The organism is Idiomarina sp. H2 (genome assembly GCF_004364275.1).
Taxonomy (GTDB): domain Bacteria; phylum Pseudomonadota; class Gammaproteobacteria; order Enterobacterales; family Alteromonadaceae; genus Idiomarina; species Idiomarina loihiensis.
On the sequence record NZ_SNZY01000012.1, the window covers coordinates 1 to 57,671 of the forward strand.

The window sequence follows — 57,671 nt, forward strand, 5'->3', positions numbered from 1 at the left end:
AAACTGACCAAAACCAAAGGCGGTTTTAGCAATGAGAGTAGCTTGCTTAAGTTGCTGTACGCGGGTATGTTAAAAGCAACTGAGCGCTGGTCGCACCCGGTGCAGAACTGGAATCTGACACTGTCTCAGCTAACCATCCACTTTGAAGGTCGACTGGATGGTCACATAGATTTATGAAAAATTGGCTGACACAGAATATTGAACACTCTCACCGTTGTGAGTGATGACCTCCATCTTGTTATCAACAAATCTTTTGCTAACAATTATGGAGGTAACAATTTGCTCATAGGGACGAAATCTAAATGTTTCATCTTCGATTACCTGACCAGCTAACACATCGCCTAAATAAGCCTTATTAGCGCCCAGACTGCCAAAAACAGAAACAATACTTACATCGACTAAAAATGTTTTTTCCATCAGCTTATACCGCCTCTTTTACCTTGATCGGTCTAAAACCCACGGAAAAGCGAGTACCTTTTAAGGCAAACCAGTCATTGCTAGCATCAGTGTGTGACATTAAGATTTTCTTTTGCTCAATTTGCATATCTGTGAGAACTTCATGATTCGCGTATGAGGTACTGATGCGGTGAGCTTCAAAAACTAGAGACTGTTGTTCAACTTTAATAATGTATTTCTGAAATTCCTTAGTATTTTTGACTAATAGATTTAGCTTAGGCAGCTCTGTATTTATTTTTTTAGCTTTTTCTGTGGGCAGCATAAAACCAAATACAAGGTATCGCTTACGTCGTATGTGATAAAACGCTGGGGTTTCACTACCATTTTGTAATACGTCACCAAAGGCACTTTTCAGGTTGTTCTGAAGCCAATTTTTATGTTTCTCAATTTTGTTTCTTTCGTAAGCGTCACATAAACCACGCCTAGTCAGCACGTTGCAGATAGCCTAATTTATCGCCACGTTCTAACCAACGAGGTGATTTATGAGTCGAGCATACCGCTCTAAAGCGCAGTGGCAGGCGCTAATTGATGAGTTTGAGCAAAGCGGGCTAAGCCGCAAGGCGTTTTGTGAAGCGCAGGGTATTAATCCGGACTACTTTAGTCAGCGCCGCCGTCAGTTGCAGCAGGAAACTGAGGGTACCGGTTTTGCACGAGTGGCGACTGAGTCGCCGGCACCCACAGCGGCCATGCAGGTGCGCGTGGGCGATGCGCAGTTAGTATTGCCGATGTCGGTATCGCCCCGCTGGGTGGCTGAGCTGGTCAAAGCCCTCAGCGTATGAAGATGTTCGTCGAGCCGCCGGCGATTTATCTGTATAAACAGCCGGTCGACTTTCGCAAGAGCATCAATGGCCTCAGCGCCATTGTCGAAGCCGAGATGGACCGCTCGCCGTTCAGCGGTGCCGTGTTTGTGTTCTGCAACCGCCAACGCGATAAAGTCCGGGCGCTTTACTGGGACAAAACCGGTTTTTGCCTTTGGTATAAATGCCTGGAAAAGAATAAGTTTAAGTGGCCGCACAAGGTAAAAGGCGATGTCCTTAATTTAAACGCACAGCAATGGCAGTGGTTGCTCTAAGGCCTCGATATTACCTTGATGAAAGGTCATCAGCCATTGCATTTTAGTGCCACAACCTGATCGAAAACGGCTTATAAGGATCCTGCATAAAAACCGTTTTACGATCACGAATCGGTCTAAGCAAACCCGCTAAAACAGCGGCTTCGACGGTGCTTTTGGGGTATAATAGCCCCCATGAAAACGAGCAATGCAAACACACTCCCGGATGATGTTGAGAGCCTGAAAAAGATGGTGCTCGACATGCAATCTCAGCTGCAAACAGAGCAGGCTGAGAAGTCGCGTTTGCAACATCAACTTGATTACCTGAGAGAGCAGTGGCAACTGTTGGTGCAAAAACGCTTCGGTGCCAGCAGCGAAGGACTGCCCGGTCAGGGTGAGTTGTTTAACGAGCTTGAAGAGGCTCTTGAGCCGACGGTGGAAGAAGTAGCCGCAGAGCAAACCGTTACCTACACCCGTAAAAAACCGCGTCGCCCGCGTATTGATGAATCATTGCCGCGCGAAGAGGTGCTGCACGATATCGCAGACGAAGACAAAATCTGTGACTGTTGTGGTCATGACTTGCATCGTATGGGCGAAGAAATCAGCGAAGAGCTGGAATTTATCCCGGCAACCAGCCGGGTGGTGCGCCATGTACGTCCGAAATACAGCTGCCGCGTGTGCGAAAAGCACGGCACCCAAACCGCTGTCAAAATCGCACCGGTTAAACCGAGCATACTGCCCAAGAGTATCGCAACGCCGAGCTTGCTGGCACAAATCATCAGCGCCAAGTTCCAGTTCGGGTTACCGCTATATCGTCAGGAAGCGATGTTTAAACAATACGGCATCGAGCTGAGTCGCCAGACCATGAGTCGCTGGATGTTGACCGTCAGCGATAAACTGCGACCATTTTATCAGCGCATGCACGACATCCTGCTAAAACAGCCGGCTTTATGGGCTGACGAGACAACGCTCAACGTGCTCGATGTGGATAAATCCAAATGCTACATGTGGGTTTACGGCTGTGGCACCGATAAGCCGAGGCCGGATAAATCACCGAACATCGTGTTGTATGATTATCAGGACGGGCGCGGTGGCGCCCACCCCGCTGCGTTTTTAGCTGACTATTGCGGTCCACTGCAGGTGGACGGCTATCAGGGCTATGAGCAAACCGCTGCCCGGCTGGCCGGTTGCTGGGCGCATGCCCGTCGTAAGTTCATTGAGGCCAAAACCGTACAAGGTAAAGGCAAAAGTGGTAAAGCCGACCAGGCGCTGAGCTTTATCCAGAAATTGTACGGCGTTGAGCAGAAAATCAAAGACGACTGCCCGGCGCAAAAGCAGGAAAAACGTACCGCCTTAGCACAACCTGTGATGGACAAGCTAAAAACCTGGCTCGACAAGTCGGCGCTGCAGGTCAACCCGCAGTCACTGCTCGGCAAAGCCATCCATTACACGCTCAAACAATGGGACAAACTGCAGGTTTACCTGCATGACGGCCACGTTAATATCGATAACAACCGTGCCGAGCGTGCAATAAAACCGTTCGTTATAGGTCGTAAAGCCTGGCTGTTCTCAAACTCACGAGGCGGCGCGCAGGCCAGCGCTATCCTGTACAGCATGGTCGAAACCGCCAAGGCCAACGGCCTGATGCCGGTCGACTATCTCATGATGTTGTTCGAGCAACTGCCGTTGCTCAACGACGGTGATGACATCGACTCACTGCTGCCCTGGAATATCCAGGACGGATTAACCGACAATGTAAAACTGACCCACCTGAACGACTAAGCAACCCGTTCGGGTGGCACCGAAAGCCTCTCAGCGACAATTATCTTGGCCGGTTGTGTGGTTTATGCGACGCTTACTTTCTTTCCGCACCTAAAGTAGCCTTATGGAGATTACTATCTTGTTTAAGTCTTCTTGAAAGATAAGTACTTATATTGTCGTAAGATAATTTGCTAAGCGGATATTTTGTCGCTACTAATCTAAATGGTCTTGTATGAACCAACAAATCAGCATAAAGCACTTCTGTAGGATCAGTCAGTGTACTAAAATAAGGTTTCCAATTTAATTGGAATTCAGCGCCTGTGTTTACAATAAACCGAGACTCATCAAGTAACCCCATTGATTTATAAATCGCTGAGATTATTTGCAATTGTGGCTTTTCTATAAGATTAAGTGACACTATTCTTGCCGACATCACTTCAATTTCTTCATGAAGTTCATCAATCAATTCATCGTCATCAACTTCACAGATAAAAAGATACTTTAAAGTGTCATGTTCAAAAATGGCATGAAGATTATTTTTAGAATATTCCTGATGTAGGGCGTTTTCAGCAGCCGAGAAATTAGCGAAATTATAAACACCTCTCGCGAATAACCCTTCTGCTATTAATTCGGGAATCTCAAGTAACCACGCAAAAAGCTTGGCCTGATATTGAAGTTTAGTATGCAATTGCTCAAGCAAAATCATTTAGTTCTCCAAACAAAATAACGAACAAACAATGGCCTACCAACACATTGCTTTATTTATTGTTCAAATAACCAAATTTTTACGGATGCTCCGCTTCACTGTTCACGTTTTTCAAGGCGAAAAACATGTGTAGGCGTAGGCTGTCCGTTCAGCCTTCATATTATAATATCGCCAAAAAACAAAATGACAACTTACGTATTTGTACAACTTTAGGTAGATATTTTGAGTTTGAACTCTGAAAAGCTAAGCCCAAACAGGGATACGACCATCTCTTCATTTATATTGGAGCCGGGAAATTTTTTTTCAAAATTTCCAATAATGCTATCTAGGTGGCTAGCTAATATTTTTACTAAAAATATTTCCGAGTTTGGTGAGAGTGCAGACAGTGCTATCAATGGGTTGTCAAAGGATTCAGCTTTTATTTTTACTAGTAAATCGCTGTAACTGTCACAGCCATATAGACAAATAGCTGCCCCTTCTTGGGCTTGTCCAAGGGGAATAGTTAATAATTTAGATAATCGTTTTGCCTGCCTTTTTATATTTACTAGCAGGTCTTCTTTATTAAAAGACATCAATACACCAAAAAACGGCAACGCTAGGCCACGCACCTATGTCACTCAGTTTTTATGTGAATATTTAATCTTTTAGTTCAGAGTAAATCCATTTCGTCCTGTTTTCGTGGGAACGGGCTTCTCTGAAAAGCCACGGCAAAAAGCAGTGGCTATTGTCGCAATATTATAAGGAAATGTGAATGGTAGTTTGATGCCTACATATTCTTTTCAGTGAATTCAGCCAAGCTACTACGCTCTACTTCATCAAAGATCAGCACTGATCCTTTTTCATAATGACGATATACATTTACGGCAGCGCTAGCACCAGACGAAGCAGGTGTTACAAACTTATCGTCAATCTGGGCTAGGTTGCCCAATACGATTGTCCGACAATTTTTCCCACCACGGCTTAACATGCCCTTGATTTGCGCTCTAGTCATGTTTTGAGCTTCATCAATGATTAAAACAGCATCGTCTATCGAACGGCCACGAAAATAAGCCATGCTAGTAAATTCTATATTGGCTTTTTCAATAACATGCTCAACTGTTGCATGAATATTTCCTTCATGATTATCATCCGAGTGCATCGAGATAAGTGCATCCGTAATACCTACAAGCAAAGGCATAGATTTCTCAGTTAAATCACCCGGAAGGAATCCGGGATCATCATCCATGAAGTCTCTGGAGCGTACCACCACTATTTTTTTGTACTTTTTCAACTCTAATACTTGATGCAGCGCCGAAGCAACTGCCAAAAAAGTTTTTCCGGAGCCTGCCGGACCAAGTATGATATTTAGATCATAATAAGGGTCTGTTAATTGACTTAAAGCTACCGCTTGACGCTGGTTTTTAGGCAAAATGCCCCATACTTTTTCATGCTTACGCGGCAATAACTTTGTGTAAACTTCAGTATCAGTTACTTCTGAAATCCGCCCGATATGTCCAGCCTCATCATACCAATACATGTTGGGCTGAACTTCATCATTAAAGAGACTTACTGGGAATGTATAAACCTCCCCTGAGACTTTGAAATCTTTATCTGATTCAATTCGATCAAAAAGATCACCTTCAAACGACTGTACTCCTGTATATAACAAATCTATATCTGCGATTTGATTATCAACGGATACATCTTCAGCCATAACACCAACAGTTCGAGCTTTTAGTCGCATATTGATGTCACGGCTAACAATTGTTACGTCTTTATCTAAATCCTTCTGAAGATACAGCGCATAGTTGATTATTCTATTGTCAGCATCACTTCCAATACCGTGCTTTAACTCTTTAGCCATTTCGAGTTGGGTATCAATTCCAATAAACAGTTTTCCTCGTTTAGCTGTTTCAGTAGAAGGCAGTGGAATGCCAGCTTCCATCTCTTCCGCACTATGCCCATTTATTATATCTTCAAGCATTCGAATACAAACACGAGCATCAGCACTTACAGATTTATTGGTTCTTTCTTTTAGGTTATCAAGCTCTTCAAGAACCGTTAGACAGATGTAAATATCATCTTGATATGACAGGATACTTTTTGGATCATGAACCAACGCAGACGTGTCAAGAACACGAGGGTTTCGGTTTTCAACAGAGCTTTTCATGACGCAGCCCTCCAAAAGTTTGCATCGTTGCTTGAATGCGTGTTGTACTCACATCCCAAATAACAAGTACTCTGTAAAGATTGGCTATTGTGGGAATGCTTAAAGTCGTTACAAAAATCCATGTTTAGAGAAATTCTTTTTACTTTTTCTATAGGCCAATAAAAACAAGGGGGTAAAAACTTTAAAATATTTCCAATTCGGGGTTGGGGTGAACCCCCCAGGCTCCATAAGACATCATCCGTTCTACGCTTAAATCCATCAGCGTTACAGTTTCGCTGTCGTATTCTTCCACCCGCGCCGCAAACTTATTGGTTGAATCAATAATGTATTCATTAGCAAAAACCTGAGGCAGCAATTCGCGACTCACCGTGTGGTAAGCATCGCGGCCTTCCTGCTGCGTTTGGACTTCACCCACCTGCGACCAGAAGTCGCCTTCAAACTTATAAAACCCTTTGGTCAGCAAGCGAATGTCGTCAATAAGCTGGTCGGTGCGATAATCATCAACGTACTTCATACCTGCGCCTTTGGCTTTCAGGCGCATATTGATGTCTTTGGTAACCAGCACCACGCCAGCCGGCGAGCGCTCCCGTTGAATTTCCAGTGCCGCCTGAATAATGCGGTGATCGTTCTCTGCCAGCGACAACACTGACTCGGTCTGCTCCAGCTGATAGTCGGGAAAAATGGCCAGGGTTCCGTTCGCCGTATGCTCGCCTTGCACCCTGTTTAACGGAACACCAGCAACAATTTCTTCCGGTGTGGCCTCTTTCAAAACCTCCTCGAGCGAGCGAATGGCGACCCGTGCTTCGCGGCTCACATCTCTATTGCGATCTTTTATATTGTCGAGCTCTTCCAGAACCACCATGGGGATAACCACGTTGTGTTCATCGAAGTTGAGAAAAGCGAGAGGGTCGTGCAGAAGAATGTTGGTATCCAGGATAAAGAACTTGCCAGCGTTTGTTGTCATTAGCGCGTACCTTTGCATGTGATTATTCTTTTCTTACAGCTTAGCCTAAAATTCATGACACAACGGTTACAGAAATAAATTTTTCCTCGGAATTGGCGAGCGAATTAAGTACCATTGCGACCTTGGTAAATGGCGCGCAGGAGTGTGTAGTGAGCGAGTTTAGAGTTGGACAGCGTTACCTTAGTGAAACTGAAACCGAATTAGGGCTAGGCATGATCACCCAGGCCGAAGGTCGTCACTTAACCGTGATGTTCCCCGCAACCGGTGAAGTGCGACTGTACTCAGCTCAGGAAGCCCCTCTGGCCCGTTATCAACTGCAAGTACAGCAACAAGGCAAACACGCCGATGGCTGGAGCTTCACAATTCAGGAACTGACAGAGTCGCAGGGTATTGTGACCTATCATGGTTTACGCGACGACAATCAGGAGTCGGTTGTGGTTCCGGAAACCCAGTTATCTCATCAGGTGGACAGTAACCCCGCGTTAACTCGTTTACTGGCAGGCCAGGCCGACCGCCTGGATATGTATCAGTTGCGCTGCGAAGCCAGTGAACACCTGGCGCATCATCAGGCCAGCGAGGTTGCCGGTTTATTAGGTGTTCGTACCCATTTGCTGCCGCACCAGTTGTATATTGCCAAAACTGTTGCCGACCGTTACCACCCGCGAGTGCTTTTAGCCGATGAAGTGGGCTTAGGAAAAACCATTGAAGCCGGCATGATCATCAAGCGCCGCCTGAATACCGGCCGCTCGCAGCGGGTCTTAATTGTGGTACCGGAATCTTTAATGCATCAGTGGCTGGTTGAGTTACGCCGCCGCTTTGCGCTGAACTTTACTCTGTTTGATGATGAGCGTTGCGAGCAGGCGGAAGCCGACAGTGAAAATCCGTTTTTAACTGAACAGCACATTATTATCAGTAGCCGCTTTATGCACGAGTCGCGCTGGAGTGAGTCATTACTGAAAGCTGAGTTCGACTTATTAGTTATCGATGAAGCACACCATTTACAGCCCGAGGCACCGGAATTTCGTGCGGTTAAAAACCTCTGCGAAGCGGTTCCCGGCTTGTTGCTGTTAACGGCAACCCCGGAGCAAGAAGGTGCCGAAGGCCATTTCCAGCGACTGCAGCTACTGGACCCGGACAGGTTCTCCGACTTTGCCAGTTTCCAGCAAGAGCAAACACAGTATAAAGAATTAGCAGAACAAGCCGAGTCTGTTACTGACCCGGCAGAACTCGATGACCTGCTGGATAAACATGGTACCGGCCGCGTTATGTTCCGTAACCGTAGGGCCGATATTGGCGGTTTTCCTGAACGCCATTTTCATCCGGTAGAACTGGATGAATGCGAACCCGATGAAGACATGCCCTGGTGGATGGAAGATCCGCGCATTGACTGGTTATTGAATCACATTAAACAGAACCGCTCGGAAAAAGCACTGCTGATATGCAAAACGGCAGAGCAAGTACTGGATTTGTCGGAAGCCTTGCGCGTACTGGCGGGGGTACAGGCGGCAACCTTCCATGAAGGTATGACGCTGACCGAACGTGACCGCTCCGCCGCCTTTTTTGCCAGCGAAGAAGACGGCAGCCCTATTCTGCTGTGCTCAGAAATTGGCAGTGAAGGTCGTAACTTTCAGTTTGTTCATCAACTGATTCTGTTCGACTTGCCAACGAACCCTGACCTGCTGGAACAGCGTATTGGCCGCTTAGACCGCATTGGCCAGCAGCAAAATATTGATATTTACCTGCCTTACTGCAAAGGTTCCGCAGAAGCCATATTGCTGCCATGGTACGAGCAGGGTATGAACGCCTTCTCTCAATGTAATGCGATAGGCCGTAAACTGTACGATGCTTTTGGTACGGACATTGAGCAGGCTGTTGCTGAGCAGAAGCCACTCAGTGACGAGTTGCTGGAGCAGACGAAAGAACTGCACAAAACCTGGCTGGAACGGAACCGTGAAGGGCAGGACAAGTTGCAGGCACTAAACGCCTGTCGTCCTGAAACTGCTGAAAAAATCATAGAACAAATTCATAGCGACAGCGATACCGACACTCTGGCCGACTTTATGATTGCCTTCTTTGACCGTTTTGGCGTGACTAACGAAGTGCTGGATGAAGAGCGCTGGTTTATTCGCCCGGGTGAGCATATGCGTGTCGGCAGCCTGCCGGGACTGCCGGATGATGGCATCACCATAACCTTTGACAGGGTGACCGCACTGAACTTTGAAGATACTGACTTTTTAAGTTGGGATCACCCCATGGTGCAGGCTGCGCTTGAACTGCTGACTGCAGATGACTTTGGCAGCACCTGCGTTGCAGAGCTGAAAAACCCGGCTATTCCGGCTGGCAGCTGGTTCCTGGAACTGGACTTTGCCAGCATAGTACCGGCGCCTAAAGCCGCGGCATTGCAGGAGTTCTGCCCATTGCAGAGTTTACGTCTGTTGTTTAATGGTCAGGGTCAGGAGCTGTCCGCTAAAGTGTCACGCGAGCTGCTGGACCAACAATCCAGCTTTATTGATAAAAAGACCGCGCGACAGATATTGCGTCAGTTACGTGACCCGGCGCAAAAGATTATTCAGTCCGGCCAGCAACAGGCTCGTGAGTGGCAGCAAAAGCAGCTGGATGAAGTAAAGCAAAATGCGCTGGCTGCACTGCAACACGAACGCACGCGCTTGCTGGAATTACGACAGAAAAACCCGTCGGTGCGCAGCAGTGAAATAGAGGCGATAAATTGGCGCGAAGAGCAAATTACGGCGGCGCTGGAGAGCCCGCAGTTATCGCTTCAGGCAGTGCGTATCCTGGTGAATAACCATTAATGACGCTGCTCCATTATCAGCCGCCGACAACGCCATTTCTTCAGGTTATCTATGAGGACAGCCAGTTGTTGGTGGTTGATAAGCAAAGCGGGCTGCTCAGTGTTCCGGGCAAGCGACCAGAACATAAAGACTCGGTTTATACCCGCGTACAGCGCGTACACCCAGAAATAAGAGTGGTCCACCGGCTGGATATGGCAACTTCCGGAGTTCTTTTACTGGCAAAAACTAAAGCCGCGCAAAGTCACCTGAACCGGCAGTTTCAGAATCGCACAACCAGTAAAAGGTATATTGCCCGAGTTTGGGGCAAACCACCTTCTCCGCAAGGGGAAATAGAGTTGCCGTTGTCCTGCGACTGGCCGAATCGCCCGCGCCAGCACATGGATTTTTTCACCGGCAAACCCAGCACGACCTTTTATCGTGTAACGGATTTTGATAACGGTTGTAGCCGCCTTGAACTGACACCTCATACCGGACGCTCACATCAGCTCAGAGTTCATATGCAGGCCCTTGGCTGCCCGATACTTGGAGATAAATTCTATGCACACAGCGATGCTTTCGCTGCTGCTGAGCGTTTATTACTGCATGCGGAATACCTTGGCGTAACCCATCCGCAAACCGAACAACCTATAGAGTTTTTCAGCCCCGTTCAGTTTTAGCAATTTGCACTCAAGCTAGCGCCGCTTCAGCCGATACAGGCTGCATGAAGCGCTATCTATTAATTCTGCTGGCGGTTGTTTTCATCAACCCCGCAGTAAGCCAGGACGACCTAGAACGTTATTTGCCGCAAGACCAGCTCCATTGGTTAACCGGAAATGACGGCGAACGCTATTTGGCGTTAAAGAAAGAGTACTTGCAGGCCTTTGAGCGCGGGCAAATGGTGCTTTTACCCGACTGGCACTACCATCCACTGCAGTCTTTTTATATTCGTCCGGTTTATGAAAACGCCCCGGATTTTGGCTGGACAACCTGGGCTTTAACCCCGCCCGACAACGACATACGTACAGACAATTTGCAGACACCTGCTACGACAACGCATTTCCCTGAGGCTGCAGACGAAGAGGTCTTTACGGCACCAGTGAATGCTTTGCAGCAACGCATGACTCTGCTGCTGAACGAAACCCTGGACCGCCCGGGCTTTTCTGTATGGGTAGTAGAAGGAATTACCGCAGACATAGCCCTGCGTTTGCTGGAAAGTGAGCCTTCAATAATGCCCGATGCTATTGTATTGGTTAACGCTTATGTGCCTCAGTTTCAGTATAACCGCACTCTTGCTGAACGCATTAGCCAGTCGCAACTGCCGGTTCTCGATATTCGCAGTGCGGAAGCTAACCGTTGGGTGAGTGAACACTGGGCCTTGCGTAAAAAACTAGCGAATAAATACCAGCACCCAGCGTACCGCCAGCGTCAGCTGGTTAATTCCGGTAACACCGGGCAGCGTGAATTAATCTCTACTATAAAAGGCTGGCTGGAATTTCACGGCTTTTAACCTTTCCAGTTTTAACACCCTTTTTTAACGGACGCCGCGCTTTTCTTTGATCTTCTCATAAGCCGCCTGAATGTCCTGAGCACGTTGCTGAGCCTGCTTCATTACCTCTTCCGGTAACCCCTTAGAAGCCAGCTTGTCCGGATGATGCCGAGCCATTAATTTACGATACGCTTTCTTAATTTCGGCGTTACTGTTTTGAGCTGTTACGCCAAGCACTTCATAAGCGTTATTTATTTCATCCTGGCTGGTGGTTTTTCGCTGTTGCTGATGCTGCTGCCGACGATGCTGATGAAAACGAAAAGCCGCTTTTTCCATCATCAACCACTGGTCCAGCTGAAAACGAGTAAACCCAAGGTGCTTAGCCACGTTAACCAAAACTTCATGCTCTGACTTTTCCAACACACCGTCATTTAACGCAAGACCAATCAGCTGCTCCATAAAAAGCTGCAGAACATCGCGGTTACCGTAAAAGGAGGCACTAAAATCCTTCATGACTTGTTGCAGAGGAAACGTCGGTTCTTTACCTTCGCGAAAGGCTTCCTGTGCTTCGCGGGTCGCGTCCTGATTTAAATTCAAACGACGCATTAGCTCCTGAGCCTGAGAAATATCGCTAGTGGTGACTTTACCTTTTGCCTTAGCAACGTGGCCCATTACTGCGAACAGTGTGTAAATAAAATTAGCGTCCCCGGCGGCTTGCTCTGCCCCATACAAAAAACGCCCCCAGGCGCCTTTTTGGGAAAAGTCCTGAGCCATGCCCCGATCAAACCAGTGACCAATGAGCGCCCCCAGAATAGCACCCGGCCATTTCATAAACGCAAAGCCAGCCAGTGCGCCGACTACCTTTCCCCAAACCATGTTATTTCTCCAGCCGCTGGTTAACTTGATGCAGGCGTTCCGGTGTACCTACGTCTGTCCAAAATCCATCCTGATGGCTTGCTGCCAGTTGCTTCTTATTAATTGCCCTGTCGAAAAAAGGCTTTAATGCCCGTTTCCCCTCAGGGTATGGCGCCAACAGTTCTTTGCGATACAGACCAACACCGGAAAAAGTTTTACGGGCATCATTCTCATTTTCCCCATTAACCAACAATCCATTTTCAATAGCAAAGTCACCATTTGAATGATGAATCGGATTATCCACCATAATTAAATGTCCCAGCAGCCCTTTTTCCAGATCCGTTGGTAAATCCCGGTAATCCCAGTCTGTCCAGATATCACCATTAATAACCCAAAACGGGTCATCTCCGAGCAGTGGCAAGGCTTTAATAATACCCCCTGCAGTCTCAAGTCCACCCTCAGGTTCCGCAGAGAATGAAACCTGCAGACCCCACTGGCTGCCGTCCCCGACAAAATCTTCAATTTGCTCACCATGCCAGGCATGATTAATAACCACTTCATTAACACCTGCGTTTGCCAGCTTTTCCAGGTGATAACCCAACAAGGGTTTTCCCGCTACCGGCAACAAAGGCTTTGGCTGATTATCCGTTAACGGGCGCATTCTACTGCCCCGTCCGGCAGCTAAAATCATCGCTCTCATAGGCTGTCCTTCCAGGCTGGGATAATGCGCTCACGCAACCAGCGGTTGTAATTTGAAAGCTGCGGATAGTTAGCACTTACTCGCTGCAAATACCCGAGGGTTCTGGGCACATCCTGTAAATAGCCGGGCTTATGATCGCGATGCGCCAACCGGGCAAAAATACCTGCCGCTTTGGTGTGCCGCTGCAGCCCCATCCAGTCAAACCAGTGTTGCCATTGTTGTGGTTCAACCTGCGCCGCTAAGCAGTCAGACTCAACCAGATGTTGCCTTAACCCTTCACTCAATTCGTTGACCAATTCCTCTGGCCACTCAATATAGCAGTCGCGTAGTAACGACACCGCGTCATAGGTCACCGGACCCAGCACCGCATCCTGAAAATCGATAATACCAATACGGTCATCGTCCAGCAGCATTAAGTTACGTGAATGAAAGTCCCGATGCACTCCCACCTGCGGTTGCTGCAATGCGTTATCAATCATTTGTTGGCTAAACTGACTCCAAACTTCATCGTCCCCGGTATGCCAGTCTAAGTTCAGGTGATGTTTTAATAACCAGTCCTTAAATAAAGAAAGTTCACGTTCCAACAAAGCGGTATCGAAAGCGGGCAGCTCACCCTGCTCAGTCCGGCGTACCGACATAATGTTAGGCAGCGCGGTAAGTGCCTGCTGGTAGTATTGCCGCGCATTTCGTGGATGCAGTTTACTCAGCAACAGTATCTGACCAAAATCGGATTGCAGCATAAAGCCCTGTTCTAAATCCGCCGCAATAATCTCTGGCACAGTAACGCCGGCTTCAGAATAGGCTTGTGCAACGGCCAAAAAAGGCTTCATTGGTTCTTTTTCGGGAGGACAGTCGACCGCTATCAGGCTTTCCTGGCCATTAGTTGCCCGAAAATAGCGACGGAAACTGGCATCACCGGATACAACTTCTAAAGTTGGTTGTGAAACACCTGTCTGGGCTTCACACCAAGCCTGCAGAGCCACTTCTCGTTTGTCTTCCAAAATATCCTCCACCAAATTTGTCGCCAAGCCTTAAAACTAGCAGTGTACCAAATAGCGAAACAAACAAAATTGCTTTATTATACCCTCGCGCTGCAAAACAGAATAAATGCATTTAACAACAACGACGGAAGATTAAATTGCTGCAACGGTTTATTACTTCGCTAATGCTACTGCCCTTTCCCGGCAGCGCGCTAGCGGCTTTACAAAATCAAGACGCACCACAACACATGACTTGCACCGTGCCTCAGTCTACTGAGAGTACGATTACCGCCGTCCAGTTGCAGGAAACCGATGCAGGAACTATTGGTGTTGAATCGCGTAGCGCCGAAATTCTGGCCAATGAAAAAGCGTATTTTACCGGTAACGTCATCATTCAGCGTAACGGACAGTGGCTTTCAACTTCAAAAGCCACTATCGATCAGCAGCGGGGTGAGATTATCGCCTCAGACGGCATTACTTTTAATGACGGCTATTTAAGCGTTACGGGTGATTCGTTATCGCTAGACTTAAACGATGACGAGGCCAAACTCTACAACAGTGATTACCGACTGCGAAATCATAACGCGCGTGGCCACGCAGAGTTGCTTTCATTGTCCCGGCAGGAAGTTTTATTACAGGACTCAAGCTTCACCACCTGCCCGGGCGAGACTCCGGCCTGGCAATTACGCGCAGAACGTATTCAGATAAATGAAACCAGCGACTTCGGTGAAGCCTGGCACGCCCGATTTGAGTTATTCGACGTACCGGTGCTTTACTTACCGTATTTTAATTTTCCATTGAGTGACGCGCGTAAAACCGGTTTGCTCTACCCCACGTTCGACTCATCATCAAACAGTGGTTTTGAAGTAGAAGTTCCCTACTACTTTAATATTGCTCCCAATATGGATGCGACAATAGCTCCGGTTTATATGTCCGAGCGCGGCACCATGATGAAAGGCGAGTATCGCTATTTATTTGAGCAAAATGCCGGACAATTCAATTTAGAATATTTAGGCAATGACGACACTCGCATCGCAAATAAAAAACGCTACCTTTGGCACGTTCAGCATTCGGCGCAAATAAACCAGGACTTGAGTTTTTACCTGGATGCGACCGAAATTAGTGACGACAACTACCTGAATGACTTTGGTAGTGATTTTGCAGGCCGGGCTGACACTCACTTATATCGCGTAGCCCAGCTTGATTACGACAACGAAAACTGGACCGCACAATTACGTACCGAAGACTACGAGCTTATTGGCGACTACCGCAGCCCCTATCGCACACTGCCGCAGCTTAGTATCGATTACAACACTGGCGACTTCACCGGCTTTAGCGCCAGCTTATACAACGAACTAACCTATTTTCAGAATCAGGATCAGACCCGCGAATACGCGACCCGGGCACATATAGAGCCGAGCATTCAGTACCGTTTTGAGAAGCCTGCTTTTGATACAGAAGCCGAGCTTTCTTATCTTTATACGCGCTATTGGCAGGAAAGCCCGGACAACAAGATTGCTGAGGAAGTTTCACGTGCGCTTCCCCGCGCTCGTGTAAGGGCTCGTTTGCATCTCGAGCGAGCCATTGAACTGGGTGACAGCCAGTACCGTCAAACCCTGTCGCCGCAAATTCAGTATTTGTATGTGCCCTATGAAAACCAACAGAACATCGGCATTTATGATACCTCTTTATTGCAGGACGATTACCACGGGCTGTTCCGTAGCCGCCGTTTTTCGGGGTTGGATCGCATCGCCGAGGCTAACCAGATAACGTACGGTGTCAGCAGCAGCTTATTCACTCAGAATGAACGCGAAGTGCTGCGAGCCAGTATTGGGCAAATTTACAATATTAATGACAGTCGTACGCAACTGTTTGCCAGCGATGAAGAAACCACAACCTCCAGTAACAGTGAGTGGGTTGCCGACATTAACTGGGCTGTTGATGAGAACTGGTCAATACGCAGCTCAATTCAATACGATACGGAACTTAACACCACCCGTAAGAGTCAGACCGCGGTAGAGTTCCGTAAAGATGAATCAAACTTGATACAGGTCAGTCATCGCACCGCAACCAACATTCTGAACAACGATATTGAACAAGTTGGAACGCAGGCAGTTTGGTCAGCAAGTTCGCGCTGGCAAGTCGCATCAAATGTCTTTTACGATCTCACACATGATCGTTTAAATGATGCTATGGTGGGCATTCAATACAGCAGTTGCTGCTGGGCCTTACGGGTTAGCGCGTACAGACGCATAAACCGTGATCTTGAGCCGGCTTTTAGTGCGACTCAGATAAACGGCGAAACTCAATTTGACAATGGCATTAGTATACAATTTATTATCAGCGGTTTAGCTTCTGATAGCAGTGGTCTAATTAACATGCTTGAGAAAAGTACGTACGGTTACCGCCGTCCTTTTTATCTCAGTAACTAGTGGTAGGTATAATGAAAAAAATTGCATCGTTTTGTTCAGCAGCTGTGCTGATTGCATCGTCTTTTTTGCTGAATAACACCGTTCAGGCTCAGCAAATACTGGATCGCGTTGTCGTCGTAGTCGATGACGGCGTAGTGCTGCAAAGCCAGATTGACCAACTTATCCAACAAGTTAAGAACGGTCAGAACTTCAACTCGAGTAACGCGCCTTCAGACGAAGTTCTGGAAACTCAGGCTATAGAACGCCTGATTCTGCAGGAAATTCAGTTGCAAATGGCTAACCGCATGGGTATCGAGATTGACGACAACCAGTTAGAGCAAGCCATCAACGAAATAGCAAATAACCAAGACCTTACAACAGCTGAGCTTCGGGAAAACATGGTCAGTAGTGGTATGAGCTGGGCAGCCTACCGCGAAAATATTCGTAACGAATTGGTTATCCAGCAAGTTCAACGAGCAGCTGTACAGCAACGCGTTTCTATCACACCGCAAGAAATTAATAACCTGGTGAAACTCATAGAGAGCAACCAGGAAGTTCAGACAGAGTATCGTTTGGCTCAAATTCTGATTTCCGCTGACTCAAACTCATCACAAGCCGAACTTGAAAAAGCCAAAGAGCGTGCCAACACAGTTTTGAATTTACTGGACAAAGGTAGTGACTTTGCTGACTTGGCGGTACGTTCCTCCTCCGGTTCTGCGGCATTGGATGGCGGTGACCTGGGCTGGATGACAGTTAATGGCATGCCGACCTTGTTTGCGGAAGCGGTAGATGGGAAGTCTGTAGGTGACGTTGTCGGCCCAATCCGCAGTGGTATCGGCTTTCATATTTTGAAAGTACAGGACAAGCGCGGAGAGCAAACAGTCGAAGTACAAGAAGTTAAAGCACGTCATATTTTAATCAAGCCTTCCGTTATTTTGTCAGACAACAAAGCGAAAGAGATGCTCAATCAATACCGTGAGCAAATTGCCAATGGCGAAAAGACTTTTGCTGAACTTGCACGTGAACATTCAGCTGACCCTGGTTCGGCCTCTCGTGGCGGCGATTTGGGCTGGGCTCGTCCCAATAAATACGCACCAGAATTCAAGCAAAAAGTAGAAAGCATTGAACAAGACACAATAAGTGAACCGTTCAGCACACAGTTTGGCTGGCACATTGTAGAAGTTACCGGTCGCAGAACTCTGGATGCCACTGAAGAAAACAAGCAAGAACGCGCATACCAAATGCTGTTTAGCCGTAAATTCCGCGAAGAGCTTGATAACTGGCAGCAAGAAATTCGCGACCAGGCGTTTATCAGAAGAGTTGCTGAGTGAGTATACCAACTCTTGTATTTACACCGGGTGAGCCGGCAGGTATTGGCCCGGACTTAATTATAAAAATAGCGCAGCAGCCCTGGTCGGCTGCTGTCGTTGTCTGTGCAGATAAAAATTTACTAAAACAACGCGCCGAGCAATTGAACCTTCCTATTACCTTGCACAGGTATAGAAAAGGTGAAGAACTGCCGCAACATGAACCCGGACATCTTTGGGTAGAACATATTCCAGTGTGCGAAGACGTGACTCCTGGCGAGTTATGTACAGCCAACGGTCATTATGTGGTTGATTGCTTAAAAAGAGCCTCTGACGGTAATCTCTCAGGCGAGTTCGATGCCATTGTTACCGGCCCTGTACACAAAGGTGTGATTAATCAAGCCGGTGTGGCGTTTTCAGGACACACTGAATTTTTAGCTCATGAAGCGAACTGCAATGATGTCGTTATGATGTTGGCTACAGAAGGCCTGCGTGTGGCGCTGGTCACGACTCACATTCCGCTGGCCTATGTGGCAAAAGCCGTTACCGCGGAGCGTCTGACCAACATTATTACCATACTGCATAACGACCTGACTAAGAAATTCGGCGAGTCGTCGCCCAAAATATTGGTTTGCGGATTAAACCCTCATGCGGGAGAGTCGGGACATTTAGGCAGGGAAGAAATAGACATTATTATTCCGGTTCTGGAACAACTTAAAAAGCAAGGCATGAACTTGCACGGCCCGTATCCCGCAGATACCATTTTTCAGCCAAAGTACCTTGAAGATGCCAGTGCGGTAGTTGCTATGTATCACGATCAGGGTCTTCCGGTGCTAAAATATAAAGGTTTCGGGCAGGCCGTAAACATTACACTCGGGTTACCTTATATCCGGACTTCTGTTGATCACGGTACAGCACTTGAGCTGGCCGGGTCTGGCAAGATTAGCGACGGTAGTTGCCGCCTGGCAATGCAGACCGCTATAGATATGGCAAGAGCAGCGTATTATGAGTAAAAACCAAGGTGGGAATAAACACCAGGGCGGAAGTAAAACCCACTTGGGCCACCGGGCACGTAAACGGTTTGGCCAGAACTTCCTGAATGACGACTATATTATTGAGCAGATTGTTGATGCCATTAACCCTTTGCCCGGTGAAAACCTAATAGAAATTGGCCCGGGGTTAGCAGCACTAACTGAGCCGACAGTAGATCGCAGTGGCCATTTAAAAGTTATCGAAATTGACCGTGACTTAGTTGAAAGGCTTCAGCATCACCCTTTTTTAAGTTCAAAACTGGAAGTGATTCAAGCCGATGCGCTAAGCATAGATTTTAGTCAGTTTGCCAAAGAGAGTCCGGCACGAGTGTTCGGTAACCTGCCCTATAACATCTCCACGCCGCTTATCTTTCATCTGCTGAAGTTTGCCGATGATGTAAAAGATATGCACTTTATGCTGCAAAAAGAAGTGGTTGATCGCTTAGCAGCAGAGCCCGGCTCAAAAAGTTATGGCAGAATCAGCGTCGGTGTACAGCAAGCCTGTAAAGTCACTCCGGTGGTTGCTGTCCCGCCATCAGCGTTTACGCCGCCACCGAAAGTAGAATCATCGGTGATTCGGTTAGAACCCTATGCCGAAAGCCCTCACCCAGTTAAAGATAAAGCGCAACTGCATAGCTTATGTTTGACAGCGTTTAACCAACGCCGTAAAACAATAAGAAACAACCTTAAACAGTTGGTTCCTGCGGAGCAGCTGGAAGCCCTTGGTATTGACCCGGGCGCAAGGCCGGAGACGCTCTCTGTAGACGATTACTGCAGGATATCCGACTGGCTCACTGAACACTCGCTCACAAAACAAGCGGAAAAGAATGACAGTCAGTAAAATTGAAATTGATGTAAAAACGCAATATTTAGCGGCGCAGTCAAACCCTGATGCCGGACAATATGTGTTTTCTTACACCATAACCATAACCAATGAGTCCAGCCAGTTAGTGCAGTTGCTTGCCCGCGAATGGCGAATTACCGACGCTGACAGTAAAATAACCCGAGTGGCTGGAGATGGCGTTGTAGGACAACAGCCTAAACTGGCTGCCGGTGAATCATTCAGTTATACCAGCGGCACCGTTCTGGCTACGCCTATTGGTACTATGGAAGGTCATTACCTGATGATAGATGAACACGGCTCGCAGTTTAAAGCGCCGATTCCATCGTTCCGGCTGGCCATTCCTAATATTATTCATTAATTATGAGCAATTACGTTGTTGGTGATATTCAGGGCTGCTTCCGCGAACTTGAAGCCCTGCTTACTCAAGTCAGCTTTAACCCTGCAAACGACTCATTGTGGTGTGTAGGTGATATTGTCGCGCGCGGCCCCGATTCGCGCGATGCGTTGCGTTTTTTCTACGAAAACAGTAACTCGGTACACACCGTATTAGGTAATCACGATTTAAACTTAATGGCAGTATTGCTGGGTTACCGGCAGCCTAACCCGAAAGATAAGCTTAACGCATTGCTAGAAGACAGCAGCCGCTATCACTGGTTAGACTGGCTTCGCCACCAACCTTTGCTTCACCAGCTGGAAGAGCACAATACGGTAATAGCTCACGCCGGTATTTACCCATGGTGGACACTCGAACAAGCCAGTCAATACGCGCAGGAAGTCACGAAAGTTATTACTGGCAATGAGTTTGAAAGCTTTATGCAGCAATTATTTGGCAACTCCCCGGAAAAATGGGACTCAAGTCTGCAAGGTTTTGACCGATACCGTTTTATAGTGAACGCGTTTACCCGAATGCGTTACTGTAACCTGGAAGGTGAACTGGATTTTTCTCAAAAAGATAATCCATATAAGCGTTCGTCGCAGGATTCGTATAAGCCATGGTTTAACTTTTGGCCAGAATCTGAGAATCGAGTATTATTCGGGCATTGGGCTGCGCTAATGGGCGAAACCCGCCGTCAGGATGTGATAGCGCTGGATACTGGCTGTGTATGGGGTCAGTACATGACGTTATACAGCGTTGAGAATAAAACCTTCTTTCACGAACCGGCTTTGACCGGAAAGTGATAATTATAATCATGCAGTGCTGAGGAAAGTTTCATGAAAATTACTGTTGCCATGCGAGTTATCGGTGGTTTTGCCATCATTACTTTGCTATTACTCATCATTAGCTTAAGCTCGTTGTTTAATATCAACAGCATAGGTTCGTCGGTTGATAAACTCAACGATGAGGCGGTACCGGCACTGAATCAAGTCTCGGCTATTAAAGTCGATATTCTCGAGCTGGGTACAGTTCAGTTAGAAACTTTTTATGATGAAAGTTTAGAACAGGTAGAAGCTCATAGAAAAGAATTCAATGAGTCTAACAAGTTGCTTTTCTCCTCTCTTGAGAAACTTAAAGAGCTTATTCAGGGGAACGGTCAGAGTGACGAGATTAATGAGCTGGAAAAAGACTCACGCCAGTACATTAGTCTGATAGATCGCCTGTTTAGTCAGCACAGCGAATACCTCGAACTGCAGAATGTTACTGCCTCACAGTTAGATGAAATTGCATTCAATATCGATGATGCCGCTATCATGCTGCTGGACACCATGGACGCCTCTAATAACGAAGTAATCTCCCGTGAAGCCAGCAACATCGAATCGTCACTGTCCAGTCTCATCACTTTAATGTATGACCTGAACAAAGCGAATAAATTAGACAGTGCTCAAATCATTCGCAGCGAAATAGATATTAATATCGACAGTATCCGTCCCCGCCTTCAGGTATTAGATGACGAGCCAACAGGGGCGGCAGGAACAATGATCGATGATGCAATTACAACCGTTCGTGATGCGCTCGACAGCCTTCAGGGCGCGGGTTCGTATCCGGACAATGTCATTCGTCGTCAACAACTTCGTGTGGACTCAGAAGATTCTCTCAACAAATCAGAGGTTCAGCTAAATAAATTAATGACTGAAACTGATAGTCTACAAACTGCTGTTCGCGGAATAGCTGACGGTACAAGAGCTTCAGTGACAGACTCTATCTCAACCAGTAGCTGGCTCAATAGTATTATTACCATTATTTCTATTGTTTTAGCTGTGTTCATTTCATGGTATACCGTGCGTAGCATCAGTCGCCCACTGGCACGTGTTAACCATATGTTGAATATTATGGCTGATGGTAATTTAACTGAACGGGTTGACTATAGCTCGCAGGACGAATTTGGTGAACTAGCCTCAAACACCAATAAACTGACCGGCAATTTACGTAAACTTATTGAAGGTATTGCGAACCGTGCAACTCAACTAGCTACGGCCGCGGAGCAGTCTTCCAATGTTTCAGACGAGACAACTAATGCCATTGACGAACAACGCCGTCAAATTGAGCAAGTAGCCACGGCCACTCAGGAAATGAATAGTACTGCCAGCGAGATGGCTGACGGTGCAGAACAGGCCTTACGCGAAATTCAACACTCTGACGATGAAGCAAAACGCGTTCGTCAAATTTCAGACAAAAACCGTGCGACTATCGAAGGCTTGGCTAGTGAAATTAAAGGCGCTTCGGAAGTTATCGATCAGTTGTCAGAAAACAGCAAAAACATTGGTGGCATTCTGGATGTCATTCGAGGTATTGCCGACCAGACCAACTTGCTTGCACTGAACGCAGCCATTGAAGCGGCACGTGCCGGTGAGCAAGGTCGCGGATTTGCGGTTGTTGCTGATGAGGTTCGTACTCTGGCCAGCCGTACTCAAGAGTCCACTGAAGAAATTCAGGACATGATTGAGAATCTGCAGAATGACTCTCAGCGAGCGGTTACCGTAATGAATAAAGGCCGCGAGCAGGCTGAGCTCAGTGTGCAGCAGTCCGATGAAGCAGCTCAGGCACTTCAATCTATTACTGAGTCAGTGCATCAGGCGTCTGACAGCAGTAACCATATTGCTAATGCAGCGAAAGAGCAAAGCAGTACTGCGCAGGATATCAGCGAGCGTCTTGAGTCTATTGTTTCCATTGCCGAACAAACGGCTTCTGGTTCCAAACAAACAGCTCAAGCGTCTAACGAAGTCGCTAAACTGGCCGATGAGCTCCAGGACTCAATTAAGAGTTTCAGAGTCTAAAGCAAAAACCTCTGAACTGCAGAAACAAAAAAGGCGCCCTTTAAAGGCGCCTTTTTATATTTCACGGTTTTATTGCCTCAATAATTAACGCTGTTACGCCGTTAAGTTAATTTTAGCGAAGCGACGTTTACCCACCTGATAAACTCCAGAGTCCTTTTCTGTGCACAGGTAACGCGAATCGCTGAATTTCTCGCCATCCACTTTAACGGCATTTTGTTTTATCATTCGTAACGCTTCCGAGGTGGACTCAACCAAGCCGGCTTCTTTTAGCACATTACCTATTGCCATTCCCTCAGCTCCGACTTGCACCGTCTTTTCCGGAATATCGTCCGGTAAAGCATTTTTCTGGAAACGCTGGATAAAATCCTGTTCGGCTTTCTCAGCGTCGTCTTCCGAGTGAAAGCGAGCGATGATTTCTTTTGCCAGCAAAACTTTCACATCACGTGGGTTTTTGCCGTCGGCTACAGCCGCTTTCAGCTCGTCAATTTCAGTAATGGAACGAAAGCTGAGTAACTGGAAGTAACGCCACATGAGCTCATCTGACACCGACATAATTTTACCAAACATGTCATTTGCCGGTTCCGTAATGCCAATATAGTTATTCAGCGATTTTGACATTTTCTGCACACCGTCCAGCCCTTCCAGTAACGGCGTCATAATGACAGTTTGTGGACGCTGTCCTTCTTCTTTTTGCAGTTCGCGACCCATGAGCAGGTTGAAGCGCTGGTCGGTTCCGCCCAGCTCAACGTCAGCTTTTAATTCAACCGAATCCCAGCCCTGAACCAATGGGTATAAAAACTCGTGAATAGCTATCGACTGATTGTTCTGGTAGCGTTTTTTAAAATCATCACGTTCTAACATACGGGCTACAGTCTGGCGCGCAGCCAGTTTAATCATATCGGCTGCCCCCATTTTCGACATCCATTCGGAGTTAAAACGAATTTCGGTTTTAGCCGGATCGAGAATTTTAAAAACCTGTTCTTTATAAGTTTCAGCGTTAGCAATAACCTGTTCCGTGGTCAGCGGCTTTCTGGTCACATTCTTACCTGTAGGGTCACCTATCATGCCGGTGAAATCCCCTATAAGGAAAACCACTTTATGACCAAAGTCCTGAAATACTCTCAACTTGTTAATTAAAACAGTGTGTCCCAAGTGTAAATCAGGTGCCGTTGGGTCAAAGCCAGCTTTCACTGTCAGTGGCTTACCACTGGCCAACTTCTCAGCCAGTTCCTGCTCGAGTAAAACTTCTTCGGCACCGCGAGTAATCTCGGCAATAGCTTCCGCCACTTCGGTTTTCATCCTCATCTCCAACTGTAAAAACTCATAAACCAGCCATTTTACGCCATTATTACCACTGTTTTAAGCTCAATGATCTGGTATTCTTCATTTTTTCGTATTATCCTCGAAACCATAAGGTTATTCCGTGGTCGTAAACAGGTGCGGTAATCCCCGTGTTTGCTGACACATGTTTACTGGATAATCACAATAAAGAAAGTGAAGTGCGCTATAATATGACATTAAAATCTGTCACCAAAATTCAGCGGATGTTTCTGCAACTTCCGCATTCTCATAAAATTCTGATCAGTGCGATCAGCGTTGCCCTCTTGCTATTACTGATCATTCCGTCGGAACCTGCCACGGCATCTAAGAACAGTACTTCAGCAGAGCAGTTGATGCCAGGTAAACGTTACCAGCTCGATTTAGCTTTTGAGCAACCCAGCTCAGATGAAAGTACCGAAAACTCAGAGCTAACATGGCAAACCTATCAGATTAAATCGGGTGACAGCTTAGCTAAAATATTTAGCAAAGTAGGCTTTAGCGCCCAGCAACTGTATCGCGTTACCGAGTCCGGCGATGAAGCCAAATATCTTCGTAAAGTTCACCCTGGCGATTTGCTTCGCTTTGCGACTGACAGTGACGATAACCTGGTGCAGCTAGCGCACCAGATAAACGATACAGAAACGCTTATTATCACTCGTCAAAACGACAGCTTTGTTGCTGAAATCGAAACTAAAAAAGTTGAAGTTCGTACAGAATTCACTCATGCCGTTATTGACTCCAGCTTCTGGAATGCCGGTATCGACTCGGGTTTGACTGACAACCAAATTATGCGCATTGCCAATATTTTTGGCTGGGATATCGACTTTGCCTTAGACTTGCGTAAAAACGACGAATTTAGCGTACTTTATGAAACGCACTATGTAGATGGCGAGTTTGTTGGCTACGGCAAAATTTTAGCGGCAGAGTTTGTAAACCGCGATGAGAACTTCCAGGCCATTCTTCACGATAATGGACAATATTATACGCCGAACGGTCGCGCCATGCGCAAAACCTTCCTGCGTTCACCGGTTAACTTTACCTACATAAGCTCGAGCTTCAACCCTCGCCGCTTACATCCGGTTACCGGAAGAGTGCGCCCGCACAATGGTATAGATTACGCAGCCTCTACTGGCACGCCAGTAATGTCTTCTGGTGATGGTAAAGTTATCGCGGCTGGTTATACCTCGTTGAATGGTAATTATATTTTTGTGCAACACGGCGAACGCTACGTGACTAAGTATTTACACCTTAGCCGTAAGCACGTGAAAACAGGCGACCGTGTTAAACAGGGTCAGGTAATTGGTCGCGTTGGCGCGACAGGCCGGGTAACGGGTCCACACTTACACTACGAATTCCTTGTTGACGGCGTACATCGTAACCCTCGTACGGTGGAATTGCCGGAAGCCAAGTCGCTAGGTGAATCAGAATTACCGGCTTTCCGTCAACACGCGGATCAGGTAATGGCCATACTAAACGACAACAGACGCGTTTACCTGGCGATGCAGTAATGTTTCAGCGTTATATTGGACTGATGTCGGGCACCAGTATGGATGCGGTTGACGCGGCATTGGTCCAGATAGATGCGCAAGGCACGCCCAGACTTGAAGCTCATCACTCTTTGTCTTTCCCCCCGGAATTGCGTACTCGCTTATTGGCTTTAAGCCACACAGACAACTGGCAGGCCGATGAACTGGCCGGTTTAGACATTGCTTTTTCCGAGCTCAGTGCCAAAGTCGTAGAGCGGCTTCTTGAAAAAGTCAGTATCGCAGCAAAAGACATTACCGCCATAGCCAGTCACGGACAAACCGTTCGCCACAAGCCCAACTCAATACCAGCCTACACCTGTCAAATTGGCGACCCTACACGGTTAGCTTTGGGTACGGGCATTGATGTGATTTACGATTTTCGTCGCAAAGACATTGCCGCAGGTGGCCAGGGTGCGCCGTTAGTCCCAGCTTTTCATAAGCAAGTTTTTGCCCGAAAGAATCAAAGCATTGCGGTGATTAATTTAGGTGGTATTGCCAATGTCACCTGGCTTGGCCATAACGGCAACATACTGGGCTTCGATACAGGACCTGCCAACACCTTGCTCGACCAATGGGTTCAGCATAATGACTCAAGTAAAAGCTTCGATGAAAATGCTCAGTTTGCGAGAGCAGGCAAACTTCAGCCTGACCTGCTAAAGCGTTTATTGCAGCATCCGTTTTTTGCTAAGCCAGCTCCCAAAAGTACGGGGCGCGAGGAGTTCAACCTGAATTGGATGCAACGACAATTGACCGGACACAACATTAGCGCGGCTGATGTACAGCGCACTTTGACCGAACTTACCGCTATTAGCATCAAAGATGCACTGACAACCTTGCCACAACAACCCGATACGGCTTATTTTTGTGGTGGCGGCACCCGAAACCCATTATTGATGGAGCGCTTAACTCAACTTTTAGCGCCGATTAAATGCGATACTACAGCGAGTTTAGGAGTTGACCCGCAATGGGTTGAGGCAATCGCTTTTGCCTGGCTAGGCTGGTGTTACGAGCATAAAAAACCGGGCAACCAGCCTGAAGTTACAGGAGCCAGTCACCCGGTTGTTTTAGGCGCTAAAGTCCTACATCAATAGACTCTTTATTCGGCACCCAGTTCTTTAAACGCATCACGCGTCAGGTTTTCATTACCATCGGCTCCAACCACGATGCTGTCTTCAATACGTACACCGCCGTATGGACGCAGCTCATCAACTTTCTCCCAGTTAATATCTGCGCTGTCTTTGTGCTCTTCCAGTAGCTGATCGACCACATATAAGCCCGGCTCAATTGTGAAGACGTGGCCAACTTCAATGTCTCGTAATAAGCGTAAAAACGGATGACGCTCACTGCGCTCGTAGCTGTTACCTTTGTCGTCCTTCAGGAAACCGCCAACATCATGTACCTGCAAACCAATAAAGTGGCCTAATCCGTGTGGCATAAAGGCACTGGTGTAACCTTTGTCATAAATGCTTTGTGCATTACCTTTAATAAACTCAAAGTCACTTAAAATTTGCGCGACTTTCAGATGCATCGACACATGCAGGTCGTAATAGCTCACACCGGGCTTAATCTCGCTCAACAGCTCTTGTTGTGCTTTATCCATAGCTTCTACCAGATTCGCGTAGAAACCTTCTTCATAAGCGTATGAGCGGGTTATATCGGAGCAATAACCACGGTAGCGTGCACCAGCATCTATTAAGAACGAACGGATTTGCTTAGGCGGAACAGTGTCGTATACGTCGTAATGCAAAATTGCCGAGTGACTGTTCAGCGCAACGATACTGTTGTAGGGCACCTGCGACTCACGAAAGTCGATAGCGCCAAGATAAGCATGATGTATTTCCAACTCGCTCTTACCGGCAAAAAAGGCTTCTTTTGCTGCAACATGGGCTTTTGCCGCTAAGCGGTTGGCTTCGCGCAAATTATCCACTTCCCATTGAGTTTTTATTGAGCGGTGAAAGTGCAAATGATCAATCAATGCCTGCGGGTTACGTGCTTTTACTTTCCAGTCACTGACTGGCTGTGCAAAGTCTTCACCAATAAAAGCGGACTGCTCCAAGTCGCTGCCTAAGTCTTCAGTCAGCATACTTAAATCATCAATAATTTTTAAATCAACATGCTGCTGCCATTCTTCTTCCGGCACATTCACCGGAGCATGCCAAAAGTCCCGAGCCTGGAATAGGTAAACCGTAGGACGTTGACTGCCCTTGCGATAAAAAATAGCACTTTTGGGGCTTTCTGTGACCGGAACCCAATATTTAAATAGCGGATTAACCCGGTACGGCGGCGCGTTATCATCGAGAAAATCAACTCGTGGCTGGCCCGAGTAAACCAGTACCGATTCAAAATTGTTGTCCTCTAACGCTTTATCAAAGCGGCTACAAATTGTCTTGATGTGTTCTGCGTACGCGCTCATAAAAAAACCTCACAAAAAATTGTGAGGTTATTCTAGCGGAAAAGCCGAAAACTTTCAGCTGTTCCCGAGGGAAGGAACTAAAGCCTAAACGGAAAAACTCGAACCACAACCACAGGTTGTTGTGGCATTAGGGTTGTCGACAAAAAAGCGTGAACCCTGCAGTCCTTCTTCGTAGCTGACCACGCCCCCCATTAAATACTGTAAACTCATTGGATCAACCAGCAGGGTGACGCCGTTTTTTTCTATTTCCATATCACCCGGGTTTTTCTTTTCATCAAAGGTAAAACCATATTGGAAGCCCGAACAACCGCCTCCGGTTACGTAAACACGCAACTTTAAGTTTGGGTTTTCTTCTTCAGCAATCAGCTTACCCACTTTGCTTGCCGCTTGTTCAGTGAACTCAATCGGCATTGCCTGCTCTGCTGCACTGCTCATGATTTCTCTACCTTGGTTGAACTCTACTGCTATTTTCTCTTACCTGAGTATTTTGGTCAAGTATCGCCGTCACTACGCACACCGGGGTTGGCATCTCCGCGGCTAATTTCTTTCCAGAAAAAGGTTCGGTCCAGTGTCCCTCTACCACCTTTGGTTAGCTGCACTTTTACTTCAACCCGTTCTGGCACAAGCCCTTCAGGCATAAAGAAGTCGCCTTCGTACAAAGAGAAATAGCGCATAGAAAAGCTCCGTTCATCTTGCGCTATATTGGCAAGTTTCAGTAAGTCATAACGCTCTTTCTTACCATCAATGCGGCCGACCAGTTCAACTGTAACATTCCCCTGAACAAAGTTACGACGCTGCTCAATTTGCAATACCGCCAGAGAGAAATGGAAATGATTTTCTGAACGGTTCTTAGTAACCGTTAAAGAATCTATCGTAACGCCGCTTTCCTGTAGCTCCGGCGCCATAATCTTCTGATAAAACGCTAAGTCTCGGCGTAAACCATAATTATCGTTCTGTAACGCACTCAACTCGTCCTGCAAACTTTGGTTTGCCGAGCGCTCAATGTCTAGCTCAACTTGCAGCACATGGCGTTGATACTCCATCTGCTCAATACGCTGATAAAGCTGCTCAAGTTGTTGCGACTGTTTGGAAACTTCTTCTTTCAAGGCTTTTGCATGCCAAACTCCGGCTAGGTAAGCCAGGTAAACAACCAAAACAGCAACACAGATCAACAACACAAATACCGGGAAAGCTCCCCAGCGCTGTTGCCAGTATTTCAGGTTAAAATAGGGCTTCATAACTTCCAGCTCATTTCCATCAAGCGTTTATGCTGATATGTTATTGATAAATATGCAAGCTCATCCCACGGTTTAAGGTAAGGATCTTATTTTAAATGGCCTCTAACTCGGTATTCCGACAGCAACTGCGCAAACAGCTGGCGACCCCATCGACCACTATCGCCATTTGTTTAATGGGTCTTGCCGGCGGTATTCTTGCAGCTCTTATGATTGCCGGATTCCGTTTGGCGATTGAGCAAGGCGCTTATCTTGTCGGCAATGGTAGCTATTGGCAACAGCCTTTACCAACTACTTACCGCTTTTTACTCCCCATTATTGCTGCCGCCATTGTTTATGTTCTGTTTCGGCTATCGGGATCTAAACACGTGCGAATGGGTATTCCCTACGTTATCCACCGTATGAAACAGCACTACGGCATGCTGCCCTGGCGCAGTACGGTGAACCAATTCTTTGGGGGAATAATTTCATTAGTTGCCGGCTTCAGTGTCGGCCGTGAAGGGCCCGCCGTTCATTTAGGTGCAGCGGCAGCTACCTGGCTTGGTTTTCATTTCGACGCCCCTAAAAACGCCATACGAACCCTTGCCGCCTGTGGTATAGCCGCAGCTATCGCGGCCTCTTTTAATACACCTTTGGCCGCTATGGTTCTGGTAATGGAAGTGGTACTGCGGGAATACAAAGTTCACGTTTTTATACCGGTTATGCTGTCGGCGGTGGCTGGTTCGCTCATTACCGAAGAAATTTTTGGTGTCGCTTCTGAGCTGGCCGTGCTCTCAGCCCAGGATATCCCCACCACACAGTTACCCTGGGTGATGCTACTGGGCGTTGTACTGGGTTTTGTCGGGGTTTTGTTCAAAAAGCTCATGCTGGATGTCATGGAAACCGTACAAGACATGTCATTGCTTACCCGTTTGCTCTTTGCTGGCCTTATAACGGCTATGCTGGCCGTCATAATTCCCAGCAGCTTAGGTCCGGGGCTTACAGCCATTGAGCAGGTGTTGAATCATCAGGGTGAAATGTCGCTATTGACCACCTTACTCATAGCAAAGCTTTTTGCCTCAGCTATTGCTTTGGGCATGGGTATACCCGGCGGTTTAATTGGTGCCGTGTTCGGTATTGGAGCCATTATTGCAGCGGTATTTGTCGGTGCAGTTAACGGTTTGGATATTCAACAGCCACTGTCCTTCGACAGCTTCATTCTGTTGGGAATGGCAGGCATTTTAGCGGCCTGTATTCACGCACCAATGGCAGCTCTGCTCGCTATTGTCGAGTTGTCTCGCAGTGTGGAAATTATTATCCCCGCTATGCTAGTGATTGTACCTGCTTATCTCATTTCCAGTCAGTTACTGAAATCCAAATCCATTTTCATCTCCCAGCTAGAGTTGCAGGGTTTGCCTTACCAGCTGGCTCCGGTGCATGTCGCATTACAGAAAACCGGTGTTGAAAACGTCATGGAAACAGATTTCAAATTGCTGCTTGAGCCCACTCAGAACGAACTGGTTGACTCACTTGAATCTGCGCAGGCGAAAACCGTTATTGTCATGTCAGTCGATGAAGATAATCAGGCACTTTATCGTCTGGTAACTTATGATATAAACGCCGGGGACAGTCCCAGCCTGAGTTACACTCCTATCAAAGGAGTTCGGGTCACATCGACTCTGGCCGAAGTGTATGATGAAATTGGACCCAAGCGTCGGGGGGCTGTGTACATTTATGAGACCGATGATGGCCAGCCCTGTGGCATTGTTACCTGGGAACTTGTTCGTAAAGCCCTACAGAGAGAACTCGCATGACATGGATACTTTGGGTTAAAGCCCTGCATATTGCTTTTATGGTGGCCTGGTTTGCCGGCATCTTCTACTTACCACGTTTGTTTGTTTATCACGCAATGAACGCCAAGCCTGCCGTGGACGAGCAACTCTGTATAATGGAAAGGCGTTTACTGTATTTCGTCACCCCCTTTGCCATTCTTACCCTCGTTTTCGGTGTGGTGCTTATTTTTGCCTACGGCTCAGCGTGGTTTGCTGCCAGTGGCTGGATGCACACTAAACTGGTACTGGTGTTACTACTTTTTGTGTATCACGGTTACTGTTTCAAACTATTGAAAGACTTTAAAACCGGCACCAACCGCCGCAGCCACCGGTTTTACCGAGTGTTTAACGAGCTCCCGGTACTGGCACTTTTCGCTATTATCATTTTAGCGGTAGTTAAGCCTTATTAGATTCTCTTGTGCCGCATGATTTGCTATAGTGTGCGCCCAGTGACATTCTGCGGCAGAGGCGCACCCAAAGATGAATTTCACCGGCTCCAACATTCTTTCTGTAAATCAGTTCAATCGCGACAGCATTGACTACATATTCTCCGTTGCGGACAAGATGCAACCTTACGCCCGGCGTAAAACACGCACTCGAGTTCTTGACGGCGCTATCCTTGGTAATCTTTTCTTCGAACCTTCGACTCGTACCCGGGTAAGCTTCGGCACGGCGTTCAACCTGTTAGGGGGCGAAGTCCGCGAAACCACCGGCATGGAAAGCTCGGCCATTGCAAAGGGTGAATCGCTGTACGACACCGCTCGCGTATTAAGCAGCTACAGCGACGTTATTGCCATGCGCCACCCCAAGTCGGGCTCAGTAAAAGAGTTTGCTGAAGGCAGTCGGGTACCGGTCATTAACGGCGGTGACGGCGCAAACGAGCATCCGACTCAGGCACTGCTGGACCTTTACACTATCCAGAAAGAACTGGCGTACCATCAGCAGAGCATTGATAACATGCACATTTGCATGATTGGCGACTTGAAGTACGGACGTACAGTACATTCACTGTCCACTTTACTCTCTATGTACAAGAACATTAAGTTCACTTTAATTTCGCCACGTGAACTTTCTATGCCGAGCTCCGTATTAGATACGCTGGAAAACGCAGGTCACCGTGTAACGGTTACAGAAAAAGTCGACGGTATTGTCGACGCTGATATTGTCTATCAGACTCGAATTCAGCAAGAACGTTTTGCCAGCCCGGAAGACGCTGATCAGTATCGCGGTAAGTTTCGTTTAAATCAGGACATTTACACTAAACACTACAAACCCAATACGGTCATCATGCATCCTTTGCCGCGGGATTCGCGCGCCGAAGCTAATGAATTGGATAACGACTTAAACCAAAACCCCAACCTGGCTATTTTCCGTCAGGCTGACAACGGAGTTCTCATTCGTATGGCTCTGTTTGCATTAACACTTGGGGTCGTTGATCAGGTTGATAAACACCAATGTGATGTCATCTGGTACAGCGAAAAAAGCCAACAGTAAAGAGGTAGTTACGACATGAGTCGCTCAGAAGAACTATACACTAAAGCACAAATCAGTATCCCTGGCGGCGTTAACTCGCCGGTTCGGGCTTTTAACGGCGTTGGTGGCAGCCCCATCTTCTTTGAGAGTGCTGAAGGCGCTTATATGATTGATGCAGACGGCAAACGTTATATCGATTACGTCGGCTCATGGGGCCCAATGATTTTGGGGCATAACCACCCGGCAGTGTTAGAAGCCACCCTGCAGGCCGCCAAGCGAGGCCTGAGCTTCGGCACACCGACGGAAGTTGAAATCACCATGGCGGAGACTATTCGCAAAATAGTCCCTTCTATTGAAAAAGTGCGTATGGTGAATTCCGGTACTGAAGCCACTATGACTGCCATTCGTCTGGCACGCGGCTATACCGGCCGGGATAAAATTCTGAAGTTTGAAGGTAACTACCACGGCCATGCCGACTCCTTGCTGGTTAAAGCTGGTTCAGGTGCTTTGACTCTGGGCGTTCCTAACTCTCCCGGCATTCCGGAAGACTTTGCGAAACATACCTTAACCGCGACTTACAACGATATTGAATCGGTGAAACAAATTTTCGCTGAAATGGGCGATGAAATTGCCTGCATTATTGTTGAGCCGGTAGCCGGTAACATGAACTGTATTCCACCGGTTGACGGTTTTCTGGAAGGCTTACGCAGCATTTGTGACGACCACGGTTCAGTTCTGATTTTTGACGAAGTTATGACCGGCTTCCGTGTAGCTCCGGGCGGCGCTCAGGATCGCTATAAGATTAAACCAGACCTCACGACTTTAGGTAAAGTGATTGGTGGTGGCATGCCGGTTGGCGCGTTTGGCGGTAAAAAAGAAATCATGGACTACATTGCACCGGTTGGCCCTGTGTATCAGGCAGGAACCTTATCGGGTAACCCAGTCGCCATGGCAGCAGGCTTGGCAGCGTTACAGCAGTTATCCACCCCAGGGCTTTACGACCAGCTTTACCAACGCGTTGACACACTGCTTGACGGTTTACAGGAGCGTGCTGACCGGGCTGGCGTGCCAATGACAACAAATCGCGCCGGTTCTATGTTTGGTTTCTTTTTTACTGAAGAGCCCGAAGTAACCACTTACGCTCAGGCCACACAGTGTAATATGGAGCACTTTAAGACGTTTTATCACGCCATGTTAGAGCAAGGCGTGTATCTTGCGCCATCGGCCTTTGAAGGCGGCTTTATGTCGGCAGCGCACAGCGAAGAAGACATTCAAAACACTCTGAATGCCGCTGAAAAAGCTTTTGCTAAGTTAGCGTAACACTACGGCTGTAGCGCCTGGCCTTGGCCCAGGCGCTTTTAGCCACCAAATAAACGTTCCCACCAGCTTTTCTCGCGGATAGTGCCTTCACAGGTAATATCCTCGGGGAGCCTGATTTCCTCAGCCGGTAATTTCCGACCATTGTTGCAGTCTTCAGGAATTCGCTGTCCCGTTGTCGGGTGAAAATTTTGCATTTGCAGAGGCTCCGGTACATCTAAAGCCATGCTCAACGGCGGTAAGTAATCATAAAAATCCGCCACAACTTTGAGAGCGCCGCTACTTCCGGTTAAGCCAACCGGCTGGTTATCATCACGACCTAACCAAACCGTAACCACGTGCTCACCATCTACTGCAACAAACCAGCTGTCGCGATAATCATTCGTTGTACCTGTCTTGCCACCAACTACCTGACCGGCTAAAGCACGTTGCAGACGACTTGCGGTACCCTCTGCCACCACTCCCCGTAAACCATAGCGAGTCAGATAAGACACATTTTTATCGAAAACTTCTTCGGTCTCAGGTGCTTCGCGCCTATAAAGCACCTCGCCCTGATGGGTGGTGATAGACGACACCGCAGCTAAAGGCTGATAACGGCCATCATTCATAAGCGCACTGTACATTCGTGTCACCGCTACGGGAGACAACGATGCAGATCCTAAAGTCAACGATGGATAGGCTTGTAACGGCGTTGTCACGCCTAACTCGCGTAAATAACTCACTAATTGGTCTATGCCCACTTCCATGCCCACCCGAACGGCCGGTAAGTTGCGCGACTGAACCAACGCATCGTACAACAGCAAACTACCATCAAACTCTTTATCGTAGTTTTGCGGCTTCCATTCTTTTCCCTTTTTATCCGATAAAGTAATGGGTTCATCTGCAACCGGCGTATGCAGACCAATGTCTGAATCCTGCATCGCGGCTGCGTATATAATAGGCTTCATTAATGAGCCTATTGGCCGCAGTGCCAACAACGCCCGGTTATAACCTATAGCCTGACTTAAGCGGCCACCAGCGAGCGCGCTAATAGTGCCGTTGCGGTAATCGGCAACGACCATTGCCCCTTCTAACTTCTCATCTTCGCCGTCAGCCATAAGCTGTTGTGCTAACGAGCGTTGTACTGCATTTTGTGCATCCACCTGCAAATGCGTGAAGATTTTCAGCCCAGTTTCCTGCCAGTCTTCCGGCAGAATAATACGCTTCATTTCCCGACGTACTAAGTCCATATAATGGGGGTAAGGATGCTCAACCAGACGGCGGCTTTCTTTAACGTCAAGCGCCTGTTCAACCGCAGCAACGTAGTTATCTTTACCGAGTAAATCCTGTTCAAACATGACTTTAAGCACGGTGTCCCTGCGGCTACGGGCACGCTCCGGGTAGCGTCTTGGGTCATAATAAGAAGGCCCCTTTATCATCCCCACCATTAAAGCAATTTCGCTTGGGTTCAGCTCCTGCACCTGCTTACCAAAATAAAACTGACTGGCAAGTCCTATACCGTGAATAGCGTTGCTTCCGTCCTGGCCAAAGTACACTTCGTTCAGGTAGGTCTCTAATATGGTGTTTTTATCAAACCGGTAATCGATAACCAGCGACATCATGGCTTCGTGAAACTTACGCCATAACGTCTGGTCTCGGCTCAGGTAGAGGTTTTTGACCAGCTGCTGAGTCAGCGTAGAACCGCCCTGAACCGTCCTGCCCGCCTTCAGGTTGGCAGCCAACGCCCTTAAAATTGACCAGGGCGATACCCCCTGATGATGATAAAAATTTCTGTCTTCAACTTTTAATAGGGTTTCAATGAGTAAGTTAGGCACGACTTCCAGCCCAACTAACAAACGGTCTTCTTTACTTAAGGTACTAATGCGGCCTATTAGCTCAGGTTCCAGGCGAAAGCTTTCCAGCTCTCTGCCACTGGGCCAGCTCTTAATAGACTTAATACGGTCGCCGTGAAAGTTGATTTGCACTCTTTGCGCCATTTGCGGACCATCGGAAAAGTCGAAAGGTCGACGATGCACCATGACATTATTTTTACCCACCGAATAGTAACCCGACTGCTCGGTATTACTATTACGCTGATAACCGACTCGCTCCAGAATGCCGACTAGCCGTTGCAGCCGCATAGGATGATTGTTTCTCAGCGTTACCTCATCCGCGTAAACCAAAGCAGGGGCCTGATAGCGCTTGTTACTAAAATGACGGGATAAACTGGCATCCAGATAAATGGCATAAAGCCCAATAACGGCGATAAGTACCAGCCCTATCTTAAAGCTTGTCCAGAATAGGTATTGAAACCATCGACTTTTTATCACTACTGCTGCCTTTTGGTTTTAAACGTTGCGGTTGCATTCAGAGGGTCTTCGGGCCACGGATGCTTAGGATAGCGACCGCGCATTTCTTTGCGCACGTCGGCGTAAGCATTTTGCCAGAAACTCGCGAGATCATTGGTTCGCTGTAACAAACGCCCTGCCGGCGACAGAAGATCAACGGTCACAACTTGTCGGTTATCGATAATTTTAGGCGACTCAGAGACACCAAACATTTCCTGTAATTTGACCTCAACCCGGGGGGTGTCGTCCAGATAATTTATAAACACTTTACGTTCTGTCGGAGTTTGCCACCATTCAGGACAAGCCGAATTAAGACGTTGCAGTTCTGAGTAGTCGAAAAAATAACACAAGGCCTCGTATGGATCCCACTGCTGCAATTGTTTTAGTGACCGGAAATTCGTCCAATACGGCGCCGCCCAGCGCTCCAGGCTATTAAGTAATCCTGCATCGCTCATGTCGTAGGCGCTCAGCTCTTCGGCTTGTTGCAACCAGTAGACCCGCCGTTGTAGCTGTTTCGCGCGTTGACTCCAGTTGAGTTTATCCAGTCCTTTATCGCGCAACCACAGGCAGAACGCTTCGGCTTTTTGTTCATTGGAAACCTGTCCACTATTAGTAGTCTGGCTAAGTACCAGGGAGCCCAGTTGAGTACGAGTTATTTGTCGCAGTTGTTGCTGCTCACCTACCCATTCAGCTGTTTGCAAGGTCTGCAAAGGAATGGCTGCTTCTTTCAGTAACGCCTGGGCATCGTCCACAGGTAACAGGCAGCGACTGCGGCCTATCGTGCCTTGCTCATGAAAGGTGACATCAAAAATAATTGCCCAAGCTGGCTGCTTAAGGCGACTGCTGTCGCCACTCACCCGACCACCACAAGCCAGTTGAAAGTCACCTCGGCTGACATCGTACTTTGCAACTCGGTCGGGGTAACCCTGCAGTAAGGCGACGGCAAGTCCTTCTGCACTGGCTTCTGCGGTTTCTGCAGCTTCTTTCAGCCCAAAATGGTTTAACCAATAGCGCCAGCGTTGTTGCCACAAAGGCGCCTGGTTTCGTTGTTGATAATGCTGCTGGGTGCGTTCAGACAGATCGACTGATTTTATGCTAGTTTGCGGCTCTTCCAGTGTCGCCAGAACACGAGCCATAGCGGCTTGCTGCTCGTTCTTCAGCATTTTGGCTGCATCCGCCACCAGTAAAATTCTGGGATCAAAACCGCCGGACTCCAGCTGACGGGCTTTTGCGGTTAACTGCCCCTGCCTTATTAAGCCGGTACTGGCTAAAAAATCGGTCGCCGCGGCACAATGCCCCGGGTCAGGCTGAGAAAACCAGGCCAGTTGGCTCACCTCACTGCCCCAGCGCAACACATCCAGTACCAGTGCTGATAAATCCTGAGTGGCAACGTCCGGAGGCGCATAATCGGCAAAGCCATGCTCGTCGGAGCGCGCCCACAAGCGAAAACATTGCCCCGCCTGCTGACGACCCGCGCGACCCGCGCGCTGTGTTGCTGAAGCTTTAGCAATACGCTGCGTCGTTAACTGGCTTAATCCGTATTGCGGCAGGTACTGAGCCCGGCGCTCGCGACCACTGTCGACAACCACATCAATACCGTCCAGAGTTAAGCTGGTTTCAGCAATATTAGTTGCCAGAATAATGCGTTTTTCGTCCGATGCTTTTAATACTTGCCGCTGTTGCTGCAAGGGGATACGCCCATGCAGGGGTAGGATGAGTGTGCCCGGCGGCATTCGCTGACTCAGTTCAGTCGCAATCTTTTGTATTTCATAAACGCCCGGCAGGAAAACCAGAACACCTTTTTCGGCAGCAGCAAAGGCTTCGACAACCACTTTGGGTAAGTCAGTCAGCCATAGAGTAACATGAGATGCTGGGCGATAGTGATACTCAACCGGATAACTCCGGCCTTCGCTGCGCAAAACCTGCACCTGATCACAGTAACTCTCTAACCAGAGTTTAAGACTTTCTGCGGGCAAGGTGGCCGACATAATCAGCAGGTTTAAATCCGGACGCAATGGCAGGGCATCAATCACCAGCGCCAGACTCAAGTCACTGTGCAAATTGCGTTCGTGGAATTCATCGAAGATTAGCGTGCCTATGCCGCTAAGTTCAGGGTCGTCCTGAAGCCAGCGCACCAACACGCCTTCCGTAATAACGAGTAACTTAGTTGCCTTACTGCGCTTGCTGTCGCCGCGCACCGTGTAACCAACTTGCTCCCCTACCGACTCGCCCAACTGCTTAGCCAAATAATGAGCAATATTCAGCGCAGCAACACGCCGGGGCTGCAGCATGACAATAAGACCGTCATTAGCAATACCCTGCTGCAACAGAAATAGCGGAAGTTGTGTTGATTTACCGGCACCGGGCGGTGCCTCAATAACGACACGCGCTGCCGGAAAGGCTTTCGCCAGCTCCGGCAGCACGCTCTCAATTGGCAAGGTCATGCCAAATTAATCACCTTGTACGGTTGCGGCTATGGTGCGCACACCGGCGGCGGTAGCGCCTGTCGCCCACATAGAGGTCGCCGATTTTTGGTAAGCGCCAGCTAAATCGAAGTGCAGCCAGCCTTTGCCGCTGTTCGGCGCAAAGCGCAGTAAAAAGCCTGCGGCGTTGCTTGCACCACCGGCACCACCGCCTTTTTGCGGACGGCTGTTTGCCGTATCAGCAAAAGCTGACGGACAGTTTTCACTATGCCATGGGGCTAAAGGTAAGCGCCACAATAGCTCATTTTCTTTATCCGCATTAGCCAATGCTTTAGTGGCAGCCACTTCATCCACACTAAACAGCGCGTTGTATTCATTACCAACCGCCATTTGCGCGGCGCCGGTCAGCGTTGCCGCATCAATAATCTGTTTCGCACCAAACTCACCCGCTGCCTGTAAGCCATCGGCCAGCACCAGACGACCTTCGGCATCGGTATTAACAACTTCAACCGTCAGGCCGTTTTTATAGCGAATAATGTCGCCTAATTTGTACGCGCGACCATCAATCATGTTTTCGGCACAGCAAAGAATGAGCTTCACGCGCTTGTTCAGACCCCGGCGTATTGCCAGCGACAATGCACCGGATACGGTAGCTGCACCACCCATGTCGCACTTCATAGCGAGCATGCCTTCGCTCGGCTTAATACTGTAACCACCACTGTCGTAGGTAATACCCTTACCTATTAACGCAGTTTCTACTGGCGCATTGTCATCGCCGGTTGGGTTGTAATCTAATACCAATAAGCCTGGTGCGTGCTGACTGGCACGACCTACGGTGTAAATTCCCATCCAGCCAGCATCTTTCAGCGCTTCACCTTTTATAAATTCCGCACTGATGGCGTCTGGCGCCAGAGCCTTAAAGTGTTCGGTTACACGTTGCGCCAAACTTTCAGGGTAAATTTCTTCCGCTGACAAATTGGTCAGTTCACGGCTGAAACGAGTCGCTTCACGCATGGCATCAAGTTCTTTGACTGCAGGCTCGTCAGTTTTATTCCAGATAACCTGATTGGTCGACAAGGTTGAAGTAAAACCTTGTGACAGCGCCCACTGACGCTCCAGGTTCCAGTCACTGCCAGCAGCTTCAATGGTTACTGCTCCGGTGTTGTCCAGAGTCCGGCCTGCTTTCTGAATACGCCGCAAGTTTTCAGCTTCATCTTCAACTAAGATGATTTGTGCTTTGTTGTCACCAAAGACTAAGTTTGATTTTGGATTCCAATAACTTGCGGGGGCTTCCTGAGTTAAATAGATTGCGAGTGCGCTGGACATTCTGTACCTCTCCCGATAATTTGCTGTCTGTTTATACTAGAGTTATGAGGTCTCTGATGCAATTTAACAAGCCCCTGCGCCAGGGAGTTTTGCAAAAAAGATACAAGCGCTTTCTCGCCGACATTGATTTTGGTGACAACGAAACGACGACAACCCACTGCCCTAATACCGGAGCCATGACCGGGTGTGCAGAACCCGGCTTTACAGCCTGGTGCAGTGTTTCCGATAACCCCAAACGTAAATACTCACTGACCTGGGAGCTCGCTCAGAATAACAACGGTGAAATGATTGTAGTCAATACACAGCACGCTAACCGCATGGCCGGAGAGTTACTACACACCAACCTTGTACCTGAATTAAGTCAGTGGCAAGAGCTAAAACCAGAGCAACGCTACGGTAAGGAAAAAAGCCGCATCGACTGGTGGGGCGTAGACCAGCATAACCGTGAATGCTTTATTGAAGTAAAAAGCGTCACTTTAGCGGACGCAAGTCAAGGTTACTTTCCCGACGCAGTCAGCCAACGCGCTCACAAACACCTTAATGAACTGATGCAGGTTGTGGCCGATGGTCATCGCGCAGTGCAGCTTTACATGGTAATGCACGACGGTATCGAACGAGTTTCTCCCGCCGCACATATTGACAGCCAGTATGCTGAGCTGTGTAGAAAAGCAGCGTCAGTCGGAGTCGAGTTTTATGCAGTAAAGTGCCGCGCGTCGGCGAAAGAAATAAAACTGGAGAGACCAGTTCCCGTAAGCCTTTAAAACTCAATGCCTTCACAATTTCACCGCAGAAATTTAATCCGAATGACGTTGCCAACCGTAAACCTTTCTGGTATACGTAGCGTCCTTTTTTTAATGTACTGCTTTTTAAGCACTCTTTTATAGAGAATGTAGGAGATCCATGATGCCTCAAGGCAAGGATAAGAAAACCCATGGCATCCTGGCGATGGCCGGCCTGGAGCCGTATCAGGAAAAACAGGGCGAAGAGTACATGAACGATGCGCAACGTTCGCATTTTCGTCGTATTCTGGAAGAATGGCGTCGTCAATTACGTCAGGAAGTTGATCGCACAGTGCATCATATGAAAGACGAAGCAGCGAACTTCCCTGATCCGGTAGACCGCGCTGCGCAGGAAGAAGAATTCAGTATCGAACTGCGTACACGTGACCGTGAGCGTAAGTTGATTAAGAAGATTGAAAAAACCTTACAAAAGATAGAAGAAGATGATTTTGGCTTTTGCGAATCGTGCGGAATTGAAATTGGTATCCGCCGTTTAGAAGCTCGCCCAACAGCTGACCAGTGCGTCGACTGTAAAACGCTGGCCGAGATGAAAGAGAAGCAAATGACCGGAGCCTAAAGGCTCATGTATCGTGGCCGTTTCGCTCCAACGCCTTCAGGGCCTTTGCACCTGGGATCATTAGTAGCTGCCGTTGGTAGCTACTTAGATGCTAAAGCGCATAGAGGTGAGTGGCTGGTTCGCATTGAAGATGTCGATAAACCGCGAGCCGTGCCCGGAGCGGCCGATACTATTTTAACGCAGTTGGAAGCCCATGGTTTAGAATGGGACGGTTCCGTTTTATACCAAAGCCAGCGCGATTCGGTTTACCAGCATCAGCTCAATCAGCTGGAAAACGCTCAACGTCTTTATCAATGCGACTGCAGTCGCCGGGCTATTCGTGCCCGCAGCGATCACTACGATGGCTACTGTCGTAACCGCCAGCCTCGTTCAACCCCTTACGCCCTGCGCTTCATTAATAATAACCCGGTTGATACATTTAATGACCGCGCACACGGCTTATTAGAAGATCACTCAGCCTCAGTCAGTGAAGACTTCGTACTTAAACGTCGCGACGGATTGTATGCTTACCAGCTGGCTGTGGTCGTTGATGATATTGAACAGGGTATTACCGATATTGTGCGTGGCAGCGACTTGATAACTCCAAGCTTCTGGCAGCTGACTTTATGGCAGTATTTCACCGGAAAGCAGCCGAGAATGATGCACTTACCTCTGATAATGAATGACGATGGACTCAAATTGAGTAAGCAAAACCATGCACCGTCAATTGAGTCCAGCCAGGCAAGAAATAACCTTTTCACAGCGCTGGATTATCTGGGTATTAAACCAGAATCAGAGCTGCGACACAGCCCTGTCAGTGAAATATTGCAGCAGGCGTTGCAAAGTTGGTGCAAAAAGTGGCATATAGCAGGTCGTTAACGGTACAATATGCAGACAACAACTGATTCTAAATAAAAACAATGGTAAGGGAGAACCACCATTATTAAGCGAATAAAAGCACTGGCAAAGCGCGCCTTTTCCAGTAAAGCGGCAGAGCCTGAATCCAGTCGGTTACCCAAATTACAAGTTATCTCACGGGACAAACATCCAGTATCCCGCAACGATATCAGTAAAAATGCAATAAAGGTTCTTTACCGCCTGCACAACAGTGGTTTTGAAGCCTATCTGGTTGGCGGCTGCATCCGCGATATTCTTCTGGGGCTTGAACCAAAAGATTTTGATGTCACCACTAATGCCACACCAGAGCAAATTAAGTCACTATTTCGTAACTGTCGCCTAATTGGTCGTCGCTTCCGCCTGGCCCATGTGGTGTTTGGAAAAGAAGTTATTGAAGTTGCGACTTTCCGCGGCCACCACGGTGACAGCCCGCAGGAAGAAAATAAGAAAAACCGCACGGCAGACCAGGATGAACACGGTCAACTGGTTCGCGATAATGTCTACGGCAGCATAGAAGAAGACGCCGAGCGTCGCGACTTTACCGCCAATGCGCTGTATTACAACATCGCTGACTTCGCCATTTACGATTTTGCCAACGGCGTTGATGACATTAACGCTGGCATTTTGCGGATGATTGGTGACCCGGAAGTGCGCTACCGTGAAGATCCGGTACGCATGCTTCGCGCCGTTCGCTTTGCCACAAAACTGAATATGCAAATGGATAACTCGGTCAGCGGCCCGTTAAAAGAACTTGCGCCGTTACTGATAAACATTCCACCGGCGCGTTTGTTTGACGAATTCCTGAAAATGTTTATGTCGGGCAAAGCTGAAGCTAACTTCCTGATGATGAAAGATTTCGGACTGTTTCAGCAGTTATTCCCAATGCTGAAAGATTACGTCGCTGACGAACAAAGCCCGGCATATCAAATGATGCTGAAGGCTTTTAAAGACACCGACAGACGCATTGCAGAAGAGCAGCGTGTTACTCCGGCCTATTTAATTGCCGTGTTGTTGTGGTGGCCGTTACAGGCTCGGCGCGAACAACTTGAGAACGAAGGTGGCCTGCCACCTATGGACGCGTTAAACGTTGCCGCCGCTGATGTTATTCACAGACAGTCGCAACGTGTTTCGTTGCCCAAACGGTTCAGTCTGCCAGCCAGAGATATCTGGCAGTTACAGCGTCGTTTGAATATCACTAAAGGTGTGCGCGCTCAAAAAGTGCTTGAACATAAACGGTTCCGCGCCGCTTACGACTTTTTATTGTTACGCTCTTATGCGGAAAATAGCGATAAAAAATTAGCCGGACTGGCAGAGCACTGGAGTAAAGCGCAGGACAACCCGGCGCAATTAAAGTCCTCAAAGCCGGAGGCGGGATCAGGCCGACGCAAACCGCGCCGTCGTCGTGGTCCACGTCGTAAGCCTCAGGAAAATAAAGGTAATGACGCAACATAAAGCCTTTATTGCGCTGGGTAGTAACCTGGGTAAGCCGGTGGACAATATTCTATCGGCTTTAAAGGCGCTGAGTAATGATTCCCGCTGGCAATTATTAGCTTATTCCTCTCTTTACGGTAGCAAACCGATGGGCCCGCAAGACCAGCCCGATTACGTTAATGCCGTTTGTTCCGTAAGCACTAGCTTACCGGCGGCCGAGCTTCTGCAAGCCTTACACGATATAGAAGATGCTTTTGGTCGTAAACGAGTCAGGCATTGGGGCGAGCGCACACTGGACCTTGACCTGCTGCTGTTTGATGAGCAACAACATCAATCGGACTCTCTCAGGGTTCCTCACCCGGGGTTATACGAACGCAGCTTTGTACTTTATCCTCTGGCCGAAATAGCCGCCGACAAACTTTTGCCTAATGGCAATACCGTAAAACAACAAACAGAGACTCTTACCGAAGAGGGTCTGGACGTGCTAATCTGTCGGTCTGATATAACCATCTAAAACTGCTGAAGGTGCGTCATGGCAACAACCAAAACCAGCATTGCAACTTTACAAAAAATGAAACGGGAAGGAACCAAAATCAGTTCCCTCACCGCCTATGATTCAAGTTTTGCTAAACTCATGACCGAGCAAGGCGTCGACTTTATTCTGGTGGGCGATTCACTGGGTAATGTTGTGCAGGGACGCGACTCAACTGTGCCGGTAACTGTCGATGATATGATTTACCACACTCAGTGTGTGCGTCGTGGTGCCAGCAATGCCTTTGTTATAGCAGACATGCCATTTATGACTTACAGTACGCCCGAACAAGCCTATGATGTGGCGGCAGCTTTAATGCAGGCAGGTGCCAACATGGTCAAACTGGAAGGTGGTCACTGGCTGGTTGAAACCATTGAAGGCTTGAAAACCCGGGGCATTCCGGTTTGCGCTCACCTTGGTTTACTGCCGCAATCGGTTAATGTTCTTGGTGGTTATAAAGTACAAGGCAAAGAGCAGCAACAGGCGGACGACACACTGAACCAGGCTTTGGCTCTCGAACAGGCCGGCGCTCAATTGCTTGTTCTGGAATGCGTACCCGCTTCTCTGGGTAAACGTATTACCGAGCAGGTATCTATTCCTACTATTGGTATTGGCGCAGGCGCAGACACGGATGGACAAATTTTAGTTATGCACGATATGCTCGGCATGAACAGTGACTATTTGCCCAAATTTGCCAAAGACTTTTTAGCTCAGGGCGGCTCGCTCGCCGATGCATTCCGTTTATACTCCGAGCAAGTGCGTTCAGGTGAGTTCCCGACAGCAGAGCACAGCTACAAATGAGAATTTTAAAATCACTTGCTGAACTTCGTAGATGGCGTCAACAACAGTCTGAAGTGGCTCTAGTACCGACTATGGGTAACCTGCATGATGGCCACCTGCAGCTGGTAAAAACAGCATTAGAACGATGCGACAACGTGGTTGTCAGTATTTTTGTCAACCCAATGCAATTCGGTGCAAACGAGGATCTCGACAGTTACCCGCGCACGCTGGAAGCTGACTGTCAGGCACTGGACGCTTTAGGTGTTTCTGCGGTATTTACCCCTCAGGTAAATGATGTTTATCCTCGCGGCCTCGACAGACAGACTCGTATTGAAGTACCCGGCATCAGTGATATTCTTTGCGGAGCTAGTCGCCCGGGGCATTTCACCGGCGTCGCAACTATTGTTTGTAAACTATTTAATATGGTGCAGCCACAGCTGGCTGTATTTGGCGAAAAAGATTATCAACAGCTTCAGGTTATTCGCTTAATGGTACAAGACCTAAGCCTGCCTGTAGAAATTCTGGGGACAGCCACACAGCGCGAAACCAGTGGTCTGGCCATGAGCTCGCGTAACGGTTACTTATCCACAGAGCAAAAGCAACAAGCGGCGGCGCTTTATAAAACCCTGGAAGAAACCAAAGCTAAACTGAGTGTAAACACTGACTTTGGTGAGCTGGAAGCTGCGGCAAAAGAAAAGCTGACCCAGGCGGGGTTTGTGCCGGATTATTTCAGTATTCGTAACGCAGCAGATTTGCAGGAAGCGACGCCTGAAGACCACGAATGGGTCATTCTGGCAGCCGCTTTTATGGGCAAAACACGCTTAATTGATAACTTACGAGTTACCAACGCAGCGGCTAAATAAGCATACCCAGTTCGCGCATTTCCGTGTGCAGAGCGCCACGCAAACTGGTGGCTTTTGCCGCAATTTTACGCTGTTCGCATAAAACTTCCTGCAGCATCTCATCGGTTGTTAATGGGTTTGCCAGCACCACGCGGAAAACCACCGTTGGTTCATGATGATATTGAGCCGGTGTTAACTTAGTCCGGGATACAAATGACTGTCCCGTCTCCCGCTGACGCTTCTGAATATATCGCGTCAGTGCGTTTAAGTGCGGCGTCAAGCGCGCCAGCTGCTCTGGCGTCGCTTTATCCAACACCGTTTTTACTTTGATTGGTACAAAACGATAGGTCAGAATACAAAGTTCAGGCTCAGTAATGACTTCAAAGTCATCCTGCTCAGAAATCAGCTTAGAGAAATAACGTGCTTTATCAATACTGTTATTAATCAGCAGCTCGTAACCACGGCGACCGATAACATGCATGGCCGAAAACACCATCATAGCCATGCCCGCGCGTGAGCCTTCCATGGTATGCGAACCTAAATCTTTCGAGCCCTGACGAATAATATACTCGGCATGGTACTCTATGGACTTAACCAATGCCGGGTTCTTAAATAACACCAGCCCAGCGCCCATAGGGACGTACATTTGCTTATGCGCATCAATAGTGACACTGTCGGCTCTCTCGATACCGGCCAGTAACGGACGATGCTGTTCAGATAATAACGTCGCACCACCCCACGCGGCGTCTACATGAAAGTGAGCATCCACTTCTTCTGCAACAGTCGCCATTTCGTCGAGCGGATCAATGTGGCCGGTTTCGGTTGTACCAGCGACACCAACCAGCGCAAGCACCTTACCGCCTTCTTTTGCAATTTTTTCGCAGGTTTTTCGTAATTCATCAATACGAATACGGTTATCACTGTCTGTTGCCACCGACACTAAATTTCGGCGACCAATACCAAGTACATCCGCAGCTTTACTTAATGAATAGTGCCCACGCTCGGACACCACTACAGTTAACTTTGAGTAGCCATAATGCTGAAGACCTGCGGCCAGTCCATCGGCTGAAATGCCCGCGAAATCACCATCTGCCTGTAACAACCGGTTGCGCGCTACCCACAGAGCCGTCATGTTGGCTATGGTTCCGCCCGAGCAGAAAGCTCCCAGCGAGTGCTGAGCGCTATGCATCCAGCGATTATAAAACGGCGCGTCCTGCTGATACACCAGATGATGCATCATGCCAATAACGTTACGCTCCAGCGGCGTAAAGGCTTTAGAGGTCTCAATTTTAACCAGATTCTGATTCAGCCCCACCATAAGCTTAGCTAAAGGCAGCAGGAAATACGGCAAGGCTGATGTCATATGGCCGATAAAACGCGGCGACGCCGTATGCACCGAATGAGCGACCAGCTTATCCAACAGAAATTCAGTATGGTCGGAAACAAAAGCGGGTTCTTCCGGTATCTGCGACTTATCGAAGTCACGCTCAATTTCCTGCAGCGGCTTTTCGCGGGCAACAATATGTTCCCCCAGAAAACCCATCAGGTTTTCTGAGAGATGCTTTTCGATTTTACCCAGCGTTGAATCAGGAGCCTCGGGTATCGTAAATATGCGATACAGCGATTCCTGATTTACTTCCGCTATGTCTGTTTTAGGGCTCAATCAAGACTCCTTAGATAAATTCGCGTGCAGTTGCCATAAAGCCTGACCGCTGTTCTTATATTTGCGTTCAAAAGGCGTTATTGGCTCAGCGTCATCGGACAACAGTGAGATATCGGCATAATATCCGCTCACCTTAAGTGCCTGCGCCACCTCTAACAAGTATAGGCTCCAATTAGAACGCATATGCAATTCACCGCCAAGCGCAACCACATCTTTCCATACCGGACTACCATGCCAGCGGCGGGCTAAATGAGCCGATTTAGGCCAGGGGTTTGGGTAAAAAATGCAGTGCTGCCGGGGCCGCCATCCGGCTCTGTTCGCCAACCGCCAGAAATCATTCAGGTCGGCTCTTACCACCCAGTACCGCTGACCATTCTCGCTGGTCTGATAATGGCTGTGACGGTCCACCCGATGCGCCGACTTATCAACGCCGATAACCATAGCATCGGAATGAATTTCTGCCAGTTTTGCAGTACTTTCGCCCACGCCGCAGCAGGAATCCAGAATAATCGGCCCACCCCAACTTTCAACTTGCGCGTTGATTTCGTCAAACGCCTGCTGGTTGTGCTCCTGAATAGGTTTCAGAAACTCACTTTCTAAATGGCGACGGACTGCTGCTTCAGTGTCTTCATGCGGTCCATTCTGGTTGGTTGTAACCGGTCTTGCCTGCTGCATCAGGAACGGATTCCTATGCCTTTATCGAGAATATAATAAGCCGCCGCAAAGAACAGCACATTGAAGCCCACCAGAACCGCTATGGCAAGACCTATACCCACGTCTGACTGGCCTAAGAAACCATAACGGAAGCCATTAACCATGTACAACACCGGGTTTGCCATAGATACTTTCTGCCAGAATTCCGGCAACAGACTGACCGAGTAAAACACACCGCCTAAGTAGGTTAGCGGCGTCAGTACGAATGTCGGTACGATAGAAATATCGTCAAAGGTTTTGCCGTAAACGGCATTAATTAACCCGCCCAGACAGAAAAGTGTGGAGGTTAAAATAACGGTTAATATGACATAACCAATATGAGCAATTTGGATGTCTTCTACAAAGAAAAAAGACACACAAGTGACAATAACCGCGACGATCAAGGCTCTGGCCATACCGCCACCGACATAACCCGCAATAATAACTGCGGTAGGAACAGGGGACACCAGCATCTCTTCGATATTGCGCTGAAACTTAGCACTAAAAAAAGACGACGCCACATTGGAATAGGAGTTAGTAATAACGGACATCATAATAAGGCCCGGAACAATGAACTCCATATAGCCGACACCACTCATTTCACCAATTCGTTCGCCCACAATGCTACCGAAAATGACGAAGTACAGCGTCATGGTAATAGCCGGCGGCACCAGAGTTTGTATCCAAATACGAAGAAAGCGGGTGCACTCTTTTATCCAGATGGTTTTTAACGCAATAAAATTAGCTGCAGAATGGCTCATTTGGCTTCCTCCTGCTGACGCCCTTGCTCGACCATAGACACAAACAATTCCTCTAAACGGTTGGCTTTATTACGCATTGACAATACTTTTACTTTTTGGGCAGAAAGCTGCTCGAACACGGCGTTCAGCCCGGCATTTTTATCAACTTCCACTTCCAGTGTCTGCTCATCTGTCCAACGGTGATTAAAGTTCTCTATTTCTGCGCCGTTATGGCCCGGCTCTAAATCTAAGACAAAGGTTTCCCGGCTTAGCTGCGCCAGCAAGCGCTTCATTGACGTGTTTTCAATAATCCGGCCACTATCAATAATACCGATGTTACGGCACAGCGTTTCGGCCTCTTCCAGATAGTGGGTGGTCAGAATAATGGTAATACCCTGCTGGTTAATCTTGGTCAGGTAGTCCCACATAGAGCGGCGCAATTCGATATCAACGCCTGCCGTTGGCTCATCCAGAATCAGTAATTTAGGTTCATGAAGTAATGCGCGGGCTATCATCAAGCGGCGTTTCATGCCTCCAGACAAAGAGCGTGCCGGTTCATTGCGCTTATCCCATAACCCCAACTGTTTCAGGTATTTTTCAGAACGTTCCTTAGCCAGCGAGCGAGGAACACCATAGTAACCCGCCTGATTCACGACAATTTGCTGAACCGTTTCAAACTGATTGAAGTTAAATTCCTGCGGCACCAAACCAATCTGGCGTTTTAAATCGGTGAGCTGCGTGTCTAAGTCGTAACCAAATACCTTCACCTGACCTGAAGTTTTATTTACCAGCGATGAAATAATTCCGATGGTGGTCGACTTCCCGGCTCCATTAGGGCCAAGCAGTGCATAGAAATCACCTTCTTCAACCTCTAAATCAATACCTTTTAAGGCTTCAAAACCACCACGGTATGTTTTGCGTAAGCCTGTAATTTCTAAAGCTTTCATAGACCTCTTTATGACTCCTTTCCATAGCCCCAGCGACTGACTAAACGCTGCTCAAGGCCAAGATGATCCAGCATTCTGGCCACCATAAAATCGATTAAATCATCAATGCTTTCTGGTTGATGATAGAAGCCCGGTGCTGCCGGCATTATCGTTACGCCCTGCTGACTGAGTTGCAGCATGTTTTGTAAATGGATTGTCGAAAGCGGAGACTCCCTCGGAACTAAAATTAATTGTCCGCGCTCCTTCAGTACGACATCGGCAGCGCGCTCGATCAACGTATTACTACTGCCATGCGCAATTGACGACAAGGTACTGGTTGAACAAGGGCACACCACCATTTTCGCGGGCGCCGCTGAACCTGAAGCCACCGGCGAAAACCATTCTTCTTTGCCGTAAACTTTGAGTTGCTCAGCACCAACCGAAAAGTGTTCACACAGCATTGCCGCTGCTTTGTCAGGAGCTGCCGGAATTTGCATGCCCTGCTCCGTTGCCAATACGACCCGGGCAGCACTGGAAATTAGCAACAGCACCTGTTGATCCTGATCAAGCAAACATTGTAACAAACGCAGCGCGTAAGGGGCACCCGAGGCACCGGTTATCGCAACAGTAATTCTATTGTCGGTTTTCATTGAACGGTTCCTGTGTCATCCAGTTATTGCAAGGCTTTAAGAAAGCGCTGGTGCAAACCATCAAAGCTGCCATTACTCATAATAAGTACGGCGTCTCCGGCTCTGACTTCGGCTAGCAACCCTGCCAGCAAGTCGTCGGTCGACTCAAACACATGCGCCTTGGGCATTTTTTCGGCCAATTGCCATTTTAGCCCTTCGGGCTGCAATACGAATACACTGTCTGCGTCTTCTAATGACTGAACCAAGGTATCGCTGTGGACGCCCATTTTCATGGTATTTGAGCGCGGTTCAAGTACCGCAATAATGCGACTGTCAGGCTGATGCTGCCGCAAACCGGATACGGTTGTCTTAATCGCGCTTGGGTGGTGAGCAAAATCATCAAAGACTTTTACGCCGCGGTTCTCGCCCAGTAACTCCATACGTCGTTTGGGACTTCTAAAACGGTTTAACGCCTGCGCACTCTGCTCAGCTTTTATGCCAACATGGGCTGCGGCGATAATGGCCATCATGGCATTATTAACGTTATGAGTACCCAATACGTTCCAGCTAACCTGCGCAATACACTTGCCCTGATAATGCACTTCGAACTCCGTACCGTCAGTTTTAAGCAATTTTGTCTGCCAGTCGCCCTGCTCACCCATACGCACCACTGGGCTCCAGCAGCCTTGCTCCAGAACTTCATCCAGTGCTTTATCGCCCGCGGGTAGAATCACCTGACCGGTGTCGGGAACAACCCGCAGCAAATGCGCAAACTGTCGTTGGATAGCTGCTAAATCAGGGAAGATGTCTGCATGATCAAATTCCAGATTATTCAGAATTAACGTATCTGGTGCATAATGAACAAACTTGGATCGTTTATCAAAAAACGCCGTATCGTACTCATCGGCTTCAATCACAAAGAAGTTCGAATCGGTTAAACGTGCACTGACCGGAAAGTTCCCCGGTACGCCACCAATCATAAAACCGGGGTCGAATCCGTTGTCCTCTAAGATCCAGGCCAGCATACTCGCGGTGGTGGTTTTGCCGTGAGTTCCGGCAACCGCCAATACCCAGCGCTGGGTTAATACGTTGTCGTGCAGCCATTGCGCGCCGGACACATAGGGAATACGTTCCCGTAAAACAGCTTCAACTTCGTCGTTACCTCGGCTTAACGCGTTACCGATAATCACTATGTCGGGGCGTGGCTTTAAATTGTTATGCGAGTAGCCATGCATCAATTCAATACCGAGGTTTTCCAATTGCGTGCTCATGGGCGGATAGACCTTAGCATCAGACCCGGTTACCCGATGACCAAGTTGCTGCGCAATGGCGGCCACGCCTCCCATAAAAGTTCCGCAAATCCCAACAATATGAATGTGCATGTGCTCTCTAAATCCGTTCGCTTTAAAAATACCGAAAGTGTACCACCGTACTCACTGACAAGCAGGATTTTTACCAAAAAATAAGGTATCATTTGCGCTCTCTGAACAAACATTTGTTAGCACCCAATAACCAGAGCTGCAGGAACTTTCATGAAACGTTTATTACCAACACTGAGAGCGGATCAAACCAGTGAATCGCTTATCTCTGTTATTAACACCATTCAAATTGCAGCCAAGGAAATTTCTTTCCGTCTGCATCAGGGCGCATTAGCCGGTGTATTAGGCTCAACTCTGGACGAAAACATTCAGGGCGAAACGCAAAAGAAGCTCGATGTTGTCGCCAATCAGCTGTTAAAAACTCTGTTGCTTGAGTCACCTAACGTCCATGCTGTTGCTTCTGAAGAAGAAGATTCCATTGTTGAGAGCCCGAATTCAGGCCATTACCTGGTAGCATTTGACCCACTCGACGGCAGCTCTAACATCGACATAAACGGTGGTGTGGGTACTATTTTCTCTATTCTGCGTAAGCCAGAGGGTGAAGAAACCAGCGAGAACATGTTCCTGCAACCAGGTAAAGCTCAGGTTGCTGCCGGTTATGTCTTGTATGGTCCTGCAACTATGCTAGTTATGACGACCGGTAAAGCGGTGCGAATTTACACTCTGGATCAGACCGTTGGTGAATTCTTATTGACCCACGAGAAAGCGGAAATCCCGAAAGATACCAAAGAGTTTGCCATTAATATGTCGAATCGTCGTCACTGGGCTGACCCAATCCGCGCTTACATTAGCGACTTGCTGGAAGGCGAAGAAGGCCCGCGCGGTAAGAACTTTAATATGCGCTGGAATGCAGCGATGGTCTCTGATGTACACCGGGTTATCTCACGGGGCGGTTTATTCACTTACCCCTGGGATGCCCGTAAGCCGGAAAAACCTTTTAAGCTGCGTCTTTTATACGAAGCCGCACCTATGGCAATGCTGGTGGAAAAAGCTGGCGGGAAAGCCACCGACGGTTACAGCCGTTTAATGGAAATTGTGCCAGAACATATTCACCAACGCGTCTCGGTGGTTATGGGGTCTGCCAATGAGGTAGATGTGTGCATGGATTACCATAAGCAACATCCAAAACCTTATTAGACTGATGTCGATATTGCGCGACTATTGCGTGAGTGGCCCGAGCCGCTATAATCGCGCAGTACCTTTTATTATTTTATTACTACAGCAGGAAGTACTATGAGCTTAGGAAACGTAACGGCTGGCGCGAACATGCCAGAAGAAGTTAACGTCATTATCGAGATTCCGGCAAACGCCGATCCGATTAAATACGAAGTTGATAAAGACACCGGTACATTGTGGGTTGACCGTTTTATGGCAACCGCTATGTTTTATCCGGCCAACTACGGTTTTGTTAACCAGACGCTGTCTTTAGATGGTGACCCGGTAGACGTACTTGTCCCGACTCCGTACCCGCTGCAAGCTGGTTCTGTTATTAAGTGCCGCCCGGTTGGCGTGTTAAAAATGACTGACGAGTCAGGTGAAGATGCGAAAGTTATCGCGGTTCCGGTCAGTAAGCTGACTAAAGAGTACGATCACATCAATGACGTTGATGACCTGCCTGAGTTGTTAAAAGCACAAATCACTCACTTCTTCGAGCGTTACAAAGAGCTGGAAAAAGGTAAGTGGGTTAAAGTTGACGGTTGGGGTGATGCCGCTGCAGCAAAAGAAGAAATTGTGTCTTCTTTTGAACGCGCGAAAAAGTCTTAATACAAAATGGTAAGCAGCACCGACGTAGTGAATGCCGTCAATCTAGAAAAACTGAGTTTTTCCTGGGCGGGACAAAAACCAACCCTGGATATTCCTGCCTGGCAGGTAAAACAGGGTGAAACGGTGCTGCTGCGCGGCCCCAGCGGTAGCGGTAAATCAACATTACTATCGCTGTTGGCCGGCATTAATACACCGGAACAAGGCCGGTTAGACCTGTTTGATACTGCATTCTCCAGTCTGTCCGGCAGACAACGAGACCATTATCGTGCTGACAATATTGGCTATATATTTCAGCAATTTAATTTGCTGCCCTATTTATCCGCCTTAGACAACACTTTACTCGCCTGTCAGTTCTCGAAAAAGCGCAGACAACGTTTAGCAGAGCAGGGAACATCGGCAGAAGCGACTGCGCTGGAAATGCTCAAACGCTTAGGTTTATCCTCAGAACAAATTCAGCAACAGGCTCATACCCTCAGCGTTGGTCAGCAACAACGGATAGCAGCTGCCAGAGCCTTACTGGGAGCACCTAAACTGCTGATAGCGGATGAACCAACCTCGGCGCTGGATGCTGAGCACCGGGATACCTTTATTCAATTATTACTCGAGCTGAGTAGCCAAAATAACACCACGGTTATTTTTGTGACTCATGACGCCGCTTTGTCTTCTTATTTTGATAAACACGTCGAGCTTAACGAACTTAATCGGGCGGGGGCTAAATCATGATCCGCCTTGCTATAAAAAGCCTATTGAACCGACGCGCGAGTGTGCTTTTAACTGTTATGGCGATTGCTGTCAGCGTTACCTTATTACTGGCAGTGGAGCGTGTCCGTGACCAGGTACAAAGTCATTTTGCCAATACAGTTTCTGGTACTGACTTAATTATTGGCGCCAGAACCGGACAGACACAGTTGTTGCTGTCTTCGGTATTTCATATTGGCAGCATGACCAACAATATGAGCTGGGAAAGCTTTGCCGATATTAGTAGCCGTCCTGAAGTCAGTTGGGCCGTGCCAATTTCGCTGGGTGACAGTGTCCAGGGATTGCCAGTTGTAGCGACAACCAATGCGTATTTCGAGCATTTTAAATATGCTGATAAGCAACCTTTAGAGTTTTCACAAGGCCAGCCTTTTGCCTCAAATGAAGACGTTGTATTAGGAGCTGATGCGGCAGAGAAGCTGTCAAAAGCCATTGGTGACGATATCATTATTGCCCACGGCAGTGGCGGCATTAGCTTTAGCGAACACGATGAGCACCCATTGACGGTTACTGGTGTTCTGCAGCGGACAGGAACCCCGGTTGATCAAGCGGTGCTGGTAACCTTGCACAGCCTCGAGATGATTCACAGCGGTGGGGCCGGGCACGACGAAGAACATAACCACAACCATGAACACGAACATAACGATGCTCATGCCGACGAGCACGAGCATCATGGCGAAGCCCCGGCTGAAAGCATCAGTGCCGCATTACTTGGCTTAAAGGCCAAGCCTCTGGCTTTGCGCCTACAACGTCAAATCAACACCTATGACAAAGAGCCTTTAACCGCTCTGCTACCGGGAATGACGCTGCAGGAGCTATGGAAAACCTTAAGAGTTTTCGAGCAGGCGTTAACCGCCATCTCGGCTATGGTGGTGCTGATTGGTCTGCTGGGTATGCTGACAATTATGCTTGCCAGTTTAAGGGAACGCCGTCGCGAAATGGCGGTCTTAAGAGCCGTGGGCGCAGGTCCGGGAACAATATTCGGCTTATTACTCAGTGAAGCCCTGCTACTTACCGTGGTCGGCGCTTTCTCTGGCTTACTCTTGCTATATGGCCTGCAATGGTCGTTGGCCGGCGTTATCCAGTCGCAGACAGGGTTAATCTTCACCAGCTCATGGCCCAGCATTAGTGAGTGGTGGCGCATAGTACTCGTGATTGGTGCAGGCTTTATGTTAAGTTTAATTCCCGCATGGCGTGCGTATCGCCAATCTCTTGCAGACGGACTTACGGTGAAAATATGAAGAAGTTATTTGCGGTTGCACTCTTAATGCTAACCCTTCCCGCATTCGCGGCTGCTGAAAAAATTGGCTGGAAGGATCTCATCCCTGAAGGATTTACTCCGCCTCCGGTCAAGCCTCAGTCATATTATGATGCCAATCCGGACGAAGACAAGCAGGTTAGCCTGGACGCGCCTGTAGTTGAATCTCTGGACGGCAAAAAAGTGCGGATTCCTGGCTACGTTGTGCAACTGGAAGGGAACGCTGATAACGTCACTGAATTTTTACTGGTTCCTTATTTTGGTGCGTGCATCCACGTTCCGCCACCACCGCCAAACCAAATTATTCACGTTGAATACCCGGAAGGTGTTCCCTACGAAAACACTTATGATGCTGTTTGGATAGAAGGCACCATTAAGGTAGAACGCAAAGAAGGTGACCTTGCGGTTGTAGGCTATCAGATGAAAGCCGATAGCGTAGAAGTCTATAACTAAGAATAACTCATTTGCTTTTGTAACAAGCAAATTAACTGGTCAGCGGGCATTGGTTTAGCAAAGAAAAAACCTTGCCCCTCGGTGCAGTCCAACCCTAAAAAGTAGTCCAGTTGCGACTGCTCCTCGATACCTTCAGCCAGCACTTTTAAACCTAAACGACGAGCCATGTCGACAATAGTCTCTATGATGATCTTGCCGCTCTTCTCATCTGAATTATTCACGAAGGTTTTGTCTATTTTAATTCGATCTAAGGGCAGCTTTTGTAAGTAACTGAGTGATGAAAAGCCGACACCAAAATCATCAATTGCCACCTGAATTCCTTGCTGCTTCAAACGCCTTAAAATGTCAGCAACCAGATCAGGGTCTTCCATCACAATACTTTCTGTAATTTCCAGCTCAATTCGCGTCGGATCGATTCCCCATTGTTCTATTTGCTTTTCTACCAGCTCAGGAAAGTCACGCTTTCGAAATTGTGGTACTGAAACATTTACCGCCACCCGAAGCTGGGGAAGACCAATTTCATCAAAAGCATTAATTTGGCGACAAGCTTCTTCAATAACCCAAGAGCCTATTTCTACAATCAACCCGGAGTATTCAGCCAAAGGAATGAACTCTGCAGGAGAAATAAAAGAACCGTCGCTTTGAGGCCAGCGCAGAAGTGCTTCTACACCTACAACTTTTTTTGTTTTCAGCTCAACTTGCGGCTGATACCAAACCTGCAGTTTTCTATTGGCAAAATCGGCGCGCAGCCGACGAACCAAATGAAGCCGTCGTTGAGTGTCTTGTTCCATCGACGGCTCATAATAGTTATAACGGTCAAAGGAGTTATTTTTAGCATTTTTTAGAGCGATATAAACTTGCTTCAGCAACCCTTTGCCATTAACACTCTCAGGGTTTGTGGCTGAGGCAAAGCCACAAGTTACCCGCAATGGTATGTAATGTTCCCCGGCTCTAAAAGGTAAGGCAAAAAGCTCACTGAAAGCATTAGGTGTGACAATATTCGCAGGACCGTAAACGCCGAATACGTCGGCAGAAATCCGCGAAACAAAGACTTTATCGCCAAGTTGGTCTGTCAGACGAAGCGCCACAGCACGCAACAATAAATTTCCGACATCCTGACCCAATCCATCGTTAACATCAGAGAAGTGGTCTATGTCGATGACAGCGATCATTTTGTCTTTGTCCGGTTTTTCAGACAGAACTTGAAGACACCGTGTAAACTCTGCCCGATTCGGGATGCCAGTTAAAGGATCAAGATACGCTGCAGTCCGCAGTTCTTCGAATAAATTCGCATTCTCGAAGCCGACCGCAATATTGGCTAAAAAGACTTCCAGCAACTCCTGGTCATACTCAGCGACAGCGTTTTTTGTTTCTATGTAGGCCGCCGCCTGATGCGCCTGGCCATCAATAAAGAAGACCGTAGCGGTGTCGGTATGAATATGACGTTGTTCATTCAGGCATTTTCTGACATTTTTCTCTATTTCGTCAGAGTTAAGAGTGGATAGGCTTTTATTAATACTATTCGCGAAATGTCCGGCAGCTCCGAGTACCAGAATATCATTATCTTTATGAGGCGCTCTGGCACCGACAATCCCTTCGGCGTTTAAGCCAAGCAAGGAAGCAATTTGCGTAACCACCCCTTCAGAAAAGTTAACAATGGAGTGTTTTTCCATTAAGTTGGAAGCCGAGTGAATGATTTTACGCAATCCCCGACGATTT

At 48.0% G+C, this 57,671-nt stretch carries 54 protein-coding genes and 1 pseudogene (1 of these 55 running past the window's edge); 32 read left to right on the plus strand and 23 right to left on the minus strand.

Translation table 11 applies throughout. The features are described 5' to 3' along the window. Positions 1-177, plus strand: a pseudogene (locus tag DET62_RS13340) (IS256 family transposase); the annotation flags it as partial. Here DET62_RS13340 and DET62_RS13345 read toward each other — a convergent pair. Then, a complete protein-coding gene (locus tag DET62_RS13345; protein WP_243735042.1) occupies positions 172-417 on the minus strand; it encodes a hypothetical protein in 246 nt (81 codons plus the stop codon). The pseudogene DET62_RS13340 and the gene DET62_RS13345 sit on opposite strands and share 6 nt — an antisense overlap. Before the next feature lie 4 nt (positions 418-421). Next, positions 422-889: a hypothetical protein gene (locus DET62_RS13350; protein ID WP_110014323.1), complete on the minus strand. Its 468-nt coding sequence runs from the start codon at positions 887-889 to the stop codon at positions 422-424. 49 nt (positions 890-938) lie between these two features. On the opposite strand from DET62_RS13350, the gene DET62_RS13355 reads away from it, so the two are divergent. The 3 genes from DET62_RS13355 (at position 939) to DET62_RS13365 (ending at position 3,289) form a co-directional block, all read left to right on the plus strand. Next, positions 939-1,235 carry a hypothetical protein gene (locus DET62_RS13355; RefSeq protein WP_110014322.1) on the plus strand — a complete coding sequence of 99 codons (297 nt, stop codon included), beginning with the start codon at positions 939-941 and terminating at the stop codon, positions 1,233-1,235. Continuing rightward, the gene (gene tnpB / locus DET62_RS13360) at positions 1,232-1,528 is read left to right on the plus strand and encodes an IS66 family insertion sequence element accessory protein TnpB (protein WP_110014321.1); all 297 of its coding nucleotides are present in this window, start codon (positions 1,232-1,234) and stop codon (positions 1,526-1,528) included. Before DET62_RS13355 ends, tnpB begins: the two co-directional genes overlap by 4 nt. A 174-nt stretch (positions 1,529-1,702) precedes the next feature. Further along, a complete protein-coding gene (locus DET62_RS13365; RefSeq protein ID WP_110014320.1) occupies positions 1,703-3,289 on the plus strand; it encodes an IS66 family transposase in 1,587 nt (528 codons plus the stop codon). Positions 3,290-3,362: 73 nt separating this feature from the next. Here the strand turns inward: DET62_RS13365 and DET62_RS13370 are convergent, their stop codons facing one another. The 4 genes from DET62_RS13370 to DET62_RS13385 all read right to left on the minus strand — a co-directional run bounded on the left by DET62_RS13370 (position 3,363) and on the right by DET62_RS13385 (position 7,087). Continuing rightward, entirely contained in the window at positions 3,363-3,974 is a 612-nt protein-coding gene (locus DET62_RS13370; protein ID WP_110014319.1) for a hypothetical protein, read from the minus strand. A 209-nt stretch (positions 3,975-4,183) separates the two neighbouring features. Then, positions 4,184-4,546 carry a hypothetical protein gene (locus DET62_RS13375; protein WP_076920056.1) on the minus strand — a complete coding sequence of 121 codons (363 nt, stop codon included), beginning with the start codon at positions 4,544-4,546 and terminating at the stop codon, positions 4,184-4,186. A 194-nt stretch (positions 4,547-4,740) separates the two neighbouring features. Beyond that, positions 4,741-6,123: a PhoH family protein gene (locus DET62_RS13380; RefSeq protein WP_110014318.1), complete on the minus strand. Its 1,383-nt coding sequence runs from the start codon at positions 6,121-6,123 to the stop codon at positions 4,741-4,743. Between the two features lie 181 nt (positions 6,124-6,304). Then, positions 6,305-7,087 (minus strand): PIN domain-containing protein, encoded by a 783-nt coding sequence (locus DET62_RS13385; RefSeq protein ID WP_243735041.1) that lies wholly within the window; start codon positions 7,085-7,087, stop codon positions 6,305-6,307. A gap of 149 nt (positions 7,088-7,236) precedes the next feature. On the opposite strand from DET62_RS13385, the gene rapA reads away from it, so the two are divergent. Genes rapA through DET62_RS13400 form a run of 3 tightly spaced genes read left to right on the plus strand, consistent with a single transcriptional unit; the run spans position 7,237 to position 11,383 of the window. Then, complete coding sequence (gene rapA / locus DET62_RS13390) at positions 7,237-9,897, plus strand: RNA polymerase-associated protein RapA (RefSeq protein WP_110014317.1); 2,661 nt, start codon at positions 7,237-7,239, stop codon at positions 9,895-9,897. After that, the gene (locus DET62_RS13395; RefSeq protein ID WP_034822079.1) at positions 9,897-10,553 is read left to right on the plus strand and encodes a pseudouridine synthase; all 657 of its coding nucleotides are present in this window, start codon (positions 9,897-9,899) and stop codon (positions 10,551-10,553) included. Before rapA ends, DET62_RS13395 begins: the two co-directional genes overlap by 1 nt. Before the next feature lie 44 nt (positions 10,554-10,597). Further along, positions 10,598-11,383: a DUF3530 family protein gene (locus DET62_RS13400; RefSeq protein ID WP_110014316.1), complete on the plus strand. Its 786-nt coding sequence runs from the start codon at positions 10,598-10,600 to the stop codon at positions 11,381-11,383. Between the two features lie 24 nt (positions 11,384-11,407). On the opposite strand, the gene djlA is transcribed toward DET62_RS13400, so the two are convergent. Genes djlA through DET62_RS13415 form a run of 3 tightly spaced genes read right to left on the minus strand, consistent with a single transcriptional unit; the run spans position 11,408 to position 13,918 of the window. Further along, positions 11,408-12,238 carry a co-chaperone DjlA gene (djlA, locus tag DET62_RS13405; protein ID WP_034822074.1) on the minus strand — a complete coding sequence of 277 codons (831 nt, stop codon included), beginning with the start codon at positions 12,236-12,238 and terminating at the stop codon, positions 11,408-11,410. Between the two features lies 1 nt (position 12,239). Continuing rightward, positions 12,240-12,917, minus strand: coding sequence for an N-acetylmuramate alpha-1-phosphate uridylyltransferase MurU (gene murU / locus DET62_RS13410; RefSeq protein WP_034822071.1), 678 nt, complete (start codon positions 12,915-12,917; stop codon positions 12,240-12,242). Beyond that, complete coding sequence (locus DET62_RS13415; protein ID WP_034822179.1) at positions 12,914-13,918, minus strand: phosphotransferase; 1,005 nt, start codon at positions 13,916-13,918, stop codon at positions 12,914-12,916. Before DET62_RS13415 ends, murU begins: the two co-directional genes overlap by 4 nt. A 137-nt stretch (positions 13,919-14,055) precedes the next feature. On the opposite strand from DET62_RS13415, the gene lptD reads away from it, so the two are divergent. Genes lptD through DET62_RS13450 form a run of 7 tightly spaced genes read left to right on the plus strand, consistent with a single transcriptional unit; the run spans position 14,056 to position 22,703 of the window. Next, the gene (gene lptD, locus DET62_RS13420; protein ID WP_034822068.1) at positions 14,056-16,329 is read left to right on the plus strand and encodes an LPS assembly protein LptD; all 2,274 of its coding nucleotides are present in this window, start codon (positions 14,056-14,058) and stop codon (positions 16,327-16,329) included. An 11-nt stretch (positions 16,330-16,340) separates the two neighbouring features. After that, positions 16,341-17,639: a peptidylprolyl isomerase SurA gene (gene surA, locus DET62_RS13425; RefSeq protein ID WP_110014315.1), complete on the plus strand. Its 1,299-nt coding sequence runs from the start codon at positions 16,341-16,343 to the stop codon at positions 17,637-17,639. After that, positions 17,636-18,628: a 4-hydroxythreonine-4-phosphate dehydrogenase PdxA gene (pdxA, locus tag DET62_RS13430; RefSeq protein ID WP_034822059.1), complete on the plus strand. Its 993-nt coding sequence runs from the start codon at positions 17,636-17,638 to the stop codon at positions 18,626-18,628. Before surA ends, pdxA begins: the two co-directional genes overlap by 4 nt. Continuing rightward, positions 18,621-19,487, plus strand: a complete 867-nt coding sequence (gene rsmA / locus DET62_RS13435) for a 16S rRNA (adenine(1518)-N(6)/adenine(1519)-N(6))-dimethyltransferase RsmA (protein ID WP_110014314.1) — start codon at positions 18,621-18,623, stop codon at positions 19,485-19,487. The genes pdxA and rsmA overlap by 8 nt, the downstream gene beginning before the upstream one ends. After that, complete coding sequence (apaG, locus tag DET62_RS13440; RefSeq protein WP_110014313.1) at positions 19,474-19,848, plus strand: Co2+/Mg2+ efflux protein ApaG; 375 nt, start codon at positions 19,474-19,476, stop codon at positions 19,846-19,848. The genes rsmA and apaG overlap by 14 nt, the downstream gene beginning before the upstream one ends. 2 nt (positions 19,849-19,850) lie before the next feature. Then, entirely contained in the window at positions 19,851-20,669 is an 819-nt protein-coding gene (locus tag DET62_RS13445; protein ID WP_110014312.1) for a symmetrical bis(5'-nucleosyl)-tetraphosphatase, read from the plus strand. Positions 20,670-20,702: 33 nt separating this feature from the next. Continuing rightward, the gene (locus DET62_RS13450) at positions 20,703-22,703 is read left to right on the plus strand and encodes a methyl-accepting chemotaxis protein (protein WP_110014311.1); all 2,001 of its coding nucleotides are present in this window, start codon (positions 20,703-20,705) and stop codon (positions 22,701-22,703) included. 93 nt (positions 22,704-22,796) lie between these two features. Here DET62_RS13450 and tyrS read toward each other — a convergent pair whose 3' ends face one another. After that, positions 22,797-24,002, minus strand: a complete 1,206-nt coding sequence (tyrS, locus tag DET62_RS13455; RefSeq protein WP_011235463.1) for a tyrosine--tRNA ligase — start codon at positions 24,000-24,002, stop codon at positions 22,797-22,799. 152 nt (positions 24,003-24,154) lie between these two features. On the opposite strand from tyrS, the gene DET62_RS13460 reads away from it, so the two are divergent. Then, positions 24,155-25,531: a peptidoglycan DD-metalloendopeptidase family protein gene (locus tag DET62_RS13460; protein WP_034822047.1), complete on the plus strand. Its 1,377-nt coding sequence runs from the start codon at positions 24,155-24,157 to the stop codon at positions 25,529-25,531. After that, positions 25,531-26,640, plus strand: a complete 1,110-nt coding sequence (locus tag DET62_RS13465; RefSeq protein ID WP_110014310.1) for an anhydro-N-acetylmuramic acid kinase — start codon at positions 25,531-25,533, stop codon at positions 26,638-26,640. Before DET62_RS13460 ends, DET62_RS13465 begins: the two co-directional genes overlap by 1 nt. Before the next feature lie 5 nt (positions 26,641-26,645). Here the strand turns inward: DET62_RS13465 and pepQ are convergent, their stop codons facing one another. The 3 genes from pepQ to DET62_RS13480 all read right to left on the minus strand — a co-directional run bounded on the left by pepQ (position 26,646) and on the right by DET62_RS13480 (position 29,200). Then, positions 26,646-27,962 (minus strand): Xaa-Pro dipeptidase, encoded by a 1,317-nt coding sequence (pepQ, locus tag DET62_RS13470; protein ID WP_110014309.1) that lies wholly within the window; start codon positions 27,960-27,962, stop codon positions 26,646-26,648. Between the two features lie 84 nt (positions 27,963-28,046). Beyond that, on the minus strand, positions 28,047-28,397 hold the full coding sequence (gene erpA / locus DET62_RS13475; RefSeq protein WP_011235467.1) for an iron-sulfur cluster insertion protein ErpA: 351 nt from the start codon (positions 28,395-28,397) through the stop codon (positions 28,047-28,049). 56 nt (positions 28,398-28,453) lie between these two features. Further along, on the minus strand, positions 28,454-29,200 hold the full coding sequence (locus DET62_RS13480) for a DUF6776 family protein (protein WP_011235468.1): 747 nt from the start codon (positions 29,198-29,200) through the stop codon (positions 28,454-28,456). A gap of 95 nt (positions 29,201-29,295) precedes the next feature. On the opposite strand from DET62_RS13480, the gene DET62_RS13485 reads away from it, so the two are divergent. The 4 genes from DET62_RS13485 to hemL all read left to right on the plus strand — a co-directional run bounded on the left by DET62_RS13485 (position 29,296) and on the right by hemL (position 33,801). Beyond that, a complete protein-coding gene (locus DET62_RS13485) occupies positions 29,296-30,990 on the plus strand; it encodes a chloride channel protein (RefSeq protein WP_110014308.1) in 1,695 nt (564 codons plus the stop codon). Next, positions 30,987-31,418, plus strand: coding sequence for a protoporphyrinogen oxidase HemJ (gene hemJ, locus DET62_RS13490; protein ID WP_011235470.1), 432 nt, complete (start codon positions 30,987-30,989; stop codon positions 31,416-31,418). The genes DET62_RS13485 and hemJ overlap by 4 nt, the downstream gene beginning before the upstream one ends. A 70-nt stretch (positions 31,419-31,488) precedes the next feature. After that, complete coding sequence (locus tag DET62_RS13495; protein ID WP_110014307.1) at positions 31,489-32,502, plus strand: aspartate carbamoyltransferase; 1,014 nt, start codon at positions 31,489-31,491, stop codon at positions 32,500-32,502. Positions 32,503-32,517: 15 nt separating this feature from the next. Next, positions 32,518-33,801, plus strand: coding sequence for a glutamate-1-semialdehyde 2,1-aminomutase (gene hemL / locus DET62_RS13500; RefSeq protein ID WP_110014306.1), 1,284 nt, complete (start codon positions 32,518-32,520; stop codon positions 33,799-33,801). A 38-nt stretch (positions 33,802-33,839) separates the two neighbouring features. Here hemL and mrcB read toward each other — a convergent pair whose 3' ends face one another. From mrcB to pepB, 3 genes are read right to left on the minus strand one after another with little or no spacing between them, the layout of a single operon-like run. Beyond that, positions 33,840-36,107 (minus strand): penicillin-binding protein 1B, encoded by a 2,268-nt coding sequence (mrcB, locus tag DET62_RS13505; protein ID WP_110014305.1) that lies wholly within the window; start codon positions 36,105-36,107, stop codon positions 33,840-33,842. Then, positions 36,107-38,569 (minus strand): ATP-dependent helicase HrpB, encoded by a 2,463-nt coding sequence (gene hrpB, locus DET62_RS13510; RefSeq protein ID WP_110014304.1) that lies wholly within the window; start codon positions 38,567-38,569, stop codon positions 36,107-36,109. Before hrpB ends, mrcB begins: the two co-directional genes overlap by 1 nt. 6 nt (positions 38,570-38,575) lie before the next feature. Then, positions 38,576-39,874 (minus strand): aminopeptidase PepB, encoded by a 1,299-nt coding sequence (gene pepB / locus DET62_RS13515; protein WP_034822021.1) that lies wholly within the window; start codon positions 39,872-39,874, stop codon positions 38,576-38,578. Positions 39,875-39,930: 56 nt separating this feature from the next. Between pepB and sfsA the strand changes: the two genes are divergently transcribed. From sfsA to panC, 7 genes are all read left to right on the plus strand, one after another. Beyond that, on the plus strand, positions 39,931-40,635 hold the full coding sequence (gene sfsA / locus DET62_RS13520; protein ID WP_110014303.1) for a DNA/RNA nuclease SfsA: 705 nt from the start codon (positions 39,931-39,933) through the stop codon (positions 40,633-40,635). A 142-nt stretch (positions 40,636-40,777) separates the two neighbouring features. After that, complete coding sequence (gene dksA, locus DET62_RS13525; RefSeq protein ID WP_011235477.1) at positions 40,778-41,230, plus strand: RNA polymerase-binding protein DksA; 453 nt, start codon at positions 40,778-40,780, stop codon at positions 41,228-41,230. 6 nt (positions 41,231-41,236) lie between these two features. Next, a complete protein-coding gene (gene gluQRS, locus DET62_RS13530) occupies positions 41,237-42,088 on the plus strand; it encodes a tRNA glutamyl-Q(34) synthetase GluQRS (protein ID WP_011235478.1) in 852 nt (283 codons plus the stop codon). 150 nt (positions 42,089-42,238) lie between these two features. Further along, positions 42,239-43,558 carry a polynucleotide adenylyltransferase PcnB gene (gene pcnB / locus DET62_RS13535; protein WP_110014302.1) on the plus strand — a complete coding sequence of 440 codons (1,320 nt, stop codon included), beginning with the start codon at positions 42,239-42,241 and terminating at the stop codon, positions 43,556-43,558. Continuing rightward, entirely contained in the window at positions 43,545-44,051 is a 507-nt protein-coding gene (gene folK, locus DET62_RS13540; RefSeq protein ID WP_110014301.1) for a 2-amino-4-hydroxy-6-hydroxymethyldihydropteridine diphosphokinase, read from the plus strand. The genes pcnB and folK overlap by 14 nt, the downstream gene beginning before the upstream one ends. 18 nt (positions 44,052-44,069) lie before the next feature. Further along, a complete protein-coding gene (gene panB, locus DET62_RS13545; RefSeq protein WP_110014300.1) occupies positions 44,070-44,870 on the plus strand; it encodes a 3-methyl-2-oxobutanoate hydroxymethyltransferase in 801 nt (266 codons plus the stop codon). Next, positions 44,867-45,712, plus strand: a complete 846-nt coding sequence (panC, locus tag DET62_RS13550) for a pantoate--beta-alanine ligase (RefSeq protein ID WP_110014299.1) — start codon at positions 44,867-44,869, stop codon at positions 45,710-45,712. The genes panB and panC overlap by 4 nt, the downstream gene beginning before the upstream one ends. Here the strand turns inward: panC and panP are convergent. Genes panP through mpl form a run of 6 tightly spaced genes read right to left on the minus strand, consistent with a single transcriptional unit; the run spans position 45,705 to position 51,724 of the window. Further along, positions 45,705-47,354, minus strand: a complete 1,650-nt coding sequence (panP, locus tag DET62_RS13555) for a pyridoxal-dependent aspartate 1-decarboxylase PanP (protein ID WP_110014298.1) — start codon at positions 47,352-47,354, stop codon at positions 45,705-45,707. The two genes, panC and panP, sit on opposite strands and share 8 nt — an antisense overlap. Continuing rightward, positions 47,355-48,029 carry an SAM-dependent methyltransferase gene (locus tag DET62_RS13560; RefSeq protein ID WP_011235484.1) on the minus strand — a complete coding sequence of 225 codons (675 nt, stop codon included), beginning with the start codon at positions 48,027-48,029 and terminating at the stop codon, positions 47,355-47,357. It lies immediately after the preceding gene. Then, on the minus strand, positions 48,029-48,808 hold the full coding sequence (locus DET62_RS13565; protein WP_034822007.1) for an ABC transporter permease: 780 nt from the start codon (positions 48,806-48,808) through the stop codon (positions 48,029-48,031). Before DET62_RS13565 ends, DET62_RS13560 begins: the two co-directional genes overlap by 1 nt. After that, a complete protein-coding gene (locus tag DET62_RS13570; protein WP_011235486.1) occupies positions 48,805-49,734 on the minus strand; it encodes an ABC transporter ATP-binding protein in 930 nt (309 codons plus the stop codon). Before DET62_RS13570 ends, DET62_RS13565 begins: the two co-directional genes overlap by 4 nt. 8 nt (positions 49,735-49,742) lie before the next feature. Further along, positions 49,743-50,363 carry a flavin prenyltransferase UbiX gene (locus DET62_RS13575; RefSeq protein WP_034822004.1) on the minus strand — a complete coding sequence of 207 codons (621 nt, stop codon included), beginning with the start codon at positions 50,361-50,363 and terminating at the stop codon, positions 49,743-49,745. 23 nt (positions 50,364-50,386) lie between these two features. Continuing rightward, on the minus strand, positions 50,387-51,724 hold the full coding sequence (gene mpl / locus DET62_RS13580) for a UDP-N-acetylmuramate:L-alanyl-gamma-D-glutamyl-meso-diaminopimelate ligase (RefSeq protein WP_110014297.1): 1,338 nt from the start codon (positions 51,722-51,724) through the stop codon (positions 50,387-50,389). Between the two features lie 150 nt (positions 51,725-51,874). On the opposite strand from mpl, the gene DET62_RS13585 reads away from it, so the two are divergent. From DET62_RS13585 to DET62_RS13605, 5 genes are all read left to right on the plus strand, one after another. Further along, positions 51,875-52,858 carry a class 1 fructose-bisphosphatase gene (locus tag DET62_RS13585; RefSeq protein WP_011235489.1) on the plus strand — a complete coding sequence of 328 codons (984 nt, stop codon included), beginning with the start codon at positions 51,875-51,877 and terminating at the stop codon, positions 52,856-52,858. A gap of 96 nt (positions 52,859-52,954) precedes the next feature. Then, positions 52,955-53,485: an inorganic diphosphatase gene (ppa, locus tag DET62_RS13590; RefSeq protein ID WP_011235490.1), complete on the plus strand. Its 531-nt coding sequence runs from the start codon at positions 52,955-52,957 to the stop codon at positions 53,483-53,485. 6 nt (positions 53,486-53,491) lie between these two features. Continuing rightward, positions 53,492-54,208: an ABC transporter ATP-binding protein gene (locus DET62_RS13595; protein ID WP_181396978.1), complete on the plus strand. Its 717-nt coding sequence runs from the start codon at positions 53,492-53,494 to the stop codon at positions 54,206-54,208. After that, entirely contained in the window at positions 54,205-55,482 is a 1,278-nt protein-coding gene (locus DET62_RS13600) for an ABC transporter permease (protein WP_110014296.1), read from the plus strand. The genes DET62_RS13595 and DET62_RS13600 overlap by 4 nt, the downstream gene beginning before the upstream one ends. Then, the gene (locus tag DET62_RS13605; RefSeq protein WP_011235493.1) at positions 55,479-55,952 is read left to right on the plus strand and encodes a DUF3299 domain-containing protein; all 474 of its coding nucleotides are present in this window, start codon (positions 55,479-55,481) and stop codon (positions 55,950-55,952) included. Before DET62_RS13600 ends, DET62_RS13605 begins: the two co-directional genes overlap by 4 nt. Here the strand turns inward: DET62_RS13605 and DET62_RS13610 are convergent. After that, positions 55,949-57,671 carry the 3' portion of an EAL domain-containing protein gene (locus tag DET62_RS13610; protein WP_011235494.1) on the minus strand. 491 nt of this gene lie beyond the right edge of the window, so only the last 1,723 of its 2,214 coding nucleotides appear in the window; its start codon lies off the right edge, out of view — the gene reads right to left on this strand; the stop codon is at positions 55,949-55,951. The two genes, DET62_RS13605 and DET62_RS13610, sit on opposite strands and share 4 nt — an antisense overlap.

Coding starts and splice junctions, on each gene's coding strand:
- DET62_RS13345 (WP_243735042.1), bottom strand. CDS start 417: ATGGAAAAAACATTTTTAGTCGATGTAAGTATTGTTTCTGTTTTTGGC.
- DET62_RS13355 (WP_110014322.1), top strand. CDS start 939: ATGAGTCGAGCATACCGCTCTAAAGCGCAGTGGCAGGCGCTAATTGAT.
- tnpB (WP_110014321.1), top strand. CDS start 1,232: ATGAAGATGTTCGTCGAGCCGCCGGCGATTTATCTGTATAAACAGCCG.
- DET62_RS13365 (WP_110014320.1), top strand. CDS start 1,703: ATGAAAACGAGCAATGCAAACACACTCCCGGATGATGTTGAGAGCCTG.
- DET62_RS13370 (WP_110014319.1), bottom strand. CDS start 3,974: ATGATTTTGCTTGAGCAATTGCATACTAAACTTCAATATCAGGCCAAG.
- DET62_RS13375 (WP_076920056.1), bottom strand. CDS start 4,546: ATGTCTTTTAATAAAGAAGACCTGCTAGTAAATATAAAAAGGCAGGCA.
- DET62_RS13380 (WP_110014318.1), bottom strand. CDS start 6,123: ATGAAAAGCTCTGTTGAAAACCGAAACCCTCGTGTTCTTGACACGTCT.
- DET62_RS13385 (WP_243735041.1), bottom strand. CDS start 7,087: ATGACAACAAACGCTGGCAAGTTCTTTATCCTGGATACCAACATTCTT.
- DET62_RS13395 (WP_034822079.1), top strand. CDS start 9,897: ATGACGCTGCTCCATTATCAGCCGCCGACAACGCCATTTCTTCAGGTT.
- DET62_RS13400 (WP_110014316.1), top strand. CDS start 10,598: ATGAAGCGCTATCTATTAATTCTGCTGGCGGTTGTTTTCATCAACCCC.
- djlA (WP_034822074.1), bottom strand. CDS start 12,238: ATGGTTTGGGGAAAGGTAGTCGGCGCACTGGCTGGCTTTGCGTTTATG.
- murU (WP_034822071.1), bottom strand. CDS start 12,917: ATGAGAGCGATGATTTTAGCTGCCGGACGGGGCAGTAGAATGCGCCCG.
- surA (WP_110014315.1), top strand. CDS start 16,341: ATGAAAAAAATTGCATCGTTTTGTTCAGCAGCTGTGCTGATTGCATCG.
- rsmA (WP_110014314.1), top strand. CDS start 18,621: ATGAGTAAAAACCAAGGTGGGAATAAACACCAGGGCGGAAGTAAAACC.
- apaG (WP_110014313.1), top strand. CDS start 19,474: ATGACAGTCAGTAAAATTGAAATTGATGTAAAAACGCAATATTTAGCG.
- DET62_RS13445 (WP_110014312.1), top strand. CDS start 19,851: ATGAGCAATTACGTTGTTGGTGATATTCAGGGCTGCTTCCGCGAACTT.
- DET62_RS13450 (WP_110014311.1), top strand. CDS start 20,703: ATGAAAATTACTGTTGCCATGCGAGTTATCGGTGGTTTTGCCATCATT.
- tyrS (WP_011235463.1), bottom strand. CDS start 24,002: ATGAAAACCGAAGTGGCGGAAGCTATTGCCGAGATTACTCGCGGTGCC.
- DET62_RS13465 (WP_110014310.1), top strand. CDS start 25,531: ATGTTTCAGCGTTATATTGGACTGATGTCGGGCACCAGTATGGATGCG.
- pepQ (WP_110014309.1), bottom strand. CDS start 27,962: ATGAGCGCGTACGCAGAACACATCAAGACAATTTGTAGCCGCTTTGAT.
- erpA (WP_011235467.1), bottom strand. CDS start 28,397: ATGAGCAGTGCAGCAGAGCAGGCAATGCCGATTGAGTTCACTGAACAA.
- DET62_RS13480 (WP_011235468.1), bottom strand. CDS start 29,200: ATGAAGCCCTATTTTAACCTGAAATACTGGCAACAGCGCTGGGGAGCT.
- DET62_RS13485 (WP_110014308.1), top strand. CDS start 29,296: ATGGCCTCTAACTCGGTATTCCGACAGCAACTGCGCAAACAGCTGGCG.
- hemJ (WP_011235470.1), top strand. CDS start 30,987: ATGACATGGATACTTTGGGTTAAAGCCCTGCATATTGCTTTTATGGTG.
- DET62_RS13495 (WP_110014307.1), top strand. CDS start 31,489: ATGAATTTCACCGGCTCCAACATTCTTTCTGTAAATCAGTTCAATCGC.
- hemL (WP_110014306.1), top strand. CDS start 32,518: ATGAGTCGCTCAGAAGAACTATACACTAAAGCACAAATCAGTATCCCT.
- hrpB (WP_110014304.1), bottom strand. CDS start 38,569: ATGACCTTGCCAATTGAGAGCGTGCTGCCGGAGCTGGCGAAAGCCTTT.
- pepB (WP_034822021.1), bottom strand. CDS start 39,874: ATGTCCAGCGCACTCGCAATCTATTTAACTCAGGAAGCCCCCGCAAGT.
- sfsA (WP_110014303.1), top strand. CDS start 39,931: ATGCAATTTAACAAGCCCCTGCGCCAGGGAGTTTTGCAAAAAAGATAC.
- dksA (WP_011235477.1), top strand. CDS start 40,778: ATGCCTCAAGGCAAGGATAAGAAAACCCATGGCATCCTGGCGATGGCC.
- gluQRS (WP_011235478.1), top strand. CDS start 41,237: ATGTATCGTGGCCGTTTCGCTCCAACGCCTTCAGGGCCTTTGCACCTG.
- folK (WP_110014301.1), top strand. CDS start 43,545: ATGACGCAACATAAAGCCTTTATTGCGCTGGGTAGTAACCTGGGTAAG.
- panB (WP_110014300.1), top strand. CDS start 44,070: ATGGCAACAACCAAAACCAGCATTGCAACTTTACAAAAAATGAAACGG.
- panC (WP_110014299.1), top strand. CDS start 44,867: ATGAGAATTTTAAAATCACTTGCTGAACTTCGTAGATGGCGTCAACAA.
- DET62_RS13560 (WP_011235484.1), bottom strand. CDS start 48,029: ATGCAGCAGGCAAGACCGGTTACAACCAACCAGAATGGACCGCATGAA.
- DET62_RS13565 (WP_034822007.1), bottom strand. CDS start 48,808: ATGAGCCATTCTGCAGCTAATTTTATTGCGTTAAAAACCATCTGGATA.
- DET62_RS13570 (WP_011235486.1), bottom strand. CDS start 49,734: ATGAAAGCTTTAGAAATTACAGGCTTACGCAAAACATACCGTGGTGGT.
- DET62_RS13575 (WP_034822004.1), bottom strand. CDS start 50,363: ATGAAAACCGACAATAGAATTACTGTTGCGATAACCGGTGCCTCGGGT.
- mpl (WP_110014297.1), bottom strand. CDS start 51,724: ATGCACATTCATATTGTTGGGATTTGCGGAACTTTTATGGGAGGCGTG.
- DET62_RS13585 (WP_011235489.1), top strand. CDS start 51,875: ATGAAACGTTTATTACCAACACTGAGAGCGGATCAAACCAGTGAATCG.
- ppa (WP_011235490.1), top strand. CDS start 52,955: ATGAGCTTAGGAAACGTAACGGCTGGCGCGAACATGCCAGAAGAAGTT.
- DET62_RS13595 (WP_181396978.1), top strand. CDS start 53,492: ATGGTAAGCAGCACCGACGTAGTGAATGCCGTCAATCTAGAAAAACTG.
- DET62_RS13600 (WP_110014296.1), top strand. CDS start 54,205: ATGATCCGCCTTGCTATAAAAAGCCTATTGAACCGACGCGCGAGTGTG.
- DET62_RS13605 (WP_011235493.1), top strand. CDS start 55,479: ATGAAGAAGTTATTTGCGGTTGCACTCTTAATGCTAACCCTTCCCGCA.